This is a genomic window from Pseudoalteromonas sp. '520P1 No. 423', assembly GCF_001269985.1.
Classification (GTDB): domain Bacteria; phylum Pseudomonadota; class Gammaproteobacteria; order Enterobacterales; family Alteromonadaceae; genus Pseudoalteromonas.
In genome coordinates this window covers 1,095,756-1,153,426 of sequence record NZ_BBZB01000002.1, presented here as the reverse complement: position 1 = coordinate 1,153,426, position 57,671 = coordinate 1,095,756, and the positions used below count along the sequence as shown (strand labels likewise).

58 protein-coding genes and 2 pseudogenes (2 of these 60 cut by a window edge) are annotated in these 57,671 nt (G+C 34.0%); 38 read left to right on the top strand and 22 right to left on the bottom strand.

Annotation, left to right across the window (positions count from 1 at the left end; genetic code table 11):
• Nucleotides 1–713: the 5' portion of a septum site-determining protein MinC gene (gene minC / locus PSA_RS23485; protein WP_042149295.1), read on the bottom strand. It extends 1 nt beyond the left edge of the window; 713 of the gene's 714 nt are visible here — the first part of the coding sequence; it begins with the start codon at nucleotides 711–713; its stop codon straddles the left edge of the window (only 2 of its three bases are visible, at nucleotides 1–2).
• Between the two features lie 110 nt (nucleotides 714–823).
• Between minC and PSA_RS23480 the strand changes: the two genes are divergently transcribed.
• From PSA_RS23480 to PSA_RS26670, 7 genes and pseudogenes are all read left to right on the top strand, one after another.
• Nucleotides 824–1,111, top strand: coding sequence for a YcgL domain-containing protein (locus tag PSA_RS23480; RefSeq protein WP_042149292.1), 288 nt, complete (start codon nucleotides 824–826; stop codon nucleotides 1,109–1,111).
• A gap of 24 nt (nucleotides 1,112–1,135) precedes the next feature.
• Complete coding sequence (locus tag PSA_RS23475; protein WP_371257869.1) at nucleotides 1,136–1,645, top strand: YcgN family cysteine cluster protein; 510 nt, start codon at nucleotides 1,136–1,138, stop codon at nucleotides 1,643–1,645.
• A 35-nt stretch (nucleotides 1,646–1,680) separates the two neighbouring features.
• Nucleotides 1,681–2,187: an RNA methyltransferase gene (locus PSA_RS23470; RefSeq protein WP_082305888.1), complete on the top strand. Its 507-nt coding sequence runs from the start codon at nucleotides 1,681–1,683 to the stop codon at nucleotides 2,185–2,187.
• A 222-nt stretch (nucleotides 2,188–2,409) separates the two neighbouring features.
• Nucleotides 2,410–2,931: a hypothetical protein gene (locus tag PSA_RS23465; protein ID WP_042149287.1), complete on the top strand. Its 522-nt coding sequence runs from the start codon at nucleotides 2,410–2,412 to the stop codon at nucleotides 2,929–2,931.
• A gap of 114 nt (nucleotides 2,932–3,045) precedes the next feature.
• Nucleotides 3,046–3,192 (top strand): transposase, encoded by a 147-nt coding sequence (locus PSA_RS27405; RefSeq protein ID WP_371257868.1) that lies wholly within the window; start codon nucleotides 3,046–3,048, stop codon nucleotides 3,190–3,192.
• A gap of 38 nt (nucleotides 3,193–3,230) precedes the next feature.
• A pseudogene (gene tnpA / locus PSA_RS27400) lies at nucleotides 3,231–3,473 on the top strand (IS200/IS605 family transposase).
• A 140-nt stretch (nucleotides 3,474–3,613) separates the two neighbouring features.
• A pseudogene (locus PSA_RS26670) lies at nucleotides 3,614–3,784 on the top strand (IS5/IS1182 family transposase); the annotation flags it as partial.
• 33 nt (nucleotides 3,785–3,817) lie between these two features.
• On the opposite strand, the gene PSA_RS23460 reads toward PSA_RS26670, so the two are convergent.
• From PSA_RS23460 to PSA_RS23450, 3 genes are all read right to left on the bottom strand, one after another.
• Nucleotides 3,818–4,006 carry a hypothetical protein gene (locus PSA_RS23460; RefSeq protein ID WP_127924185.1) on the bottom strand — a complete coding sequence of 63 codons (189 nt, stop codon included), beginning with the start codon at nucleotides 4,004–4,006 and terminating at the stop codon, nucleotides 3,818–3,820.
• A 98-nt stretch (nucleotides 4,007–4,104) separates the two neighbouring features.
• A complete protein-coding gene (locus tag PSA_RS23455; protein ID WP_042149245.1) occupies nucleotides 4,105–4,404 on the bottom strand; it encodes a hypothetical protein in 300 nt (99 codons plus the stop codon).
• Nucleotides 4,392–4,703, bottom strand: coding sequence for a hypothetical protein (locus tag PSA_RS23450; protein WP_052380144.1), 312 nt, complete (start codon nucleotides 4,701–4,703; stop codon nucleotides 4,392–4,394). The genes PSA_RS23455 and PSA_RS23450 overlap by 13 nt, the downstream gene beginning before the upstream one ends.
• Nucleotides 4,704–5,452: 749 nt before the next feature.
• On the opposite strand from PSA_RS23450, the gene PSA_RS23445 reads away from it, so the two are divergent.
• The 7 genes from PSA_RS23445 (at nucleotide 5,453) to PSA_RS23420 (ending at nucleotide 8,289) form a co-directional block, all read left to right on the top strand.
• Nucleotides 5,453–5,638 (top strand): hypothetical protein, encoded by a 186-nt coding sequence (locus PSA_RS23445; RefSeq protein ID WP_042149244.1) that lies wholly within the window; start codon nucleotides 5,453–5,455, stop codon nucleotides 5,636–5,638.
• 98 nt (nucleotides 5,639–5,736) lie between these two features.
• Nucleotides 5,737–6,078, top strand: a complete 342-nt coding sequence (locus PSA_RS23440) for a hypothetical protein (RefSeq protein WP_052380143.1) — start codon at nucleotides 5,737–5,739, stop codon at nucleotides 6,076–6,078.
• Between the two features lie 4 nt (nucleotides 6,079–6,082).
• On the top strand, nucleotides 6,083–6,571 hold the full coding sequence (locus PSA_RS23435; protein ID WP_042149242.1) for a GNAT family N-acetyltransferase: 489 nt from the start codon (nucleotides 6,083–6,085) through the stop codon (nucleotides 6,569–6,571).
• A gap of 179 nt (nucleotides 6,572–6,750) precedes the next feature.
• A complete protein-coding gene (locus PSA_RS23430; RefSeq protein WP_052380142.1) occupies nucleotides 6,751–7,146 on the top strand; it encodes a glycine betaine ABC transporter substrate-binding protein in 396 nt (131 codons plus the stop codon).
• Between the two features lie 213 nt (nucleotides 7,147–7,359).
• A complete protein-coding gene (locus PSA_RS26975; RefSeq protein ID WP_269432874.1) occupies nucleotides 7,360–7,485 on the top strand; it encodes a hypothetical protein in 126 nt (41 codons plus the stop codon).
• An 18-nt stretch (nucleotides 7,486–7,503) separates the two neighbouring features.
• On the top strand, nucleotides 7,504–7,755 hold the full coding sequence (locus PSA_RS23425; RefSeq protein WP_052380141.1) for a hypothetical protein: 252 nt from the start codon (nucleotides 7,504–7,506) through the stop codon (nucleotides 7,753–7,755).
• Nucleotides 7,756–7,896: 141 nt separating this feature from the next.
• Entirely contained in the window at nucleotides 7,897–8,289 is a 393-nt protein-coding gene (locus PSA_RS23420; protein ID WP_082305887.1) for a GFA family protein, read from the top strand.
• Between the two features lie 12 nt (nucleotides 8,290–8,301).
• Here PSA_RS23420 and PSA_RS26085 read toward each other — a convergent pair whose 3' ends face one another.
• From PSA_RS26085 to PSA_RS23400, 5 genes are all read right to left on the bottom strand, one after another.
• The gene (locus PSA_RS26085; RefSeq protein WP_197276870.1) at nucleotides 8,302–8,493 is read right to left on the bottom strand and encodes a hypothetical protein; all 192 of its coding nucleotides are present in this window, start codon (nucleotides 8,491–8,493) and stop codon (nucleotides 8,302–8,304) included.
• Nucleotides 8,494–8,550: 57 nt separating this feature from the next.
• Nucleotides 8,551–8,886 carry a hypothetical protein gene (locus PSA_RS26080; protein ID WP_197276869.1) on the bottom strand — a complete coding sequence of 112 codons (336 nt, stop codon included), beginning with the start codon at nucleotides 8,884–8,886 and terminating at the stop codon, nucleotides 8,551–8,553.
• 298 nt (nucleotides 8,887–9,184) lie between these two features.
• Nucleotides 9,185–10,384, bottom strand: coding sequence for an alanine--glyoxylate aminotransferase family protein (locus PSA_RS23410; protein WP_042149239.1), 1,200 nt, complete (start codon nucleotides 10,382–10,384; stop codon nucleotides 9,185–9,187).
• A 271-nt stretch (nucleotides 10,385–10,655) separates the two neighbouring features.
• On the bottom strand, nucleotides 10,656–11,381 hold the full coding sequence (locus tag PSA_RS23405) for an integrase repeat-containing protein (RefSeq protein WP_042149236.1): 726 nt from the start codon (nucleotides 11,379–11,381) through the stop codon (nucleotides 10,656–10,658).
• A gap of 108 nt (nucleotides 11,382–11,489) precedes the next feature.
• Complete coding sequence (locus PSA_RS23400) at nucleotides 11,490–12,371, bottom strand: LysR family transcriptional regulator (protein ID WP_042149234.1); 882 nt, start codon at nucleotides 12,369–12,371, stop codon at nucleotides 11,490–11,492.
• A 655-nt stretch (nucleotides 12,372–13,026) separates the two neighbouring features.
• Between PSA_RS23400 and PSA_RS23395 the strand changes: the two genes are divergently transcribed.
• The 5 genes from PSA_RS23395 to PSA_RS23375 all read left to right on the top strand — a co-directional run bounded on the left by PSA_RS23395 (nucleotide 13,027) and on the right by PSA_RS23375 (nucleotide 19,849).
• Complete coding sequence (locus PSA_RS23395; RefSeq protein WP_042149231.1) at nucleotides 13,027–15,861, top strand: TonB-dependent receptor domain-containing protein; 2,835 nt, start codon at nucleotides 13,027–13,029, stop codon at nucleotides 15,859–15,861.
• A 95-nt stretch (nucleotides 15,862–15,956) separates the two neighbouring features.
• A complete protein-coding gene (locus tag PSA_RS23390; RefSeq protein ID WP_042149227.1) occupies nucleotides 15,957–17,093 on the top strand; it encodes a M14 family metallopeptidase in 1,137 nt (378 codons plus the stop codon).
• Between the two features lies 1 nt (nucleotide 17,094).
• Nucleotides 17,095–18,696 (top strand): amidohydrolase family protein, encoded by a 1,602-nt coding sequence (locus tag PSA_RS23385; RefSeq protein WP_052380139.1) that lies wholly within the window; start codon nucleotides 17,095–17,097, stop codon nucleotides 18,694–18,696.
• Nucleotides 18,697–19,052: 356 nt separating this feature from the next.
• Nucleotides 19,053–19,322 (top strand): DUF1778 domain-containing protein, encoded by a 270-nt coding sequence (locus PSA_RS23380; protein ID WP_042149224.1) that lies wholly within the window; start codon nucleotides 19,053–19,055, stop codon nucleotides 19,320–19,322.
• On the top strand, nucleotides 19,319–19,849 hold the full coding sequence (locus tag PSA_RS23375; protein WP_042149222.1) for a GNAT family N-acetyltransferase: 531 nt from the start codon (nucleotides 19,319–19,321) through the stop codon (nucleotides 19,847–19,849). The genes PSA_RS23380 and PSA_RS23375 overlap by 4 nt, the downstream gene beginning before the upstream one ends.
• Nucleotides 19,850–20,011: 162 nt before the next feature.
• Here PSA_RS23375 and PSA_RS23370 read toward each other — a convergent pair whose 3' ends face one another.
• From PSA_RS23370 to PSA_RS23360, 3 genes are all read right to left on the bottom strand, one after another.
• Nucleotides 20,012–20,695, bottom strand: a complete 684-nt coding sequence (locus PSA_RS23370) for a methyl-accepting chemotaxis protein (protein ID WP_042149219.1) — start codon at nucleotides 20,693–20,695, stop codon at nucleotides 20,012–20,014.
• Nucleotides 20,696–20,896: a hypothetical protein gene (locus PSA_RS23365; protein WP_042149217.1), complete on the bottom strand. Its 201-nt coding sequence runs from the start codon at nucleotides 20,894–20,896 to the stop codon at nucleotides 20,696–20,698.
• A 72-nt stretch (nucleotides 20,897–20,968) separates the two neighbouring features.
• Nucleotides 20,969–21,703, bottom strand: coding sequence for a hypothetical protein (locus PSA_RS23360; protein WP_042149213.1), 735 nt, complete (start codon nucleotides 21,701–21,703; stop codon nucleotides 20,969–20,971).
• Nucleotides 21,704–21,839: 136 nt separating this feature from the next.
• Between PSA_RS23360 and PSA_RS23355 the strand changes: the two genes are divergently transcribed.
• The 4 genes from PSA_RS23355 to PSA_RS23345 all read left to right on the top strand — a co-directional run bounded on the left by PSA_RS23355 (nucleotide 21,840) and on the right by PSA_RS23345 (nucleotide 25,396).
• Nucleotides 21,840–22,535 carry an alpha/beta fold hydrolase gene (locus PSA_RS23355; protein WP_042149210.1) on the top strand — a complete coding sequence of 232 codons (696 nt, stop codon included), beginning with the start codon at nucleotides 21,840–21,842 and terminating at the stop codon, nucleotides 22,533–22,535.
• A gap of 201 nt (nucleotides 22,536–22,736) precedes the next feature.
• Nucleotides 22,737–23,243, top strand: a complete 507-nt coding sequence (locus PSA_RS23350; RefSeq protein WP_052380138.1) for a hypothetical protein — start codon at nucleotides 22,737–22,739, stop codon at nucleotides 23,241–23,243.
• Nucleotides 23,244–23,312: 69 nt separating this feature from the next.
• Nucleotides 23,313–23,489, top strand: a complete 177-nt coding sequence (locus PSA_RS25650; protein WP_157575830.1) for a hypothetical protein — start codon at nucleotides 23,313–23,315, stop codon at nucleotides 23,487–23,489.
• Between the two features lie 134 nt (nucleotides 23,490–23,623).
• Complete coding sequence (locus PSA_RS23345) at nucleotides 23,624–25,396, top strand: GGDEF domain-containing protein (protein ID WP_042149207.1); 1,773 nt, start codon at nucleotides 23,624–23,626, stop codon at nucleotides 25,394–25,396.
• 303 nt (nucleotides 25,397–25,699) lie between these two features.
• On the opposite strand, the gene PSA_RS23340 is transcribed toward PSA_RS23345, so the two are convergent.
• Nucleotides 25,700–28,477 carry a TonB-dependent receptor gene (locus PSA_RS23340; protein WP_042149205.1) on the bottom strand — a complete coding sequence of 926 codons (2,778 nt, stop codon included), beginning with the start codon at nucleotides 28,475–28,477 and terminating at the stop codon, nucleotides 25,700–25,702.
• A gap of 445 nt (nucleotides 28,478–28,922) precedes the next feature.
• Between PSA_RS23340 and PSA_RS23335 the strand changes: the two genes are divergently transcribed.
• The 4 genes from PSA_RS23335 to PSA_RS23320 all read left to right on the top strand — a co-directional run bounded on the left by PSA_RS23335 (nucleotide 28,923) and on the right by PSA_RS23320 (nucleotide 32,107).
• Nucleotides 28,923–30,449 carry a PPC domain-containing protein gene (locus PSA_RS23335; RefSeq protein ID WP_042149200.1) on the top strand — a complete coding sequence of 509 codons (1,527 nt, stop codon included), beginning with the start codon at nucleotides 28,923–28,925 and terminating at the stop codon, nucleotides 30,447–30,449.
• A gap of 210 nt (nucleotides 30,450–30,659) precedes the next feature.
• The gene (locus PSA_RS23330; protein ID WP_042149198.1) at nucleotides 30,660–31,058 is read left to right on the top strand and encodes a hypothetical protein; all 399 of its coding nucleotides are present in this window, start codon (nucleotides 30,660–30,662) and stop codon (nucleotides 31,056–31,058) included.
• Nucleotides 31,059–31,089: 31 nt separating this feature from the next.
• Entirely contained in the window at nucleotides 31,090–31,707 is a 618-nt protein-coding gene (locus PSA_RS23325) for a LysE family translocator (RefSeq protein WP_042149196.1), read from the top strand.
• 40 nt (nucleotides 31,708–31,747) lie between these two features.
• Nucleotides 31,748–32,107, top strand: a complete 360-nt coding sequence (locus PSA_RS23320) for a hypothetical protein (RefSeq protein ID WP_042149193.1) — start codon at nucleotides 31,748–31,750, stop codon at nucleotides 32,105–32,107.
• A gap of 91 nt (nucleotides 32,108–32,198) precedes the next feature.
• Here PSA_RS23320 and PSA_RS23315 read toward each other — a convergent pair whose 3' ends face one another.
• Both PSA_RS23315 and PSA_RS23310 read right to left on the bottom strand, forming a co-directional pair.
• Nucleotides 32,199–34,169: a S8 family peptidase gene (locus tag PSA_RS23315; protein WP_052380136.1), complete on the bottom strand. Its 1,971-nt coding sequence runs from the start codon at nucleotides 34,167–34,169 to the stop codon at nucleotides 32,199–32,201.
• A 142-nt stretch (nucleotides 34,170–34,311) separates the two neighbouring features.
• Nucleotides 34,312–37,161 (bottom strand): S8 family serine peptidase, encoded by a 2,850-nt coding sequence (locus tag PSA_RS23310; RefSeq protein WP_052380135.1) that lies wholly within the window; start codon nucleotides 37,159–37,161, stop codon nucleotides 34,312–34,314.
• Nucleotides 37,162–37,684: 523 nt separating this feature from the next.
• Between PSA_RS23310 and PSA_RS23305 the strand changes: the two genes are divergently transcribed.
• The 7 genes from PSA_RS23305 (at nucleotide 37,685) to PSA_RS23275 (ending at nucleotide 46,660) form a co-directional block, all read left to right on the top strand.
• Nucleotides 37,685–39,694, top strand: a complete 2,010-nt coding sequence (locus PSA_RS23305; protein WP_082305886.1) for a S8 family peptidase — start codon at nucleotides 37,685–37,687, stop codon at nucleotides 39,692–39,694.
• 169 nt (nucleotides 39,695–39,863) lie between these two features.
• The gene (locus tag PSA_RS23300) at nucleotides 39,864–42,467 is read left to right on the top strand and encodes a S8 family peptidase (RefSeq protein WP_059365063.1); all 2,604 of its coding nucleotides are present in this window, start codon (nucleotides 39,864–39,866) and stop codon (nucleotides 42,465–42,467) included.
• Between the two features lie 211 nt (nucleotides 42,468–42,678).
• Nucleotides 42,679–44,685 carry a methyl-accepting chemotaxis protein gene (locus PSA_RS23295; protein ID WP_042149188.1) on the top strand — a complete coding sequence of 669 codons (2,007 nt, stop codon included), beginning with the start codon at nucleotides 42,679–42,681 and terminating at the stop codon, nucleotides 44,683–44,685.
• Between the two features lie 69 nt (nucleotides 44,686–44,754).
• Nucleotides 44,755–45,072 (top strand): isochorismate lyase, encoded by a 318-nt coding sequence (locus PSA_RS23290; RefSeq protein ID WP_042149186.1) that lies wholly within the window; start codon nucleotides 44,755–44,757, stop codon nucleotides 45,070–45,072.
• Between the two features lie 106 nt (nucleotides 45,073–45,178).
• Nucleotides 45,179–45,544 (top strand): hypothetical protein, encoded by a 366-nt coding sequence (locus PSA_RS23285; RefSeq protein WP_042149183.1) that lies wholly within the window; start codon nucleotides 45,179–45,181, stop codon nucleotides 45,542–45,544.
• Complete coding sequence (locus PSA_RS23280; RefSeq protein ID WP_052380133.1) at nucleotides 45,541–46,047, top strand: GGDEF domain-containing protein; 507 nt, start codon at nucleotides 45,541–45,543, stop codon at nucleotides 46,045–46,047. The genes PSA_RS23285 and PSA_RS23280 overlap by 4 nt, the downstream gene beginning before the upstream one ends.
• Before the next feature lie 172 nt (nucleotides 46,048–46,219).
• Nucleotides 46,220–46,660, top strand: a complete 441-nt coding sequence (locus tag PSA_RS23275) for a hypothetical protein (protein ID WP_042149179.1) — start codon at nucleotides 46,220–46,222, stop codon at nucleotides 46,658–46,660.
• Nucleotides 46,661–46,717: 57 nt separating this feature from the next.
• Here the strand turns inward: PSA_RS23275 and PSA_RS26075 are convergent, their stop codons facing one another.
• Nucleotides 46,718–47,608: a hypothetical protein gene (locus tag PSA_RS26075; protein WP_193216547.1), complete on the bottom strand. Its 891-nt coding sequence runs from the start codon at nucleotides 47,606–47,608 to the stop codon at nucleotides 46,718–46,720.
• 61 nt (nucleotides 47,609–47,669) lie between these two features.
• On the bottom strand, nucleotides 47,670–48,554 hold the full coding sequence (locus tag PSA_RS23265; protein ID WP_042149175.1) for a hypothetical protein: 885 nt from the start codon (nucleotides 48,552–48,554) through the stop codon (nucleotides 47,670–47,672).
• Nucleotides 48,555–48,864: 310 nt separating this feature from the next.
• Between PSA_RS23265 and PSA_RS23260 the strand changes: the two genes are divergently transcribed.
• The 3 genes from PSA_RS23260 (at nucleotide 48,865) to PSA_RS23250 (ending at nucleotide 52,948) form a co-directional block, all read left to right on the top strand.
• On the top strand, nucleotides 48,865–49,335 hold the full coding sequence (locus tag PSA_RS23260) for an Lrp/AsnC family transcriptional regulator (protein WP_042149173.1): 471 nt from the start codon (nucleotides 48,865–48,867) through the stop codon (nucleotides 49,333–49,335).
• 14 nt (nucleotides 49,336–49,349) lie between these two features.
• Nucleotides 49,350–50,099 (top strand): metallophosphoesterase, encoded by a 750-nt coding sequence (locus PSA_RS23255; RefSeq protein ID WP_042149171.1) that lies wholly within the window; start codon nucleotides 49,350–49,352, stop codon nucleotides 50,097–50,099.
• A gap of 584 nt (nucleotides 50,100–50,683) precedes the next feature.
• The gene (locus PSA_RS23250) at nucleotides 50,684–52,948 is read left to right on the top strand and encodes a TonB-dependent receptor (RefSeq protein ID WP_231665498.1); all 2,265 of its coding nucleotides are present in this window, start codon (nucleotides 50,684–50,686) and stop codon (nucleotides 52,946–52,948) included.
• Nucleotides 52,949–53,032: 84 nt separating this feature from the next.
• On the opposite strand, the gene PSA_RS23245 is transcribed toward PSA_RS23250, so the two are convergent.
• Both PSA_RS23245 and PSA_RS23240 read right to left on the bottom strand, forming a co-directional pair.
• On the bottom strand, nucleotides 53,033–53,377 hold the full coding sequence (locus PSA_RS23245; RefSeq protein WP_042149167.1) for a VOC family protein: 345 nt from the start codon (nucleotides 53,375–53,377) through the stop codon (nucleotides 53,033–53,035).
• The gene (locus tag PSA_RS23240) at nucleotides 53,361–54,266 is read right to left on the bottom strand and encodes a glycerophosphodiester phosphodiesterase family protein (protein ID WP_042149164.1); all 906 of its coding nucleotides are present in this window, start codon (nucleotides 54,264–54,266) and stop codon (nucleotides 53,361–53,363) included. The genes PSA_RS23245 and PSA_RS23240 overlap by 17 nt, the downstream gene beginning before the upstream one ends.
• 170 nt (nucleotides 54,267–54,436) lie before the next feature.
• Here PSA_RS23240 and PSA_RS25645 point away from each other — a divergent pair, with 170 nt between their 5' ends.
• Complete coding sequence (locus tag PSA_RS25645; protein WP_157575829.1) at nucleotides 54,437–54,577, top strand: hypothetical protein; 141 nt, start codon at nucleotides 54,437–54,439, stop codon at nucleotides 54,575–54,577.
• 407 nt (nucleotides 54,578–54,984) lie between these two features.
• Here PSA_RS25645 and PSA_RS23235 read toward each other — a convergent pair whose 3' ends face one another.
• The 3 genes in view from PSA_RS23235 to PSA_RS23225 are tightly spaced (at most 43 nt apart) and all read right to left on the bottom strand, a layout consistent with a single transcriptional unit that may run on beyond the window.
• Nucleotides 54,985–56,955 carry a pre-peptidase C-terminal domain-containing protein gene (locus PSA_RS23235; protein WP_042149161.1) on the bottom strand — a complete coding sequence of 657 codons (1,971 nt, stop codon included), beginning with the start codon at nucleotides 56,953–56,955 and terminating at the stop codon, nucleotides 54,985–54,987.
• A gap of 43 nt (nucleotides 56,956–56,998) precedes the next feature.
• Nucleotides 56,999–57,625: a DUF1566 domain-containing protein gene (locus PSA_RS23230; RefSeq protein WP_042149159.1), complete on the bottom strand. Its 627-nt coding sequence runs from the start codon at nucleotides 57,623–57,625 to the stop codon at nucleotides 56,999–57,001.
• On the bottom strand, nucleotides 57,622–57,671 hold the 3' end of the coding sequence (locus PSA_RS23225; protein WP_042149252.1) for an ethylbenzene dehydrogenase-related protein. 1,495 nt of this gene lie beyond the right edge of the window; the window shows 50 of its 1,545 coding nt (coding positions 1,496–1,545); its start codon lies beyond the right edge, outside the window; its stop codon occupies nucleotides 57,622–57,624. The genes PSA_RS23230 and PSA_RS23225 overlap by 4 nt, the downstream gene beginning before the upstream one ends.

Genomic DNA, 57,671 nt, shown 5'->3' with positions numbered 1-57,671 from the left:
TATCCTTTAACCAATGCTGTAATTTCTAACGAATTGTTTTTGTAATTTATAGCTGCTGACTTGCTCCATAATTCTCCTTGAAGAGAATCACTGATCCAATAATTGCCATCAATTGATACAAGTTCGGCCTCTAACCTTTGACAAAATATTGCGGCATCCGTATTACCTTTTGCGCCAGCGATTGCGCGGCCTCGTAAAGCACCATAAATATGAATATTCCCATCAGCTATCACTTCAGCACCGTGACTAACGGCACCTAAAATAATTAAATCTCGATCTTTAGCATAAACTTGCTGACCAGACCTTACTGTTGAGTTAATAACTTGAGCAGGTAAATAGATTTCTCTTTCAACAATTGACGTATTGAGCGCTGAATTTGCAGGTGCTTTAGCTTGAGGTTTGACATCTTGAGAGTAGCTTAAAACTGATAACATACTTTCTTTAGCTAATATATTTTGCGCATCACTGCCATTACAAACACCAACCGGATTAAGTTGTAATCCAGTTAAGATTTGTTTGAGGTCATTAAAGTCAACTTTTTGTTCTGAAATAGACTTTAGATTGATCACTATGGGAGCACCATAAAAGAATTTAGGTGCTTGTGATATTTTCCCATCAAGTTGCTTGCTTAAAGCTTGTAAGTCATTTTTATACAAGTTTAAAACAGATAACGTGAAAAGATTCCCTTTAAGTTCAAAAATTTGTTCCGACATAGGCGCTTTTTAATTATTCTTTATCAGCGTTCTGATTGCAAAACGCCTCACTTTCTTGTTATGACATGTTATAATGCACGCCACCGTTAAGCAAGTTCTATAGGCACCAAATGTTATCTGCTATATATAAAAGCACACGTAAAGTTGACACATATCTTTTTGTTGAAAAGAGAGATGATTTTTCAAAGGTACCAGAATCGTTATTAAATACTTTTGGTAAGCCTGTTTTTGTTATGTTAATCAATATAGGTAATCGTGAAAATTTAGCGGGCGCAGATATCAAAAAAGTAAAACAAAACTTAGCTGAGCAAGGTTATTACTTACAAATTCCACCACCAACCGTAAACTTGTTAGAAAAATTTAGAAATGAAAATGGGGCGAACGATTTAACTAATTAAATTAAATAGTTAATAGAATCTATTATGAATAAAAGTTTAATTGAGTCTCAATTTTGGCTGCATAAATCCCTTGAGCAAATGAACAATGAACAATGGGAAGCGATTTGTGATGGTTGTGGAAAGTGCTGTCTAAATAGTTTTATAGATAGTGATGATGAAGATGATTTTGAGTCGACTGACTCTCTCAGAGAAGGAGAGGAGTTAATCTTTACCAATATTGTTTGCCAATATCTAGATACAAAATCTTGTTACTGTACTGAATATGAAAAAAGGACACAATATGTGCCCTCATGCGTTCAATTAACAAAAGAAAATGTGAAAGATATATTTTTCATGCCTCAAAGTTGTAGTTATAGACGGCTTTATGAAGGAAGAGGTTTAGCAAGTTGGCATCCATTGCTCAATAATGGCAGCAAACAAGCGATGCATGATGCCAATATCAGCGTGGTAGGTAAAGTTGTAAAAGATAACGAAGTTGCTTTAGAAGATTTCGAAGATTACATATCTGATTGGCCGAAGCACGATAGTGATTAGTTTTAACATAAGAAATTTATAAAAAAGAGATTTATATGAAAAAAGATGGATTCGCTTGTTTAGGTTTATTTAACCCTAAAAGCCCAAGCAATGTCGGTGCTGTGATGAGAGCGGCAGGATGTTATGGCGCTAACTCGGTATTTTATACTGGCAATAGATATGAACATGCTAAAAAGTTTGTCACCGATACAAAAAAAGTACATCAAGATATTCCTTTAATTGGCGCAGAAGACTTAAAAAAAGTAATTCCATTAGGCGCAACACCTGTGGCAATAGAGCTAATTGAGGGTGCTAAACCTTTAACAGCTTATACTCACCCAAAAAGTGCTTTTTACATTTTTGGACCTGAAGATGGTTCATTAAATAAAGAAGTACTGTCTTGGTGTGAAGATGTTATCTATATACCGACTCAAGGTTGCATGAATCTTGCGGCTACCGTAAATGTTGTTTTATACGATCGTATGGCTAAGTCAGATAACATCGCTCTAGGAGATGATATTATTCGAGGCAGTCGAGATAACAATAACAAGGTGAAAATTTAGTTAAAAGAATCTCTTTAATCACGCTAGAATAAGCTCCAAAATAAAAGGAGCTTATTTATGCCATTTCGTATGTGCCTTACTGCAATTCTCATTTTATGTTCTGGATATGGCGGTGGCTCAGAAAGCCCCCCTGTAGAAATAAATTAAAAAAAGATAGCAAACGGATTCTATCTTGAGAAAAACAATAGTAATAATGCTTTAATTGTTTCAGATTCCATTGCCATGGCATATTCTCGCTTAGAGGCGATATATGACCTGTCTAAAGTCATTTCAATTTATTCCAACTCTAAAACTGATGCAGTTCATAAAGATAGCGCATCAGATACATGGATCCCAGTAATAGGTTCGTTTAATGACTATCAATACCAATATCAATGTAAAAATACACAAGATGCTGGTAGTACTTGCATAAATGCTTTAAAAAAACTTAACTTCAAACTTGATCAAAGCCGAACAGCCCAAAGACCTGCAAATTCAACATTAAATCAAACATATAAAATTAATGATAGGGTATTAGAGTTTAATGGAACACATGAACAATTTACGTTGAACTTTGATAATGGCAGCTTTTTATCTCGCTCGTTTACATCTCAAGTAACGAGTTGGGGCAGCTATCATTTAATATCTAATACACAAAGTGATAGGGCAATAGTCACGTTTTATACATTAGCCAATAAAAGTTATTTTGACCTGTTAATTTACACCGAAAGTGAAAGCTATAAATTTGTAGGCATAAAAATTTAATTAACATCTATGAGGGAATTTATTTCTTTAACAGAGCGTAGCGAAAACCCCGGGGGCTTGCCCCCGTGCTGGATAGTGTAGACTGAGCTTACATCAGTCTGTAGTATCCACTACATGGAACTTCAAAGAAATTCTCATCATGTCTTCAGACTAATGTATCACTTTGTGTGGATACCTAAGTATCGACGTAAAGTTTTTTCTGAGCCTTACCGTGAAGCGATGAAAATTATAACTAAAAAAATGGCTATGACTACGATATAGATATAGTCGAATTGGAAATACCTGAAGACCATATTCATATGATGGTAAGAAGTGAGCCAAAGATGTCACCAAGTCAGATAATGCAGGTGATAAAAAGTATTTCAGCCAGAGAGTTTTTCAAATTATAGCCAGATATCAAAAAACGTTATTCCTGGGGAGGTAAACTTTGGACTCAGAGTTATTTCGTTGAAACAATTGGAAATGCAACGGAAGGTACAATTCGAAAATATGTGCAAAACCAATTGGTTGAACTTGATAAAAAAGAAGCTCACAGAAATTAGTTAGGACTCTTTTAAACTCGGTCGCTTGCGGGCGATTCTTTTATATATAGCGAGCCCTACAATACGTATTTAATGGGTAATCATTATAGAGCCGGTTTTTTGAAAATGAAATAGAACAAAACTCAAAAACGGGTAACGGTGATATAGATTGGTGCTTGTATAGATATAGGCAGTTAGTTAAAAATGCATTTGCAAGACAGAAGCACTTCCGTGCTAAAGGGACAAGATATGGGACAAGATATGATAAATTGAAGTTACAGTTTGAAAGTATGCTAGTACTAGTGTGTGCAATGATTTGGCTGCCAATGTGAAAGATCAACAGCCCCTTCTCTTGTTATTATTTACTAAAACCAAAGCGCTACCAAAAAAGCACCTAACGCAGATAAAACATCAAAAGATACACGGTTAAGTGCATCTATACTGTTACTACTTAAGATAGAAAAAGGTTCAGCATAGTTAAGCCCAAATGCTGCAGTATTAAAAATTAAAATAACCCAAGATAAGAGTATTAATAAAGTTAGTTTACTGTTCAATAACTGCTGTAAAGGGGGTTTACATAAAGTAACCATTGGGGTCGTCAGGCTGTAAATAAATTTATTAGGTGCTTTTATCTGTAAATAAATTTTTAATTTTATTTTTTGGTTTTTACCTTTCTTTGCCTTATTTTAGTTGATACAAGTTCAGAGCTATATTCAAACAAAGACCAACAAATTATGCTCGCACTCAAAGCAATGTAAAATGATCGGCTAACAAATACACCTTCTAACCAGTGTGATGAACCTGACGATTCAAACTGACTCATGCTGGCTGTATTAGCAAATAGGTCGAGCCAAAATAAAACATCATATAATTGTGTATTTAAAATGCTGCTACCGCAAGAATAGGAGAGCCTGTCATACTCGTTAAAATATAAAGGTGTTAAATATTGCATAGCTCACCTGTTTTGTTCAATTCAAAAAAGTATCTGTCTAGTAAACTAACTTCAACCAGATGTGCATCGGGAGTCGGTTTTGACTCGGCATAAATTCGAAATGTAGGTTTACCGAATCGTAAGGTTTTACTTAAAACATGCCTGCTTTTAATATCTGTATCGGTGTTTTCAGGTAATACAGATGTGCTCCATACTTTATTATCTAATGGTTTAATAAGACCTTGCACATTGTCATTATCTATTACACAACCTTTATTAACTAATACCACGTGATGACAAAGGTTTTCAATATCTGACACAATATGCGTTAATAACTCTTCTATTTGCTTGGTATACTCAGGCTTGGATAAACACCAAATTCTTGAGGCAAATAGCCAAGTACCTTTCTAATGTCCTGTTGATTTTTTTAAAATATCAATGCCATCAAAGATGATTTGCCCTGAATCGCTTGTTTGTAATCTTGCAAGTGTGCGCATATTTTATAACTCAAGAACTAAAGATATGCTCACATTAAATAAGTTTAATAGATCGGACTATTACATAATGATTAACAACCCAAATTTAATGATGAAATGTAATAAAGCATGGTTTTTATGTGATAAGTGACTTTCATCATTAAAACAGTTACTTTTATCATTCTATAGATGACAAATAGTTTCTATTAAAGACAAAATTAGCAATCAATACTGTAAATGGTGCAATAAAGCGTGTTAAAAATTAAAGAGTTATTCATAAGAGACTTTTAAAGGTACTTACCATTATTGTCAGTTATTTTATTAGAAGCGCATATTTGGTTTTTAATAAATGGTACGCAGGCAAGATTAGAGCATCTTTTAGTATCATTTAAGGTTGTTTTTGAATGTTTACCACTGCTAGTTGGGCATTGTATTGCAAGTAATCAATCTCATATTAAAGCTATACTGACCTGGCTTACCTGCTTTATCCTTTATCCTTTATCCTTTATCCTTTATCATTAATTGTTTTAAACGGACAAAATGCAGTTTTTGAATTGTGGTCCTACTTTAATTTAGATGTTTGGTTTATCACTATGGCAGCCAGTTTATTATGGTTTATCCAACACACCATGAAGCAAGGCCAAAAAAATAAATTTATAACCTTTTTTTCAGGATTATTTTCGCCATATAACTACCAATTTATGTTTGTTGTATTTGCAGTCAGTACACCAATAATTTTAGCTTTTGAGCGACAAAAGCAAGATGCTAAGATGCCATGATGAAAATGCAAACTCTGATGCAAAAGCCACAAGATATGCAAGCCTGGTTTGAAAGTAAAAAAATAAAATTTGAATCGTTAAAGGATGACTGAAAAATTATGATATATATAGGCTGGTTTTCAATCGTATTAGCTTTTTTAGCCTTAGCGCCTAGCTTAGTTCCAGGTGCTTTGTCTTTATTGGCTTTTTACCTTTCTTTAGTTTCATTAATCATCTCCATCACAACTATTAAATCTTTTGGCATTATTTACTTCAAGAGAACTTCAATAATCGTTGGTTTTGGCATGTTAGTCATTAATGATTATCTGAGAATCTATGGCTCATTGCCTCAATCTACATGGGTCGAAAAAATGAGTCTGTATGGTCTATATCTGATTATTTGTTCAATAGGACTATTGAGTGTAAAAAGACATGGCAAAGTAAGTAACTTAAAAGAGTGAACTAATGGAAGTAATTTATAAAAAGGTCCCCCCAAGCGATAGCCATCTTTATCGTGCTTTAAGATTAGAAAGTTTAAAACATAACCCTGAAGCTTTTGAAACCAGTTATCAAGAATCTATAAATAATCCTCAGTTACATTTTGAAAAAATAATAAAAGAAAACTACCCAAATAAATTTGTAATGGGTGCCTATGTCGAAAATCAACTTATAGGGATGTGTGCATTTGTTGATTATAACAATCACGATGCAATTGGTTCAGGTACTTTAATCCAGATGTATGTTACTACAAAATTTAGAGGTTTAAATATAAGCCAATCTTTAATTTTGGCTATCAAATCTGAGGTTATGGAAATTAAACATATACATGCCATTTTACTCGAAGTTAAAATATCTAATTCAATAGCAGTTAATACTTATATTAAAAATGGCTTTATTAATTATGAAAAACATACCCATGTTCAAGACTTTTTAATGATCACTCAATTGAAATAGCTTTCTATATTTATTCGCATTAATAATTTGAAATATAAAAATTATGGGTGTAATAAAGTCCATCTTGTTTTTTTATTGAATTATTGAATTATTGAATTATTGAATTATTTAATTATTTAATTATTTAATTATATATAGTAAAACATCGTAATAAACTTAGCTTAAAACATAAGGATAAAATGTTTAAGTTTAAACAAATAAATTTAATTAACTGTGTATTTTACAACCTTATATTTATACAAACATTATTATTTAGTTTTTATAGTGATGCAGAAAATAACAACCAACTGAATAAAATTGTGATCCCACTTAATAATTGGGCGAGTCAACGGGTATTGTCTAAATCAATTGGTCAACTCTACGAAAACCTAGGTTTTGACGTGTCTTATCAAGATATTAAAGTTAAAAATCAATGGGGTGCTTTAAAAAGAGGCCTAATCCATATGCAAATAGAAGTGTGGGAACCTTCTATGGGCGAAGTATTTAATGAATATGTTGCAAAACAACATATTTTAGATATGGGAAGTCATGACGCAAAAGTAAGAGAAGAGTGGTGGTATCCTCAATATGTATAAAACCTGTGTCCTGGGTTACCCCAGTGGCAAGCATTAAATGAATGCGCTGAAATATTCAGTCAAGCAGGTTCAAATAAAAAAGGGGTTTATAACTCAGGGCCTTGGCTTTATAACGATGCCGATATCATAAGAGCGTTAAACTTAAACTTCGTAATTAAAGAATTACCAGATGATAAAGCACTTATTTCACAGCTAAAAACTTCAGCAAAAATGATGAACCCTATTTTGTTATTAAACTGGTCACCAAACTGGACAGATACTCGTTTAAAAGGGAAGTTTATTGAGTTTCCTGAATTTTCACCTGAATTTTCACCTGAATGTGAAACTGTGCCTGAATAGGGATTAAACACAAAGCATGTGAAAGATTGTGGCAATAAAAAAAATGCATGGTTAAAAAAAGCTGCTTGGCCTGGTTTAGCAACATATAATCAATTCGCTTTTGATTTACTTAAAAATATAAATCTAAACTCTAAAATGATCTCTGAAGCTTCGGCTTTAGTTGTAGTAGATAGACTAACAGAAGCCCAAGCTGCTGTGGCTTGGTTGAATATGTTTCAGCAACAAGTAGATACTTGGTTGCAAGGAGTATGTTCTAATTCAAGGAAATAAAAACAATAATCTTTTAAAAGTATAAATTTAAAGAAAAAATTAATTAAATAGATCTATACTGATCTTTATAATGTGTATATAAAATGCCTATTCATCCATAGAATATAAATCATTAATAACACAAAGCTGTAGAGGTCAAATATGATACATGGATCTTGTTTGTGTAAAGAAGTCACTTTTACAATAAATGGTAACTTACATTCAGGGCGATATTGCCACTGTGATAATTGTCGAAAGTTCTCAGGAACATCGCCAGCGGCTTGGGCTATGGCACAATCCGCTGATGTGGTGATCTGTAGTGCAAATAATTGTGTATCAAAATTCAACTCGGGTAGGGGACAAAGATGTTTTTGTAGTCATTGTGGTTCACCGCTTTGGTTTGAATCATTAGAGTATCCAGATACGATTGCAATACCACTAGGTGTACTAGATCACGGTTATATTCCACCATTAAGAATGCATATATGGACACAATCACGGCCAACTTGGTGTGCTATTCATGATGAATTACCACAGCATAAAACATATCCATAACTTTCAAACAAATTAAAATCCGTAGCTTGCTCCAATGACGATAGCATTATTTGTATCATCAGCTTGATTTCTAAATTCTAAATAAGGTTGAAAACCAGATCTTGTCCAAGTAACTCTCAGTTCGTGGTCCATGGTATCGCTATGGGTAAAAAATACATTGTTATAACTAAATGAAAACTTTGATTCTTTGCCAGTATAACTCACTCTCTTATCTAATCGATAACCTGTTTTATTATCAGTATCTGTAGCATCTATCCTTGCTCATGTTCTATTGCTAATAGATATACCTGAATTAAAGTTATAACCTATTTCTGCTAAAGGGCGATACTGTAATGCATTGCCATCATGCAATAAGTGATGATAACCAAAAGCAACCGAAAGATTATCATTTACATTTATATACTGTTCCATGTCTAAAGTGATATATGGTGAGCTTGCTAATGAATCACCTTCCTCAGTCTTTTTGAGTTCACCCGTTTGAATTGCATCAAACTCAGTTAGAATAGTTAAACCACCTAAAGCATTATCAAATGTATGACCTGCTTCCAATGTTGATGTCGCACTTGAGCCATGCAGCAAGCAATCATGGAGTTGCAAATTACCTGTAACATAAGTGAAGTCGGCAAGTACACTTGTAGAACAAAATTAAATAAAAGCAACTGTCCTTTCATTGCTTTAACTTTATAGAAAGTGCAGGATAAATGAATAAACTGAATGAAGCGTTGTTATATCGCCATAGTGGAAACTATTGGTTTTAAAGCGTGTTACCAATTGTTATTTGGCTGTAATTACCAACCAAAATTAGCGGTAGCTATTTTGATTGGTAATTACAAAATATAAAAGATTTGTTTGTTAAGCCTTGAATAATTTTAAGTTGATTGTTAAAAAATTAATTTTAGATAAACTTTTGTCTCTGTAACATGTTCTCAAGTTGGGCCATGCCAGCGGGCACATCAACTTTGATACCTAAATCTTTAAAGGTTGAACCAAAAGCATGGATTGTTCTAAACAGGTTATGTTCACGGCATTGCTCACCCATTTGGCCAATACGAACAATAGGAGGACCAAAAGAACCCGCTATTTCTACGCGGTAGTTTTTAGATATGTGTTCACAAACTGTTTTAGATTCTAATTGCTCAGGCAAACGGATACCTATAACAGAGTTAAGCCTATTTTTACCGTCAATATATAAGTCTAAACCTAAGCTTTCGACTGCACTTTGTAGTGCTGTTGAGCAAGTTAAATGTCTTTGAAATCTTTTTTCTAATGTTTCATTACATATCAAACGCATGGCTTCATGCAATGCAAGTAAACCAGAAACTGGCGCGGTATAATGATATGAGTCTTGATGCCAAAAGTTAGAAGCTAGCATGGCATCTAAAGTCCATTGGGGAATTTGAATGACGCGGTTGCTGATACGCTGCCAAGCGCGATCAGAAAATGCAACTAAAGATACACCAGGAATAGAACTTAAACCTTTTTGACCGCCAGTGATGACCGCATCAATATGCCAGTCATCCATTTTCAAAGGCATAGTACTTAATGTACACACCGCATCGACTATTAAATAACAATTATATTCTTTTGCTAATTTGCCAATTTCAGCTAATTCATGATTGTAAGTGGTATTAGAAGTTTCACCTTGTACTATGGTGATAACTTCTGGAGAATGCTCTTCAATTAACTTTCTAATTTCAATTGGATCAGCACTTTGACCTTCAATAATAGATGCTTGCTCAACTTCAGCACCAGCTCTTTGCGCCATTTGTGCCAATCTATTGGAGAAGAAGCCATTGCAGATACTTAGCACTTTGGTATTTTTCCAAACTAAGTTTGCAACAGCCATTTCCATGGCAGCAGAGCCAGGGCCAGCAACACCGACAATCCATGGGGAATTAGTTTGAAAAATATAACCCGCCATAGATTTTACTTGATGAATTATCTTCCCCATGGTTTCACCTAAATGATTGATCACAATACCATTGGCGTTGGCAACGGCTTGTGGAATAGGAACAGGTCCAGCTCCCATCATTAATAATGGTTCTTCTGGTAAAATGTGATCTAAGGTATCTATTTTGGGAACTGCTATTTTCATGTTTCTTAGCTTAAGTATTTATTAAAGGTGATTGTTAAAAATCCTAACATAATGTGGTGCAACAGGTAATTCATTATTTAGAATAAATATAAAATTTTTTCAGTTAAATATAATATCTAAAATATTATGATGTAAAATATTTACTGTGTTGATAAATAAGGATTTAATTGTAAGTTTAAACAATATTTTTTATATTATTCTTACTTAAGTAATCCAAATAAAATGCATATTTATTTAGCAAAACATAAATTTTAAAATATATTCAATTTTGTTAACTAATATTTAGAAAATCTTGCCAACTTACCCAGTCTTTTTTATATTTTCTTTTAGGTGTGCTGGGCAGTTTGCTATCTAATAATTTATATCTCGTGTAATAATCACTTGCACAACTAAACTTAAATTTTTTAGTTGCGCATTTTGCAGATAAATAGTTGGCATATAAATTTTTCGCCGGATCTTGAGTACCTAAAAAATCATACCAACTTGTCCATTGCTCTTTATATGCCAACTCAGGAGACGATGGCAGCCTTAAATCAACCGCTTTACGAATAACAGAATATTCAATTGAGCTTTTAATTTTAAGTCTATTAGCTGCTAGCTTAGCCTTAGAATAAGTTTGATAAGCTGAGCAACCATTTAAATTTAAGTAATCTTCCCAACTAATCCAATCTTCTTTAAATTTCTCATTAGGTGCGACAGACAGTGCTTTATCTTTTACTTTACACGTGAGCTTGTAATCTTTTATTGAATTAAACTTTAAAAAATGTGCTACGGATTTAGCTTTATCAAAGTCTTGATAAAGTCTGCTTGTATTTGGTTGCGTTCCTAAAAAGTCATACCAACTTATCCATTGGCTCTTATAAAATTTCTGCGGGTTTGAGGGTAATGCGCTATCACAAGAAGGGCGTCTACAGTGATAATCAATAGAACTTGTGAAATTATGATTTAAGGCAAATTGTTTTGCCAATTCAAGAGTCGGATAAAATTGATTTTCCATGACAACCTCGCAAGCTAAATTAGAAACATAGCTAAACTAAATCATCATGGTGTTTAATAAAAATAAAATCTATTACAAACAGTATAACCAAAAGCTATGGCTTTGCAGCTAGGCATTAGCCACCTTATGTATTTCATCTAATAAATGTTTAGATGTTTGTGATAATTGTTGATCGGTTAAATGTAACGCTTGTAAATTAAAATGTAGCGGTGGAGATAAAGGCGCAATTGATGTTTGTTCACATAAATTACCTTTAGCAGTATATTCATCAATTATACATACCCCCATCTCTTGTGCTACCAGCCTAGCGGCAATAAAGTATGTTTGAACTTGAATATTACATTTCATTTCAATATCTTGATCTGAAATGCGGTTAAATACGATATCACCAAGTGGGCCGCTATCCCAAATACCAATAATGTCTTGATTAATGAGCTCCTCTACATTCATCGATTGTGGCTGTTCAGGAAAAAACTGATTTGGATAAACAACCATTAACTGAGACTCCAAAACCAATTGCTGTGTTATGCCAGGCAGTGGGTGAGGAGAAAACATTAAAGCAAAATCTATTTTTCTTTCAAGCAATGCTTGTTGAACTTGTTCATTGTGCATAGTTTGAATATTAATATTCACATCAGGATGTGTTTTTTTAAATTCAGCCACCGCTTTTGGCACTAAATCAAACCCTAGAGCTGGGGCCAACCCTATATTGATGTTACCAGTTTTACTTTTTTTAATATTTTCAGCTATATTTCGCACTGAACGGATTTGTTTATATACCTTGTCTACTTCATTAAACAACATGTTCGCTTCAGCTGTTGGAATTAACCTACCTTTAACACGTTGAAATAAATCAAAGCCCAGTTGCATTTCAGCATGAGCCAACACCTTACTCACTGATGGCTGTGAGACATGAAGGAATTGGGCTGCGTTTGTTATGGAGCCAGTCATATAAACAGCATGAAAAATCTCAATATGTCTCAATCTCATATTATTACCTTTAGTGTGTTGTTTTGAGCATTCATATCAACCGAATAAAAATTGAGCGCATCATATGTTATCGATCCTGTCATATGTATCGAATTAAAACCCTCAATATGTCTAAGTCGCATTTAATTCCTCTAGTATTTGTTATTTTTTGTTTTTATTTATCTATAAAACAATTTAATTGTTGCCATACTTACAATAGTGAAATCACTTTCGATTAGATTTTAATTATCAATTTCAGAAGTTGTAAATAACATTAGAAACAAATTCTCATCAATTACCGCTTATAACTAATAAGCTTATGTATCCTGACATTGGTCTCATATAGTTTAACTGTTTTGATTGTGTAAATTACAATAAATTACTATCGTTAAATAGAACTTAACAATTAATTAATCAATTGTATTTTCTTTAAAATGTTAAAAGGTATAACCAAAGGTTATAGTCTTGTTATTAAGTGTCAATTGTTTAATTCACCATTTTTATTCATGGTTATAGAGACAAGCTATTTATCTTATTGGGCAGTTGGAAATAGTTTGAGTATAGCCGCTTAGTTTAATTGAACTAAATCAGCGGGAATAAGTATGGAAATTGATGATCAGGTAAAAACTAAAATAAATCTGATTAATTATAACGGGGCATGACAACGGGAAATCTCATGATCAAAAATACAACAAGTCACCACAAGCTTAAGCGTCTTAGTTTATGTGTTATTGCGGCTCTATCACCTCAGCTCGTGCAAGCTGAGCAAACAAAATCAGACGATGAACAAATCGAACGAATTAGCATCGTAGGTTCTAATATTAAACGCTCCACAGATATCGGTACATTACCAGTTACAACATTGTCAGAAAAAGACATCGAAAACACAGGAGCTGTGACAGGTGATGAACTTTTACGTTCAATTCCTCAAATCGGTGAAGTTAATTTTGGTGGCGCAACAGGTAACGGCGGCGTAAACGATGCACGCGGCGATGTATCTTCAATTAACCTAAGAGGCGTAGGCACAGGTAATACGTTAACTTTACTTAACGGTCGTCGTTTAGTAAATCACCCAGGTACACAATCAGAAAACTTTGTTCCAGTTACTACTGTTAACTCCAATACACTACCAGTTGCTGGTTTACGCTCTCTTGAAGTTTTACGTGATGGTGCTGCTGCTATTTATGGTTCTGACGCCGTTGCAGGTGTTATCAACTATAAACTAAAAGATGACTTTGAAGGCAATCGTATCAGTGTTACTTATGGAGGCTCAGAAGGTACACCACTTGATGAAAAAACATTTAACTTTTTAACTGGTTTTGATGTAAACGGTGGGAAAACACATATCACTGCATCTGCGACTTATTACGAACGTAATGGCATGATGGCAAGAGAACGAGACTATTCTGCAAGTCATGACTTACGTGAATACCCAACATTGCCAGAAGATTTTATTGGCGATACGCAATTAGATAACCGTACAACAGCAACACCTTGGGGTGACTTTCAATCTGATGAACTAGGGCGTTTTCACTTACAACCAGATTCTCAATCAGGCTGTGTAGTAGATTTATCAGGTGGCGTATGTGCTGATAGCGGCAGTTTCCCACGAGATAATCGTTATGATCGTGGCCCAGATCGTTCATTAGTATCTGATGTTGATCGTTTAAATTTTTATAGTTACATTACGCATGACTTAGGTAATGATTTAGAACTATTTGGTGAAGCAATTTACTACAGTGCGACAGCCGAAAGACTACGCGAACAAACACCTAACTTAACAGCGCAAAGATTTATGATCTCTGCCGATGCTGCATTTAACCCATTTGGTGAAGAAGTTAAAGTACGAAGCTATCGTGCAATTGATACTGGCCCAAGAAATGTAGAAGTGGATGATAAAAGCTACCGTGCGCTAGCTGGTCTTCGTGGTGTAACAGGAAATTGGGATTGGGAAACTGCAGCCTTTTACTCAGCAGCCGAAACTAATGATATGGCAAACCGTATCCATGCAAGTAAATTCCAACAAGCAATTAACAGCACTGATCCAGCAAATGCTTACAATATTTTCACCGGTGGTGATGTAAATAATCCAAATACTGGCGATACCAGCTTAAATCCACAAAGTGTGATTGACCAATTTATGGTTGACGTAACACGTGATTCTAAAACTAGCCTAGCTTCAGTAGATTTTAAAATGAGTAATGGCGAACTTTGGGATTTACCAGCCGGTTCTGTTGGCCTAGCAATGGGCCTAGAATTTAGACATGAAACTTTTGAAGATGACCGTGATGAATTATTAGATGGCAGCAACCCATTTATTGACCAAATCACAGGTGTTGAATTATCTGGTAGTAATGTACTTGGTAGTAGCCCGACACCTGATTCAAAGGGTGATCGTGATGTTGCATCTGCATTTGTAGAAGTACTAGTGCCGCTTGTTGATAACGGCGACCACTATGTTGAATTACAAGTTGCAGCAAGATACGAAAATTTTTCAGATGTGGGTTCAGCATTAAAACCTAAAGTTGCATTGTTTTGGGAGCCAGCTGACTGGATGAGCGTTCGTGCTTCATATGCAGGTGGTTTTAGAGCCCCAGGTTTACCACAAGTAACTGCTGAAGCAGTACCACGTAGTAATAGCTTGTACGACCCAGTTTTAGATAAAAAGTATGCAATTGTTGATGTAAGAAGTGGTAATACAGATTTAACACCAGAAGATGATACAAATATCTCTCTAGGCTTTGTATTCCAGCCGTCAGATCAAATGACAATTACACTTGATGCATGGAGAATTGAGCAAGAAAACCTAGTAGGGATTTTACCAGGCTCATCTCATTTACTTTATGATTCATTACTTCGTTCAGAAGGTTCATCTAACGAAAACGTAATTCGTGATCCAGATACCAAAGAAGTTGTTCAAATTAACAATACTTATCAAAACCTTGATAAAAGACAAATAGAAGGCATTGATTTAAGTCTAACTTACGATTGGGAAACAAATTTTGGTGATTGGGAATTCACACTGAATGCAGCTAAATTAACTAAATTTGAGCAAATCCCTGATGGTATTTCAGCTCAGTTATTAATTGCACAAGAAGCGGGAAATCCTGCAGTACCAGCTGATCAAGTTGTTAAAAATGTGGGTGACTTAATGAAGCAAAACGGTCGTCCAGAGCTACGAGCTCGTGCATCTCTTAACTGGCGCATGGAACAATGGGGTTCAGGTATCAGTACTAGCTATGTAAGTGAAGTAGAAGACTCAAGTACAACAGCTACAATTGATGATGAAGTAGTTAAGTTACCAGTAGATAGCTACCAAACTGTTAATTTTTATGCTGACTACCGATTTAAAGGTAAATCTGTACTTAATGACAGCAAATTACGTGTAGGTGTTCGTAACTTATTTGATGAACAGCCACCACTTGCTGACGAACTTGGTTACGGTTACTTTGGTGGGCTTCACTCAAATAGAGGTCGTTACTTCCACATGAGTTTCAGTAAGTCTTTCTAGTCATAATCTTATAAATCGGGTCTATATTGAGGCCCGTATTTTTTAAACTTAATACCAATCGTATCAATAAACATAATTATAAAGAGCTTAATTTTATGAAACGTATTCTTTTCCTAGGGCTGTGTGTAATTTCAAGCTCTGCATCACTAGCATGTGACTTTTCAACAGTTAAGTTTGAGCATGATTTTGCAGCAGCAAGATTAGATGAATGTAAACAGCTAAATGATTCAACATATCAACTAACTTTAATTCCTGAAAATACGCCTATTAATGATAGCCCTTGGTATGCTTTTAAAGTTATTGCAGACAAACCGGCTGATATTAAAGTGATAATGAAAGTTGAAGATGGCAATCACAGATATCCACCAAAAATCAGTCAAGATGGGCATAATTGGCAACTACAAAAATATAGACTAAGAAAAAATGTAATGTCATTTCACTTAAAAGTAAGTGAAAAGCCGACTTGGATTTCAGCGCAAGAAATTTTAACCAATGAACAATACTATCATTGGGGTAAGAACTTAGCACAACAGCAACATATCAGCCAAGAAGTGCTTGGCAAGTCTACACAAAAACGTCCAATTTATAAAATTGAAACAAAAGGTGAAGGTAAAGATTGGTTAGTGATATTAGGTCGCCAGCACCCACCGGAAATCACCGGCGCTTTAGCGATATTTCCATTTACAGAAACACTACTTTCAGACTCAGAATTAGCACAAAAATTTAGAAAACAGTTTAACGTATTGGTGATCCCAAATCTTAACCCAGATGGTGTTCAATTAGGTAATTGGCGTCATAATGCTAACGGCATTGATTTAAATCGTAGTTGGAAAAATTTTGATCAAATAGAATCAAAAATTGTTGATAACTACTTAACATCACTTGTTGATAATGAACAAAAAATGCGTATGGCTGTTGACTTTCACTCAACTAAAAAAGATATCTTTTACACTATGCCATCAGATTACGGTATGCAGCAACCATACTTAGTTGAAACTTGGCTCAATAGCTTAGATAAAGCATACCCAGATTTTAAAGTGATACAACAACCAGGAAATAACCCTGGTAAAGGTGTATTTAAGCAATATTTTACTGATAAATATAAAGCACACGCGATTACCTATGAAATGGGTGACAATACAGATAGAAAGTTTATCAATACTTTAGCTGTAAGTGCTGCAAATACTTTAATGACCACACTGTTAGAAAGCGATCCGGTAACAGGAAAATAATATGAGGTTACCTAAGGCAATTAAAAGCTCTCAACTATCGGTTGCTATCGTTTTAAGTTTAAGTCTTATGGCATGCACTGATAGTGCGCTGTCAGCTAAATCTCCTGATATTGATTTAGAGCTTAAAGTAGATGTGTTGATAAAATCCGGCACTGTCTACACAGGAAGCAATCAAAAGGCGCAAAATTTAGATATTGCAGTTTGTAAACAAATTATATGTGGAATTTATGCATCTAATAGCAAAGAGATCAACGCAAATAAAGTCATAGATGCTAAGGGTAAAATTGTTAGCCCAGGTTTTATTGATGCCCATACTCATTCACTTGAAGAGTTAATGAGTAAAGACAAAAATAGTAATCTCAATTATTTAACCCAAGGCGTTACTACAGTTGTAAATGGCAATGATGGTGCTGGGCCAGTCGATTTTATAAAAGCTAAACAGGCACTTGAACAAAATGGCATAGGTACAAATACCGCGCTATTAGTTGGTCACGGTAAGTTAAGAGCCCAAGTGATTGGCAGAGCAGAGCGCTTTGCTAAACCTGATGAAATTGCGCAAATGAAAGCATTACTCAATACTGCAATGCAGCAAGGTGCAATCGGTTTATCGAGCGGCTTATACTATGTGCCAGGTGCTTTTGCTAACACCGAAGAAGTTGTAGCGCTTGCAAAAACGGCAGCTAAATACAAAGGCATTTATGATACCCATTTAAGAGATGAAAGTACCTTTAATATAGGCTTTAAGGCAGCAGTGTCTGAAGCGATTGATATTGCGAAATTAGCTGATATACATCTACATATTGCTCATATTAAAGCTTTAGGTGTTGATGTTTGGGGACAAAGTGAAGATGTCATCAAACAAATTGAAACAGCACAACAGCAAGGCATTAGTATTTCAGCAGATCAATATCCATGGCAAGCATCGGGTACTATGTTAACAAGTGCAGTAGTACCTAAATGGGTGATGGCTGACTCTAACGCTAAGTTTCATCAAAGACTAAAAGATGATGCGCTTTTACCTAAAATAAAATCAGAAATAACAGAAAATATTCGCCGTCGTGGTGGTGGTGAGGCTTTATTAGTGACTGTTACTGAAGATCAAAATTTAGTAGGTAAAACACTTAAGCAATTAGCAGCTGAAAAAGGTTTATCTGAAACTGATACGGTAATTGAGCTAGTACAAGGACCTCAAATTCGTGTAGCTTCATTTAACATGTCATCAAATGATATTGAAAACTTTATGGTTAAACCTTGGGTTGTTACATCATCAGATGGTACAAACGGGCACCCTCGCAAATATGCAAGTTACCCTAAAAAGTATCGCCAGTATGTAAAAGAACAAAAGTTACTAACCTTAGGTCAGTTTATTAAACAAAGCAGTACACAAACTGCCAAAATTCTAAACTTAAAAAAACGTGGTGAAATTAAGCTTGGTCATTATGCTGATATTATTGTATTTGATGAAAATAACTTTTCTGACAATGCTAATTTTCAAAAGTGGAATGTATTATCAAGTGGTATAGAAACGGTGTTAGTTAATGGCGCTGTCACCATTGAAGATAGCAAATATACAAAAGTACTCAATGGTAGAGTAGTGCATTAAATTTTTAACCCTAACAAAGGAGCCTAAGGCTCCTTTTATGTTTATTGCTTCATACTTGCTTTCCATTTTCTCAATTATATTAAAGTAGAGATTCAACTAAACCGTCAGGAATCAGGGATAACCAGCAATTGCGCTTATTCAATACTTTCCTTCTTAATTCTTTTTCAATTATTCTAGTCGAACATTTTATTTCAAAAGCAATGTATTGCTGCACCGTATTTTTAACCTCGCTATAAACATGTTATATTCACAAAGTTTAAAATTTAATCCGTATTAGCTCCGTACATTTGCAGTTTGGCCGTTTAAATCTTATACTAAGTTTAATTACGGAATTACTCCGTACGGTTGGAGGTTTTATGGCTACTGCAAGACTTGATATCCGTTTGGATGAAGAAATCAAAGCTAAGGCTGAGAAAGCATCAGCTTTACTTGGTTTAAAAAGCTTAACTGAATATGTTGTTCGTCTAATGGACGAAGATTCAACTCAAGTGATTTCTGAACATGAAAGCATCACTGTTGAAGCAAATGTATTTGACCAATTCATGGCTGCTTGTGACGAGGCTAAGCCTCCGAATAAAGCATTACTTGAAGCTGCTGCATTTACTAAAAATGGTGACTTTAAGTGAGTTATTCCAAGACTTTTAAAGAATTGGATAAATCTCAGCACGATAGAGCATCATTTGACTGTGGCGAAAAAGAGTTAAACGATTTTATCCAAACTCAAGCTGCGAAACATATGCAAGCAGGTATTAGCCGAACCATGGTTTTACCTGCTTCAGCGCCATTACCAAATCAAAAATATCCAATTTGTTCGTTTTATAGTATTGCGCCAAGTTCAATTAGCCGTGATACGTTGCCACAAGCGATGGCTAAAAAATTACCACGCTATCCAATTCCTGTATTTCTTTTGGCTCAACTGGCTGTTCATAAAGAATTTCATGGAAGCGGGCTAGGTAAAGCCAGCTTAATCAAAGCTCTCGAATACCTTTGGGAAATTAACTCTCACATGAGAGCTTATGCCATTGTTGTTGATTGTTTAACTGAGCAAGCTGAATCATTCTACGCAAAATATGGTTTCGAGGTTCTTTGTGAAATAAATGGTCGTGTAAGAATGTTCATCCCGATGAAAACCGTTGGACAATTATTCACTTAGACCGTAAGAGAGAATATATCAATCGCATCAACACGATTTGCTACATTCAGCATTGTCAGTTTGCCTTTAGTTTTAGTGATTAAGGCGTTAAACATCCGATTCAGTAATTAAAGATTTGAGGAGTTTTTAGCTTCTTTTTTTATTTTAAAAACTTAGTGAAAACTATACTTTAAATTGTTTTAACATGTCCGTAAGTTGATTGCTCACATCGGTTAAGTTATTAGCCGCTTCCTCGATACTATCAACTACGTGATCAGTTTCTTCTGCTCCTCCTTTTATCACTACCAAAGAATTTGAGAGTTCTTCGCCAACAGTTGACTGCTGCTCAGCGGCTATTGCTATATGGAGATTAAGATCACCAATACGCTCAATATATTCATGTATATTGTGAATACCTTTTCTAACTTCTTCTGTTAATCCATCACCTTGCTCACCTTTGTCTTTACATAAAGCCATAGATTTCACAGTTTCTTCACTACCTGTACGTAATTCATCTAACATAGTTTCAATTTCGTGGGTGGATTCTTGTGTTCTTTGAGCTAAAGTTCTTACTTCATCTGCTACGACAGCAAAACCTCTACCTTGCTCCCCAGCTCTTGCGGCTTCGATTGCAGCATTCAGGACCAGTAAATTAATTTGTTCTGCAATGCTTTTAATAACATCTAGCACTTGTACTACTTTATCGCTATTTTCAGACAAATTACTTACTTGAGTAGATGCTAGTTGAATGCTTTCAACCAAAGCATGAATTGCCGTACTAGCTTTAGACATAGATTCACGATTTTGATCACTTGATAAACCTACATTCTCAGTCACACCTTGTGTTTCGCTGGTATTTTCTGCCACCTATTTTGAAGAAACTGACATTTGATGCATAGCTGTAGCGACTAGATCTATCTCTTTAAGTTGGTTGTGTGTTTGTTCATGTGTAGCTGCAGCATTTGTCAACAATTGTTCTGAAGAAGTGTTTATTTTATTTGAGACTTCAGTAAGTTCACCTATGATTTTAGATAAATTAACTCTTTGCTTTTCAATGCTTTGTAACATTGAATTAATTTTTCCTAATACATGCTCAGAAATAGGGTGACTTAAATCTCCATGAGCAATCAGTTGTACTTCTTATTCAGCGGATTTAAACCCTTTTTTTAATAGAGAAACTAAATGATAGGTCACAAGGATAGAAACAATTGTAGATAAAATTAAACTAATAATAATACTGACCACTAAATCTTCTTCATGCTTTAATGTTAATTTTATCGCTTGATCTGTCAATTCTTCTATATCAAATAATAGCTTTTCACTACCATGTGTTAGTACCTCAGCCTCATGTTCTATATCTTGTTCAATAGAAATAACAGTTTGAAGATCCCCAGATAACAGTGAATTAAGTGCTAACTGGCTATGTTCAACCCAAATTTTATGCGTATCCTCTAATGATTTAATATCTTTTAATAATTTATTAAATTCAGTTTTACTATGTTCCTCTAAATCAGGATCATCTATAAAAGTTGCGAGTAATACTTCTATCTCTTTCATTTCTTTTGAAACTTTATTGCCTAAGGTATTAAACTTATTAATTGTTTCATTGACTTTTTGTTCTGCTTTTACTTTTAATAAGGGGTTTTGAAGCTTTAAGCCTTCTTTGAACGCTTTTTCATATAAAATCTCTTGCTCCAGCTGGTGTTCAACCATCAAAGTGATCCCTTTAGTTAATGGCATATCTTTTTCAGAAATATTTTTAATTTCATGGCCAATACTAGCAACTTGTAAATCAGCATAAATTCCAACGCTTAATTGTAAGGTAAGTAATACACCTGATAATAATAAAATTAATTTAACAATTGTTATTTTCATCATTTAATCCTAGTGCTAGAAATAAGCCCAATCACTTGGTAAATTATAGCTATAAAGACTTTTATAACTTAGTTTTAGCTAACAAAATACAAATTATCAACTTAAACATAATGGGAATTAAACAGATAGGTTTATTATGAAAACTGTTGTTTATTTATTGCCTGGCACGATGTGCAATGAGCTACTTTGGCAAGATTTAAAGCACTTAATCAGTGAAGAAATAACCTTAAAGCATATTGCGCTGCCATCAGCAAAAACGCTAGATGATATTACTAATGCCTTGCTAAATATACTGCCTAACAATAAGGTATATTTGATCGGATTTTCACTAGGAGGATATATTGCCAGTAACTTTGCTGCTAATTATCCTCATAGAGTTCAGAAACTATTTATAATCTCAAATACAGCATGTGCCCTTAATACAAATGAAATCAATCAACGTAAAGAGTTACTAGCTAGCTTAAAACGGTTTGGCTACTCAGGCATAAGCCGTAAAAGAGCAATGAACTTGTTAGACGATGACCATAAAGATGAACGTTTAATAAATACAATTATAGAAATGGATAAACAATTAGGCGCAAGCGTTTTTTTATCTCAAATAGAGGCTACAACAAAACGTTTTGATTTATCTCAAAAACTCATTAACACGAAACTCAGTATGACGTTTTATTATAGTGAACTTGATAGCTTCATAAATACAAAATGGATAGCTGAACTTTCTAATAATAATGAAGATTTAAAAATGATAGTACAAAGCGGTAAAGGCCATATGTTACCTTTAGAACAGCCTGTATTATTAAAAAGCTATATAGAAACTTGGCTGCAGGAATAAGCTTTAGAATTACTTTAAAGTTTAATAAGCATAATCAAGAACATAAGTATAAAATTAACAATCATTAAACAATGAAAACATATGAAAGAACTCAGAAGGGTTACATTTAATTACAGATATGCAATAATATTTAATATAAAAGGATTATTAATGGAATGAACGATTTAAACCTAGCCAAATTATAATAACAGCAGGTAAACAGTGATTTCATTAAAAACAATTTTTTGCATTATTTATATTCTTCTCTTATTCCCCAATCTAGCGCTGGCAGAAAAAATCAAAGCAGCAGTTTTAAAAGATGAAAATTTCCAGCAGAGATATCAACAAATATTAGGTAAATTAAGCCCTTTAGAAATCGAAGAATTCACACCCAAGTCCGATGGTTCACATCTTGAGATCATTGAAATGATCATTTTACAACAAGCCTTACATTTAGGTTGGCTAAAAGAACCTATTATATTTGAACCACATGATATGGCTAATTTAGGTGAAATAGCCCCTATAGTTGACGGCACAATATTAATGTTTGGCCGCAGTATGTGGCTGCAAACCAGCGTAGATTATCAAGGCTCATTATATATCTCAGAGCCAGTTATAAAATATGGCGAGTTCGAAGCGGGACTTTATTACAATATCGCAAATAAAGATTTAAAAGAGAAAGGTATTGATGACTTATCTAAATTAAAAATAGTTGCTAATCCTCGCTGATTAGCTGATTGGCGCGCACTTTTAAATAGCCCTATGACTATGGTTAATTTTATCGGGCCATGGAAAAACATGCTAGCTATGTTAGATGCTAATATCGTTGACTTAATGCTAGTTAACTTCAGTGTTAGTAATGATTTAAATATGACTTTTAAAGATAAACAGTATCAACCAATTAATAATTTAAAAGTTGCTTTACCAGATTCTAGACACTTTGTTGTAAGTAAAAGACACCCAAGAGGAAAATAAGTTTTTGAAGCATTACAAAAAGGTTTAGCAATAATGAGAAAATTAGGAAAAATAACAAAGCTTTACCAACAAGCGGGTGTATTAAATTCTAAAGTGAAAGATTGGGATATAATCAATAAACAGATGTTAGTCCTATGATGCGATTTGTTTTAATTATCATTTTTGTAACTTCACCTAGCTTGAGTTTTGCTCAGCAAAACTTCATTGAATTACAACAACGCTACCTCAATCTTTCATTAAAAAATAAACTATTATCATCATCGGTTTTATTACCTGATCTGCAAGTCTTTATTTCACAAACATCAAATGATATCGAAAAAGTAGCTGCATTACAGATAATGTCGGAAATCTATTTAGAATATGATTCATATTTTGAAGCGATTAAAGCTTTAGATGATGCCGAGCAACTTGCTAAAAAATTAGATAGTACCACTAAAGCAAGCGTACTGTTATCACAAGCAAAACTCAGCCTTGCGCTTGAGAAGTACAATGAGGCGATAGATCAAGTTAATAAATGTATTGAAGCAACGAAAAACAGTAATAAATCTTTATTTGTAAAATCTTTGATATTAAAGGGCCGTTTATTTTATTACAAAGGTAGTTTTCGTCAATCTATTAAACAGTTTTATCTAGTGAAAGGCCTAGTTGCAAAAAACACCCGTTATTTTAACTTAGCGTCGATTTATAGCGCCCAAATCGCATTAGAATTAGGTGATAAACAACAAGCGAAACAGGTTTTAGATGGCATTGAACTAACATCTTTAAATTTATTATCTGAGGACAAACAGCTCGTGTATCAAGTGATATTAACCCGTTTAAATATGCAAAGCGTTCATTTTAAAACGGCAATAGAACAAGGGAAAAAATTATTAAATTATACCCTTGGAACACGGTTTTTAAATTTACAAGCACAACTACAATATATCTTGTCAAAAGCATACTTACAAGCGGATGACTATCAACAAGCATTTCTATATTTGCAACGCTACACATTAACCACCAATGCACTGGCTTTAAAGAAAAGAAACAACAAGTTATTACAACTGGAAATAATACATAACCTAGCACGAAAGCAACAACGTATTGTGTTGTTAGAAAAAGAGTCAATTTTAACCAAAGCAAAGCTAGCAAAACAAGCATTTGAGAAAAAACAACTACAAAGTGAGCAAGAAATACAATTTAGGAAATGGCTGTTATTGAGTATTTTAGCCATCATTATTAGCCTGATTTTGTATTACTTATGGCAAAGAGACAAAGTATTCAAACGCTTAGAAACCTTAGTTAAAACCAGAAGACAAGAGTTAGAAACTAAAAATAGATTATTAGAAAAATTAAGTAATACAGATAGTTTAACAGGCTTATATAATAGGCATTATTTGCATGCAACAATAGATACTGAACTTGCTAATGTGCGACGAAGATTTTATAAAGGCCAGGAACAACAGTATCTTGTCGCCATGTTAGTCGATATAGACTATTTTAAAAACATAAATGATAGTTACGGTCATACAGTGGGTGATACTGTATTACAACAAGTCAGTAATACCCTTAAAAATAATATAAGAGGTTCAGACTTGTTAGTGCGTTGGGGTGGAGAAGAGTTTTTAATCATTTTAAAAGAGTGCGAACTTAAGCAAGTACATAGTTTTGCTGAGAATTTACGTAAAAATATCGAAAACAAAACTATCACTATAAATGGTAATACAGATCAGAAAATTAAGCTCACATGCTCTATAGGGTATTCACATTATCCTTTTAATGAAAATCAACGCAATGCCTGGGTCGGTTTTACATTCAATAAAATATCTAATTCACCAGAACAAGTGATCAGTGATATCAATACTGCGATAAAAAACCAAGAAGTTAATGTTAACTCAAACATTAAAAACGAGATTAAGTTTAAGTAACTCTAGATTTAAATATTATATTATTTAAAAAGGGGTCGGAGTTAATTTATTTAGGTACAAACAAATTATTACTTTTAAAAAATAGTGTTCACAAGCATTTATAGATGGACGGGATTCGAATTAAAAAAAGAGCACTACTGAATGTAGGAGCAATGCTCTGCCAGGGAATACAAATGTGTTTTAATTGTAACCTTTCACAAAACGGCTTTCGTCTTGCTCTGAGTTATCAACATTTATAATTTTCATATACTTACCTTATTAAAAATGGTGAGGTTATGTCCTTATACACCTCACCCTAGGAAGTTAAAAGGTATAACTTGCTGATGCGTACATAGTACAGCCAAGTACGTCTACATAACGCGGATCATAACCAACTTGGTGGCTACCCGCTGAGCGTAAAGTTAAAGGAGGTGCTTTATCAAAAAGATTATTAATACCAAAATTAACATTTAAGTTATCATTGATATGAAACTTAGTTACGTAATCTATTGTTAGATATGAAGGCACATTCAGTTGTGTACCACCAGCGTATCGAGTAGAAATATCATCTGCTAAACGTATACGAGAACTACCGGCTGCCCAAAACTTATCTAGATAACCACTTTTGTAATTTACATTAAAGCTATGACTAAAATCACCATGACTCAGTGTATTTGTCAGACGGACCATATTTCTAAAAGTTACTTCATCATCAGTACCGTATTTACCTAAGCTAGAATCAAAAATATCATCTTCACCAACGCGCAATGTTTCGTTTTCAATGATATAAGTTCCACCTAATACCATTTTGTAATTTGCAAAATCAAGTTCAGTAGATGATTCAATTTGCCAATCTATACCTTCATTATGGGATTGACCCACGTTTACAGCTGCTTGGTTTATTGCTAAAACATCGCCTTGTTCACCTTCGTCGTAAACTGTTAAGAAAAGATCTCTATATTTTTCAGGGTTAGTAAATATTTGCTCATCTGTTAAACGGTCAACTTGGTTTTCAAGATTAACTTGCCACCAGTCTATACTCAGACTAAAGCTATTATCTGGTGAGTAAACAAAACCAACAGACTTTTGCTCAGATGTTTCAGGTTTTAACTTATCATAACCTTGCTGAAAAACTTTATACTGAAGAGGCTCTGAATAACACGCCGCAGCAAGTGGATCTGATGCTGAAAATGGACAAGCCCAAGAAGACCCAGTTACACCTACTTCTGAAATTGGTTCAGCGATTTCTCTCATTGATGGCGCTTTAAATCCTGTGCCTATTGATGCTCGAATTAAAAATTGATCACTAGGCCTATATGCTAAGCTCACTTTATAAGTTGTATCATTAACTGAATCATTTACTTTTTTATCTGAAGTTCTCAAATCATCAGTTACACCACCGATACTGTCATACCTAATAGCGGCTGTTACTTCAAGATCGTCAACTACAGGAATAATTGTTTCTGCAAATACACCATATGTTTCTCGCGATAAATCATATTCTTGTGTTGCTTCTTCAAAAAGGATCACTTCAGCATTATTAGCATCTGAGTTAAAACGGCTATATGCAGATGCTCTGTAATCAAAACCTGTGCCTAAATAGACTTCACCAGCTGGTAATTCAAAAATAGGCATTGATGCTTTACCTTCAAATGCAAGGCTAGAAGTTTCTTGAGTAGTCCAAAGGCCACTATACATAGTACTTTTAACTGCTTGGTTTGCTTCATCACTTAAGTTATCCCAAGTATCAAAAATATTTACCGCTCCTGATTTAAGCAGTGACATAAACTCGTCTTCAAGGGGATAGCCTGTCATTCGGGTAACATTTCTATCAGTTGTGGCATAAGTTACTGCAAAATCATAAGATATATCTTCAAGATCACCGCGTAACCCCATTACAAAATGTGTGGTATCTACAGCAATTTCATCGGTACGGTTACCACCCGGACGAGCACGCCAAGCTGCTTTAACAGTTGTTAGGCTATCAACTTCTGCTTGAGATAAATGTGGTATTACATTTTCTTGAATAATGGCTGAATCAATAGGTAAAACAAAGCGACCTGTAGGATAAGGTGCAATTCTTGATGTCATATCATACTGAGAAAAAGATAATGTTGAGAAAAACTCCATAGAATCGGATAGCTCAACAATACCTTGCGCGAAAATATTATTACGTTCTGATTCAGGGAAAATTTCAAGCGTTTCAGTAAAGTCATACGCACACGTAGTGCCTTCTGACACATTTTTATCAGCACAATCACCGTGCTCAGCAGCATAAGGATTAAAGCTACGACTTGAACCGTCCGAGAAAGATAAATAAGCATTGGCAGGGATCGCATTTGTTGAGGTACGTAAGAAAACAAGATCAGTATTATTATGGGTAAATGCATTAATACCCGTATTAGCAAACTCTCTGTCTGAAGATTTTAGCTGCGCTTGTTTATCATGACTTAACGACAGCATGAAGTTATAACCATCAGAGTTTAAATCACCGAAACCGGTACTTATGCTAAAGTTACTACTTTGTCCACCTTGTTCTTGTGGTCTATCATATCTAGCTGTTACATTTGTTTCGTTAATATCTTTTTTAAGGATAAAATTAATAACACCAGCAATTGCATCTGACCCATATAAGGCTGATGCGCCATCAGTTAATATTTCAACACGCTCAATGGCCGCAAGTGGAATTGAATTTAAATCTACCGCACTACTTGAGTCTTGGGTTGCCATACGACGGCCGTTTAACAAAACTAAAGTATATTGATCACCAATATCACGTAAATTGGCAGTTTGATGTCCGCCGCCGCCGCCGCCAACAGAATCGCCAGCTGTAGTGAAACCTTGCATTGATGGAATTTTAGCAATTAAATCGGGAACACTTGTTACCCCTGAGCTCTCAATATCAGAACGAGAAATATTAGTGATAGGTAGTGCACCTTCAATGTCTGTTCTTTTTATACTTGAACCTGTGACTTCAATTCGTTCAATTTGTTCAACTGACTCACTTTCAGCAGAGAATGCATTTAACGATATGAAACTCATTGATGCTGTTGAAATGGTTATTGCAATTTTAACTGCACTGGCAAGTTTATTTTTTATCATGACGGTTCCTTGAAACATTGTTTTATAGTTGTTAATTCAGTAGCAGTTACCCCCTAGGAAATAACTTCATCTAAAGTATCGAATTAAATTGAGTGAAAGGGTGCAAGTTACTAATTATTAACACGGTAAATTAGTGACTTTTTTAACAAATATTTAAAATTTTAGTGAATAAAACTCATCAAATAACCTTATGATAGCGCGACAAATTAGGCCGTTTTTTAATGAAGTAATGATTCGATATTTATCTAAGGTGGGTATTTATTCACTATCAAATTCAATTTAAAATTTAAATAACTGAAATTAATACATATAATAATTATCGTTAATTTAAATTATGGAAAAACTTGCATAATCATTATTTAACCTGTTAAATTGTAAATAAGATGAAAATGGAATATTTCAAAAAGGTAAGCGGATAGAGTTAAAAATAAAAAGCGAGTAACTAATGAAACTTAAACGCAATAATAAAATACTAATTTCTACCTTATTTTTATTTCCAATGATCGCCCATTCTGCAACTTGTGGTATTAAAGAAAATATTGATGCTATTTGTTTTGCTGATGAACACCCAGAAGCTTTTGAACGCACAAGGCCTGTTGCCAAGATGTTTATTGATAAAGGCAATGGTAATTCTGGATCTTGTACTGCATGGCGTGTAGGAGCTGGAGATTTAATGATGACCAATTATCACTGCTTTGAATGGGATATATTAAGCATTGATTCACCAGAGCAAAAAGCACAAAAAATAAATGTCAAAATGCCAAATATTACACTGGAATTTAATTACCAAAATGAGACTTGTGGTGTAATGGAAACAAAAGACTCCCTATTTTCTCGTGTTACTTCTGTTGGTGCAAAAGAGCTCGTTGCCTTTAACGATGATCTTGATTTTGTTTTATTTAAAATAAAAAACCCAGAATTAGTTGAAGAGTTTGGTCACTTTGGCTTAGATATTTCTCCAATAACACAACGTAAACAAATCTTCATTCCACAACATTCTAATGGCGATCCTAAGTTGCTTGGTCTTCAAAGCGATCATCCTAGTGATGATGGTTACTGTCATATGTATATAAATGATCAGGATGCTACCAAAGTAAATTATTACTGTGATACTCAAGGTATGGGCTCTGGCTCACCAGTTGTTAATTATGCAAATAAAAAAGTAACTGCATTACACTTTTGGGGCAGTGATGATCCAAATTGTGAAACAGATACAAACTCTGCACACCAAATGTCATCAATTTGGCCTTTAATATCTTCTCATTTTAATAATGAAGTACCACAAGGTGATTTGGTATATGATCCAGGAAATGGTGGTACGACACCACCAGATAATGGTAGCGGAACTCGCATCGCATTTGATGAAAATAAAACAGTTTCAGGTTTAGCATCGAGCGTCCAGTTATTTTCATTAGATGCGCAAAACGGATTAGATACAATCATAGTGAATACATCTGGTGGGACTGGTGATGCTGATTTATATATCAAGTTTGGAGCAGATGCATCTTCTAGTAATTATGATTGTAAATCAAGTACAAGTACTAATAACGAAACATGTAGTTTACCTGCACAAATAGGCAATTATAGTATTGCAGTCAAAGGATATTCTGACTTTGCTAATGTTAACTTAATAGTAACGAGTACCACATCAACAACAGAGCCTGAGCAAGGGCAATTAAACAATGGCTCTGTCGTTAGCGCCATAAACTTAGCTAAAGATGAAACAAAACAATTTTATATAGATGTACCTGCAGGACAGAATCTAGCGGTGACTTCATCTAGCGGTTTAGGTGATACTGATTTATATGTCAGCTACGAAAATATACCGACAACATCAAGTTTTGATTGTCGTTCATGGAATAGTGGTAATACCGAAAGCTGTGAAATTACAAACACTAACGCAGGTCGTTATTACATTTTACTTTCAGGTTATAAAACTTCTGAAGGTATTAGCTTAAAAGCACAATATTGATTTATTTTGACTAGATTTTTATAAATATCATTTTTTATAGGCCATCATCTGATGGCCTTTTTTTAATAATTAAACCAAACTGACATAATTACACTTTGTTGATTGTAATTATTACATATACCTGTATGTTTACGGGGACTAAGGATGAAAACTGGAAAGGGATAACACCTTGATAAAGTTTTTAATGATATCTAACTTTTGGAGCTCAATGTGTATAAAGCAATTTTCAGTGTATTATTTTTATTTACTTGTGCAACTTTTGCCAACGAAAAAGAAGTATTAACAGTGGATAGAATCATATCGCATAATATTGAACTGGCATTTGACAATGATACAAATGAAAAACCTAAGCTAAGTGAATTTCAATTAGTGAATTATATTGTTATGAGTAATGATTTAGGTGAGCGCTGGGCCGTGGTAACCATAAAAAATCAAGCAAGCGGTAATCGTATTCTAGAAAATGATCATTTAATGGCGCTATTTGCCAATGGAAAAAGATCAAATCCCGCTCACTTAAAAATCAATTTTGACGCAAATGAAACAAAATCATTAACAATTTCATTTGGTGAAAATAAGTTTCCATTACTATCGATAAGTGTCAGTTCTTAATCTAAAAATAAGTTATAAATGGAAGCTTACAATGGATTTATCAGTTTTAACCATGTTTATTCCCGCTTGTATTGCATTAAATATGATTCCTGGACCTAACAATTTACTGTCAATGAATAATGGACAAAGGTTCGGGTTTAAATATGCGTTAACTGCAGGCTTCGGCCGAATATTCGCCTTTATAATAATGATGTTTTTTGCTGCAACAGGATTGGCAACTGTGCTGTATGCTTCAGAAACATTATTCTTAATAATTAAAGTTGTCGGCGCCGGTTATTTGTTTTGGATGGCATTTCAGCTTTGGCATTCAGATGTTGTAAATATAAAGCAAAATATTAAACAACAATCTTTGTATCAGCTTTTTAAACAGGAATTTTTATTAGCCGCTGGTAATCCCAAAGCAATTTTGATTTTCACCGCCTTTTTACCACAATTCATTGATATCAAATACCAAGCAAACTACCAGTTTTTAATTTTAGGTATCATATTTTTAATTTTTGAACTGTTTGCAATCGCTGTATATGCCTGTTTTGGTATGTTTTTAAGTGGTTGGTTTTCAAATTCAAATGTCAAAAAAATATTTAATCGATTATGTGCAGTGCTGATCACTGGATTAGGCGCTGGCGTATTATTAAGTAATGAAAAATAACTAGTCACATACAAAAACCAAAATACAACTTGAGGACACTATGATAGTAGAAAAACAAGCTAATTTAATAGAAGAAAATAAAAATAGAAATGAAGCATTAGCGACTGAATTACATTTTGAATTATTAAAACAATATGCATGGTTAGCGTCTTCTATTATTGGTGTAATTGTTATTCTAATACAGTTAAAAGTTGTTGAAATAGATAGATATGTTTATGTTTCAATACCCTCATTAGCGATATCAATTTTTATCAGTATCATATCACAAGATAAAATAGTTGATTCTCTATCAAAAGGTGAGACTATTTATTGTATTTCTAAGTCAATTAAAGTGATGCGGTTTTGCGCATTAGGTTTGTTGTCATTTGGTGCTGGCTTTTTTACTGCGGGATTAGTATAACTAGATACTGAAAAAAGGCTCTAAAAGAGCCTTTGCTTAGACAACAATCTCAAAGGAAATTGTTTTTCAGGATACGGTAAAAGCTGTTATATTAATATTTCACACTCAAGCTGACATCAGAAAAAGCTTTATAGCTATTTAGTAAAATAGAGTACTGTCCTGCAGATACGTTTGTTAGTTCACATATCTCTTCATTACCATTTTTAAAAGGGCGACAATCATAATTAGATTTTGATGCTTCACTATTAAACTTTACATATAAATCTGCATCTCCAGTACCACCAGACATAATAAAGCTAACAGGTGTATTTGCAGGTACATCTATAAAATAGGCAAGGCTTGTATTTGAGCTTAAGCCAGATATAACATCACCATTGTTTAGTTGTCCTTCACTAGGCGGGTTTACTATATCCCCCTTAATATAACTTGCTGTTAATTCGGTATTTTCAAAAGAACTATAGGCAATTACAGTGACATGATAAATGCCTGGTTGTGGATTATCTATAGTACACATTTCTTCATTGCCAAAACCAGCGGAACGGCAGTCATAATCAAAGTTACTCGCCTCAGATGAAAATTTTATATAAAGATCGGCATCACCTGTGCCTTGTTCCATTATGACTTCAAGGCTAGCGTGATTTGCTGGCACTTCAATTGTAAATTTTAATTCAGTACCTTTATCTGCTGAAATGATTTGGCTAATGTTGTTTTGTAAAACATTATTCACAGGACACATTTGCGGATCTGTATCACATGTTGCTGGTGGACAATTACCTGTATCTTCACAACTTGTATATTCATTACCAACATAAAGTAGTCGGTTAGGAGAGCCATTCGTGGTTTTAATTATATCTTTAACAGCGCGGTTTATTAATTCAGACTTAATTTGACTCGGAGTCAATGTTGGATTTTCTTGTAACAATAAAGCTGCGGCACCTGCAACGTGAGGAGATGCCATAGACGTTCCACTCATTTTTGTTGTCCAACTTTTCCAATGCGTAGACATAATTTGATCACCAGGTGCCAAAATATCTACACAGCTACCATTATTGGTGAATATCCATTGATCATCCATATCATTTGTTGCGCCAACTGTGATAACAGAATCCATTCTCGCAGGGGATTGGTTACACGTATCTGTCATATCATTACCAGCCGAAGTGATTACAGAAACACCTGAGTCTATTAAGTCCTGAATTGCGATCTCAAACCAGTCTAATTCTGGACCAGAAGCGGTATAACCTAAACTCATATTGACTACAGCCGGTTGGCCTTTTTGAATCGCGTCTTGTTTTATAAAATCGATAGCAGCTAAAAATGACTCAACAGAACCCGCACCACAGTTATTTTTAAAAGGTCTTATCATCACTAAAGTTGCGTCTTTTGCGACACCGTATTTTTCACTGCCCACTGTGCCTAAAACATGGGTACCGTGACCATGACAGTCGAACGCATCATTTGTATTGTTATAAGTGTCTTTTGTATATGCAACACGTCCAACTAAATCAGGATGATCTACTTGTACACCTGAATCCATAATATATACAGTAACACCTTCACCTGTAAATTGAGGCTGATAACTATCATCTAATGGCATATGTAACTGATCTATTCTATCTAATCCCCAGCTCAATACTGAATTAGTTGATTGTGTATTGTTCTGTTCACTCATATTTGGAAAAACAATGTCTTGAGCGGGTGGAAGCGCTATTTTCTTAAATGAATTTTCGATTACAGCATCTATTAATGGGTGGATTTGTATTCTAACTACGTCTTGTGCTGTCGCTTTAATTGTTCCACCAAAAAAAGCGGAATGATATATACGGTCAAATTCGATACCAAAATGATTTGTAATTTGATCTGCAGTGCTTTGATTATAGTGTCTTTTAGCTTGCTCATTAAAAGACAATACGCTTGGAGATTTAAACTTTACAACATAGCTTTTTATTTCTTGTTGATTGATTCGCTTTGATGTATCAAGTGTACTCGATTGATTTAATTGTGCAGATACATTAAATGTAAATGCACTTGTTAGTAATAATGCTGTTAAATTCTTATTCATAAATATGACCTTTAAAATTAATAACAAACAATAGTCATTCCTTTGTTTTAATTACTTATTATTGTTATGGAAATGGAGTGGTGGACCCACTCACATAGCGTAATCGTTTGAAAATGAAGATCCCCAAACGATTGATTATCTACTAATAACTCGCTGTAAGTGAGATACCAGAGAATGCTTCATATGCATCTAGTAAGATGTAATAGGTTCCAGCTTGGGTATTTAGCACTTCACAAGATTCATTATTATTAGAATTACGTGATGCACAGTCGTTGTCCCACATAACGGGCTCAGAAGCGCATTTAACTGATAGGTCTGCGTCTCCCGTTCCACCTTGTGATGTAACTTTTAAAGTTTTACCTGCAGGTACATCAATCAAAAATATCAACTTTTCAGAATGAGATAATCCAGATTTTGTTACACCGTTTTCAAGTAGATTTGATGTATTACAATCTTCTTCACAGCATTCACCTGGCACACAGCATGAAACGCCATCGCATATTTCAGCTGAATAAGTCGCAGTTAAAGTCAGAGCGTCATAAGATTTAAATGCTTTTACCATTAAATGATAAATACCCGGTAAAGGATTATCTATGGTACAAGTTTCATTTGAATTTGATGTATAACCACGACATAAATAATCTGAAGTAGATGCTTGGCCCTCATACATTACATAAAGATCTGCATCACCATTATTAGCTTGAGTTGTCAGCAATAACTGAGTTTTATTTCGCGGTACTTCAATTGTGAAATGTTTTTCACTGCTTTCTGATCCTGATACATTAATGGGCATACCAGATTGCAAAACATTGTCGGTAGGTGGGATTGGGCATAGTTCAGGATAAGTTTCACATGTTTGGCACCCAGGTTGACTTGGGTCAAGATCAACACTACATTGTTGTTCACTCCCTCCGGCCGCTTGTACTGTTAAAGACCAATTATTTAAAGTACCAGAAGAACTAAGTGAATTATCAATCAGTTTTAGCTGCCATTCGCCGTTCGCTGACTCACCTCTAAAATCGTAAATCATTTCATTTATAGCAAGTGTTTCATAATGCATACTACTATTAGCAGGTACGATTAAAGCTTCAGTGCCACTTGGTGAAACAAGTGAAATTTGCAGATCTCCGACCCACTCATGAGAAATATCAAAAGCGACTTTCACGTTATAAGCCGTTAAGTTAGTCTCAACACCATTATCATCTAATTCACCTTGCACTAATAATGAAGTCGTCATACCTTCAGGAAAAGTTTCAGGTAAAGGCATAGGCGTATTATTGTCTAAATTTACTGCAATCAATTCACCAGGGATCACTTCAACGTTCAGAGCTTGTTCGACTACTTCACCCGCGTTATTTGATACTAAGGTAATTGTTTGGTCTCCCAATGCGACAAATTCATCTACATTTATAATTAAATCAACCGACTCGCCATCAATACCAAAATCTTTACTTAAACTTGCCGTTATACCGTCAGGTGCAAGAACACTTACTTCAGATGAACTAGCCCAGCCATTTTTATTTGTCAGCATTAATGGGATGATAGTTTGCTGTGATTTTGAAATATAAACCTGACCAACTTGACTATCAAAACCAAGTCTAGGCGTTGGATCTGCCATTTTTAACATATTATGTAAATTGACACGTTTGCCACTGACAGTTTTAGTATGTAAGTCTGATAATTTGTCACCTGAATCCATTAGCATTTTTTTAAGTGCGATAGCTGATAAATTTGGATTAATTGATAAAGCTAATGCGGCTGCGCCTACTACATGAGGTGTTGCATGAGAAGTACCATTGATCCTTGCATAACCACCATGTGCAGCAGTTGAACGAACGCGGTTACCTGGAGCTGCAATATCGACAGAGTTTTGACCATAACAACTGTGATCGTAACTAAAGTTATCTTGTTGATTGACACTTGCAACAGAAATCACATTTTCTATTTCTAAACTTGCAGGCATTTGCGGCAATAAATCATTGTCTGTACGATCATTACTCGCAGCCGCTACAAATAAAATATCTTCAGCAGCGATTTCTTGAACAGCACTTTGAAAAGCTGAGGTATCGTCAGTTTGTATTGCATATGAGTTGTTTAAAACACGTATATTTACACCATGATTTCTCTTTAGGTCTAACATATAGTTAATACATTCTAAAATCGTAGACATGCTACCAGCACCACCTTTACCAAAAGCAGCACAAGAAATCATAGTGACATTCCAATTAATACCCGCAACACCAATACCATCATTTGAACTTGCACCAATAGTGCCAGCAATATGACTACCATGATCATCTAAATCTATCGGATCAGAGTTTTTTAATTTTGGGTTAATACCATGTATATCATCAATGTAACCATTATTATCATCATCAATTCCATTAGCTGGGATCTCATTTGGATTAGCCCATATATTTTGTTTTAAATCAGGGTGATTATAATCAAAACCTGTATCTATGATGCCAACAACAACATCTTTTGAGCCTGTTGAAATATCCCAGGCTTCCGGTGCGTCGATATCATAATCATCTGGATGATTAAAATTTAATTGTTCCACAAATCTTGGATCATTGGGTGTTTTAGCGACATGTACAACTTGATCAACAAACGCATATTCAATATTTGAATTTTGTTCCAACTGTGTTTGATATTCAGTTAGTGTTAAACCTTTTGGTTTGGTTATTTTAGCCATACGACCATTTAATATATGTTTAAACCTACGGTCTTGTCCTTGAGAATTCATATACTTATTTGTCAACCGCATTGGACTAACTGCGAAGGAAGAAGCTGACTGAGCAAATAATTGGGCTCTTTGTTCAAATGAGGTATTGGCTTTAAATACAACAATAAGTGATTTTTCTTCTTCAATTTTACTTAAGTTGTAGTGATTATTTTTATCATCTGATTGTGCTAATACAGATGGTATAAAGCTGGTAAACGTCAACAGACTAGCAATACAGTTAGTCAAAATTGAATTTTTATTATTCATAAACGACTCCTTGGTTATGTGCTTTAAATTATTTTCGCTTGTTTGTGATTTATTACTTTTTTGTCAAAGTGGTTATTAAACAACCCAACACCAAAAGCCCGAGAAGTGTTAACTAAAAATTAACTTTATTCAATTTACATGAATTAAAATGCAAGTCAATTGTTTCTAAAATAGAGTGAAACCGTAATATATTCTTTACTTTTAACCATCTCATTAATCAAATAAAATATACAAATACCGAATAGAGAACTTTAAACGCAAGTCAAATCTAACAACTACGTAAAAAACAACAAATCAATGCATATAAATACATTTAAAGTAAATTTATTATTCTTTTTTATTTTAAATATATGCGTTTTTAGAATAAGCGGTAAATTACAAACAAACACCATGTAATGAATAAAAATTCAAAAAAACATTGTTAAACACTCGGCATTGTGAAATTATTGTTAATGATTCGATATGGATTATTGAGTTATTTAATTACTTTGATGATTAGAAAAATAAGAAAACGAGGTCAGAAATGAAGAACAAATTCTCCAATAATATGATATCAGCGGCTCTTGTATTAATGGCATCTAATACAAATGCACTTAATATTGATGAAACTAAACACAGATATATAGTAACACTTGATATGCCAAATGTTTTAGCAGATGAATCACAAGCGAGAGCGGCATATCATAAGTTCATGGCAAGTGAAGTGAGTAAACAAATTGGCGTATCGGTTGTAAATGTTTTTTATGATGCAGTTCAAGGTTTTGTTATTGATGCAACAGACAAGCAAGTAAAACAACTGAGAACAAATAAACACATAGATAAACTTATTAAAGATACCGACTTTACACCACAAAAAGCATTTTTTAATGATTGGGGTATAAGTCGTATAGATCAAAGAGAACCTGGATTTGATACAACATATCAACCTTATAATAACGGTCAAGGGGTAGTAGCATATATTTTAGATACAGGTGTTGATTTATATAACAGTCATTTTGATGGCTTATTTCGAAGTAATGGATTTAGTGCAAATGATGGCACACTTAACGGAAATGACTGTGATGGACATGGCACGTCAGTAGCCAGTCTTGTCTCAAGTGAAAAATTTGGTGTAGCAAAACAAACACAACTCGTACCTGTTAGTATTTATAAAAATGTGCCTGAGTGTGAAACAGATAGAGACAACGCAGATTTAAGTGCATTAGAGGAAGTACATTTAAGTAAAGTATTAGATGCAATCGACTTTATTAAACAGGATGCTCAATCTCATGAATTGCCTTCTGTTGTAAATATTAGTTTTACTTGGTGGGTTGAAGGCCCAAGAGCAAGTTATTATGATCTGGCTGATATTGAATTGATGGAACAAGCATTACAGTCTGTAATTGATTCTGGCGTGACAGTAATTGCCGGTGCGGGTAACGATCAGCATGACGCATGTTGGAATTCCCCAGCTAGAATGACAGATGTCATTACTGTAGGTGCCATAGGAAAAGAAGATCATGTCGCCTTATATGAAGAGCAAATGAATAATGCGCCAACAATGACAAGTTATTCAAATTATGGACAATGTGTTGATATTTTTGCCCCCGGAACAGGTGTCAGCGCTGCAAGCGTTCGTTTTAATTCTACCAGCTTTACAGGAACATCAGCTGCAAGTCCCTTTGTAACAGGTGCTGCAGCACTTGCATTAAGTGATGACCCATATCTTACACCAGCACAAGTTAAACAAAAATTAATAAATGATTCAACTAAGGATGTGATTGTTGGTTTAGATAATTTACCACTTCCAACCCACAATAGGCTGTTATATGTAGGTTCAGAAGCGAGCGGTGGAGGTTCAATACCACCTAGTTGTGACACTGATCCAAGTTTATGTCCACAACCTGGTGAAACCATTGTTTTAATAAATAATCAAGCCGTGGCTGCTAATGGTGAAGCACAATCTGAAACTATGTACGCGATAGAGGTAACAAATAAGTTTGATGAGCTCAAAATCGAAACGCAAGGTGGCTCTGGTGATTTAGATATTATGGTTAAGTTTAGCTCACAAGCAGGGCTTAATGATTATGATTGCCGCTCTCAAAAATCAGGTACTTCGGAAACATGTGTCATTAACGAACCTAAAATAGGCACTTACTATATTAATATGTATGGTTACAGTACCTATAATGGTAGTCAAATTATGGCAAGTTTAAGTAACCATGTGATTACACCGCCAGTGGGTGATGACACTTTACAAAATGGTGAAAGCTTAAATAATTTGGCCGCAACATCGCAAATGCAGCATTATTCAATCACAGTACCTGCTTCTCAAACATTAAATGTTGATATTGCAAATGGAACAGGAGATGTGGATTTATATGTAAAAGCGGGATCTCAAGCTACTAAAAATGACTACGACTGTCGACCATTTAATATTGGCAACAATGAATCTTGCTCACTCACTAATTCATCAACTACAGATATAACATACCATATTATGCTTAATCCTTATAAAGCATATTCGGGTGTTACCCTAACAGCAAGCTACTAAAAATCCCCTTTGTGGCGTCGTGTATATTACGACGCCATTCTCATAATTTTAAATTCATAACAACATTGATAATTTTAATGGCGGTTTGTTTTGTCTGAAATTAGGGATAAATGAAAGACACTTGGGTGCATTTTATGTGCCTTTAACTAAATCCAACTAAGGTAAAACAATGAAAAACATCAAGCGAATGAAGAATTTCATGTTAATGGGAGTAACCGGTTTAGCATCGGTATTTTCCCCATCAAGTTTAAGTATTGAGCATGAAAATATAAATTTAAAAAAGTACATTATAACTTTTAAGCAACAATCAACTTTAGCGTTTAATGATCAATCCAAAGATAAATTGAATGCTGATACATTGGCACAATATTCAGCTTTGGACATTACCAATGTATTATCAAATGGTAGATCTTTGGTGGTTGAAGCTTCACCACAAACAATTGAGAACCTAAAATTTGATGCAAACATATTAGCGATAGAAGAAAACAAAACCTTAAGTTTCAAACCAGTCAAACATCAAAGTACGAATTTAGCATTAAGCAGAACTGAAAATAACGCCACTTGGGGTTTAGATCGCATAGATCAAAGAGTGATGCCTTTAGATGGTAAATATACAAGTCCTTATGATGGCACAGGTGTCACAGTATATGTATTAGATACTGGCGTAACAGGAAATTTAACAGAATATAATAATGCGCAGGGTATTAGTCGTGTACGTATGGGTATTAATTCCCATGAGGGTAATTTTGACAGTAATGATTGCTGGGGACATGGTTCTCATGTTGCTGGCACTATTGCAGGTAAAAATTATGGTGTAGCAAATAACGCAGATATCGTTGCTGTAAGAGTAATGGATTGTGGTATGAATAGCACCACAGAAGCCGTTATTGAAGGAATAGACTGGGCAATCGCTGACTATAAAAAAAATAATGGCCCAGCTGTTATCAATATGAGCTTATCTGATCCTGATGGTTCTGTAGCGTGGGACCAGGCAACTCAAAGGGCAATTGATGCTGGCATGACAGTGGTTGTTGCTGCTGGAAATAATAGCAGAGAAGCATGTTTAAATTCTCCAGCAAGATTAGAGTCTGTTATTACAGTAGCGGCAACTGGCACCGATGATGGATTAACAAGTGTCTCTAATTTTGGTTCATGTGTAGATATTTTTGCACCAGGTTCAAGTATAGAATCTGTTTGGAATGATGGTGTTGTGACAAGTTTAAGTGGGACATCTATGGCTGCACCACATGTAGCAGGTGCTGCAGTATTGTTACTTGAGCAAGATCCTAGTTTAAATCATTATGAAGTTAAATCTTTATTAAAACAAAGATCGTCTAAAGGCATGATTTCAAGAACACAAGGTGCGCCAAATCACCTTTTGTATATTGGAGAATCTACAGGGATATCAATTGAACATACTCAAATTTCTGTGGGAGAAAGCCTGGATGTGAGATATTTACAAAACGGTTATGCATATTACAAAACAACTGTTGGGGACAATGTATCCCAACTCAATTTTGAAATGTCATCTGATAGTTTTGCTGAAGTAGAACTTTTTGTTAAACATAACGATATTGCAGCTGTAACACCAGTAACGCATCAAAATGATTGTGCGGATATGGGTTTAGGGGGCAACGCTTTATGCACTATTAATAATCCATCCGCTGGAGATTGGTATATTTTATTAACTCGCACCAGCGAAAGTGCACAAACCCAATTATCAGTATATGAACAAACCTGTACTGAAGATTGTATCCCAAATACTCAACCGCCACAGTTTATAGATTTAAATAGTGATACAGCAATAAATACGATAAAAGCAAATGAAACTAAATCTGTTTATATTGAAGTGCCTACAGATACTCAAAAAATAAAATTTGTACTCCAAAGCACCCAAAACAGCGATTTATTTGTAAAGGTGGGTGAAATTGCAACAAAAGATAACGCAGATTGTATTTCAGAGCATATTAATCAAGCTGAATTATGTGAAATAAATGTATTACCTGGGCAAAAAGTGTATGCGAGTATTTTTGCTAATTCAGTAGATATAAATGATGCTGTCATCACAGCAAGTGTTGTTCCTGTGAACCCAGATCCTTGTATTAGTGATCCTAACTTAGATGGGTGTGATCAAGATGTAATGCTCATAAACCTACAAACTATAGTTGTTAATGCAGATAATAAGCAATCTCTATTTTTTAAAATAGAAGTACCAGAAAATCAAACACATCTGAACTTTACCACTTTAGGTGATAATGGAGATGCTGATCTTTATATTAAATATGGTGCTAGACCTACTAGCAATAGTTTTGATTGTAAAGGTTATACGTCTACATCAAATGAGATATGTGATGTCGCTAATCCAAAATCTGGTACATATTATGTGATGATTAAAGCGTATAAAAGCTTTAGGGATCTATCTCTCACTGCAATTTATAAAAATGATGGTGTCATAGTAGAGCCACCTGTAAACAATAATGAATTGATAAATGGAGATGTCATTTCAAACTTAACGAGTAATACCCATCTGATATACACAATTAATGTTCCCGCAGGTAAAACACTCAATATATCAACTCAAGGAGGCAGTGGTGATTTAGATTTATATATTAAATTTAATCAGCAACCAAGTAGTTGGGACAATGATTGTGCATCTCGCGGTGCGAGCAACGATGAAAGTTGCACAATTCATAATACACAAAATGGTGTTTATCACATCATGCTAGATGCATATACAGCATTCTCGAATGTGAGTTTAACAGCTTCTTTTTAATATGAGTAAAAGCAAGTGAACCGTGTTTACTTGCTTACTAAAAAGTTGAATAGTTATTTTAAAATATTGGTTATACCCGTAACTTAAACAGCCATATGTAAATTAACATCAATGTCTTTTACATTATTTTTTATATAGTTATGCTCATAATGTTCAATTCCATAAAAATAATAAAAATAATATGTGAATATAAATTCACTATAGGAGATGTATGAACTGGATTAAAGCATGTATCACAAGACAGCTTGTTGTAATGATAGGCGGCACTTTAATTATTGTGATGGCGCTTATATCTGCATTTAATGTCATCAATACAAAAAATGCTGCGATTGAAAGTATTAATGAACAAGTAAATCAACTCATAACTGTGAATAACCAAAAGGTAGTGGGCTTTTTTAAAGCAAAGGGAGAAATAGTTGAAACTTTTACCAATTCCCCTTTTGTAAAACGCTTTATGTCTGAACATGAAATAAGAGGTGCAGATTTATCTAATAATCAAGATTACCAAGACCTTAATAAATATTTTAATAACATCAAAAATAATGATAGCACGATCAAAAGTGTGTTTTTAGGGACCGCAAAATCAAAAGAATATATGGATGAAGAGGGCGTGATGCCACCATCTTATACAGTGATAGGTAAAAAATGGTGGAAAGCAGTAAATGAACAAGACAGGTTATTTGTTAATAGTCCAATAAAGCTTAATATTGCTGATACAGATCCAACCATGGTCTCAACTGTAATGAAAACAGTTTATGATGACAATAACCAGTTTTTAGGTGGGGCGGGTGTTGATATTTTAGTTGATACGATAGGTCAAGATTTATTATCAAACGTTAAATTTAAAGGTGTAGGCCAAGCTTTTTTAGTATCCGATAATGGCAGTTTAGTGTATTACCCTAAATTTACTAAAGACTTTCCAGCTGGTTCTAACATATCACAAATTGATAGTTACTTTACTGACTCTAAAGGTTTTACTGAATTAACGGTTAAATTTAATAAACACAACTATGGTCAGTCATTAGTAAAATATGACGGGGTAGAGCATCAAGTTTATTGGCAACAAGTGATTAATGAAAGCCCATATATAAACTGGAAAATCGCTTTTATGTTACCGACTAATATACAAGGTGGGATTGTACAAGATGCCGTTTTTAATACCTTGATCACATCACTCCTACTTATATTTATAATTTGTATTGTAGTCACCTTAATTGCTTCACAATTTACAAAACAAATAAATACATTAGTCACAGCGATGGAAGATATCGCCGAAGGTGAAGGCGACTTACGTGCAAGAATTGCAGTCACAAGGACAGATGAACTAGGTGATTTAGGGCTGTCTTTTAATAGATTTGCAGATAAAGTACACAAACTCGTTTTAGAGAGTACTAATTTAACTGAATCGGTATCATTAAAAAGTAATCAGGCTGTAGAAGTTTGCCATACAACCCGAAACTTTATGTCACAGCAAAAAAGTGAGATTGAAACAGCATCTGCTGCAACCACTGAAATGGCGCAAACCAGTAGCGAAATGGCCAGCTCGTCTGAACAAGTTGCTGCTCATGCAGATAAAGCCAATGATCAAATGATCCAAGCACGAACAGGGGTACAGCAAGCAAAACAAAATATGACTGAATTAGGTACTCAAATAAATGATACCAGTTGTGTTGTTGCAGAGCTTAAACAAAATACAGATCAAATTGGGGGCGTGCTTGAAGTTATTAGAACAATCGCCGAGCAAACTAATCTATTAGCACTAAACGCAGCGATTGAAGCTGCAAGGGCAGGAGAGCAAGGTCGAGGCTTTGCAGTAGTCGCTGATGAAGTGAGAAATCTAGCATCTAAAACCCAAGATTCAACAGCAAATATTCAACAGATAATTGAAAAACTGCAATCATCCTCGGTTGCAGCCGAGCAGGCGATGACAACTAGCGTACAAAGAGTTGAAGAAAATAAACAATCAAGTGATGTGTTAGTTGACACCTTAACTCATGCAACAGATTCGGTGAGTTTAATCCAGCAACAAGTTGTAGAAATCAGTGAAGCTGTTAGCCAACAAGCAATTGCAGCAGAAGAAATAGCTTCTACTGTCACGAAAGTAAGAGATTTATCAGATGAAGCTGTACAGTGTGGTAATGAGCTAGAGCAGAGCTTAGATATTATGTCGTCCGGTTCTGATGAGCTATCGAATAGCTTAAATCGTTTTAAAGTATAATAATTGGCTCGATATTACGCCTTTTCGGCATTTTCAATACAATTGTAAAAACATATTTAAGGATAAAACATGAAATATAATAATCAAATTGAACCTGAAGACTGTACTGGTATGGACGAAATTAGAGGTGAAATAGACCAAATGGATAAAGATATTATCGCAATTTTAGGTAAACGATTTAAATATGTAGAAGCAGCAGCTAAGTTTAAAACATCTAAAACGTCAGTACGCGCCCCCGAACGGTTTAAACTCATGTTACAATCACGTCGTGATTGGGCAATAAAAGCAGGATTAAGCCCTGACGCAATTGAAAAAATGTACACTGATCTGGTGAATCATTTCATTCAACAAGAAATGAATAAATGGCAATCTCTAAAACAAGAATAATTTGAGCCAGATGACATTTATTCAAAATCTAAGTGTGATGCAATAAGTTAATAATTTAAATAGCAAATAAATTAAGTGTTTCTATACTTTTCTATGCGGAGGAGTTATGAAAACCAATTTTAAAATCTTCATTTTTTTATTTACATTTATTGCATTCATTGGTGCTTTATTGTTTTCCCCAGCGAAATTACCCGATCCCACCGTTGAGAACTTTTCTGAACTACTTATGGTAATTGCATGTATTGCTGTCATTATTAAAATCGAACATCTTAGAAGTACCCCCAAAGTTTATTGGATCTTACTAGGGGGTGCTTCTATGACCTACTTAGGTGTTTTTATTGATTTTGCCGAAGAGTTTTTTGATGAACACGCGCTGGATTTCAGTGATTTTGAAGATTTTATTCAAACACTTGGCTTTATTACGCTATTTTTGGTATTCAATGCTGGCTGGCTTTACATATTCGAATCATGAAAAAATTGAAACTTATTTCTGAGTCTGATCACTTAACAGGCGCTTTAAACCGTCGCGCTTTTTATCAAAAATTAGCAAGAATAACTAAATATCATAAAAAACAAAAAGGAACCTTGATCATTCTCGACTTAGATCATTTTAAACAAATCAATGATACTTATGCTCACAGTTTTGGTGATATCGTAATAAAAGAAACCGCTGAGCAATTAAAAAAACAAATTAGTAAACAAGATCTACTGGCACGTTGGGGTGGGGAAGAGTTTTTAATTTTCCTTAGAGGTTATGATGAGCAAGAAGCTAAAATAATTGCCAACACTATGCAACAACACATCGCACAATATGAGTTTATTTTAACTGATGAAGCTATCAATGCCACAGTAAGCATAGGTGTATACCATTCTAATAATATTCAATTATTAGATGAAGGTATCAACCATGCTGACGAAGCCTTATATAAAGCTAAAGCAAATGGAAGAAACTGTGTTGTTGTATATAATGAATAAGCTCTAAAATTGACTATGAATAAACTCTCTTAAACTTTATCTTTATTTCTTACAATATACCTAGTTAAAATTCAACTTTTTTTTCTAAAATAAATCCAGTACTCTAATAGCGGTGTTAAAATCACTTTATAAAAAATAACATTAAATAAAACAATAATATAAGGAAAGTTTAATGAAAATTGTTGCAGTTTTACTATTATTTATTTCGTTCCACTCTTTTGCAATTGAAGAAAAAGGATTTGACGTTAAAATATTGCCAGATACATTAACTTTGCCGTTAGGGTGTGTTGCTGATATTAAATTGCAAAGGTTGAAATCTAACCCTAAAAAGTTTTCTGTAGGTTACGCATGTAAAGGCGACAAAATTGGCAAGTACTACATGGATTTTAGATTAAATGATATTGATATAGTGGCTGATTTCAAAGACGGTAAAGCTAAAGTTGATGTAAAGGAATCAAAATTTAAATCTTATACACTTTATGAAATCACAGCAAATGACCAAGGAAAAGTGTTTAAATTTGTATCATATTGCACAACCGATGTTTGCCTAGATTTGGTAGGAAATTATAAACCAGCTATTAAAACTTGGATCACAGCTCAATTAAAAGGATAAAGTGAAATAGCAAACAGGGTTATTTTAACCCTGTAACAATATACAGAATGCTTAACATTAAGATGCTTTTTTCAAATTAGTATTAATCAAGCTATCAATTGAATAGGTCTTAACTTCGAGTTTAAAATCAATAATTGAGAAAAGTTTATCTATTCGTTCATTTACTTCAATCATGTCATCATCAGTCGCCACAATAAAAATCATTGAAAATGTGCTTTGTTGATTTTCAGTTAAGCCCGCATAAAATGTTTTATAATTATCCATTAAACGATTTAAATAAGAACCATTAAAAGTATTTAAATTAATTCTTTTCACTTCAAATACCGTCAACATCTGTCCATTTTGAATCACGCCATCAAAAATAAATTTTGAATTTTGTGATTCAATTTTTATGTCTCGCTGAATTATACTATTGAAATCATTTTGTACTTTAGTTATCAACTGTTTTTCGAGTAATCTTGCTTCTTTCATTCTTTGATTATTAATACGTTTAAGAATGTCACTCTGTAAAGCTCTGTCTGCTTTGGAACTAATGGTATTATAGGTTAGTTGATTATCTAAAGAGTGAATCGTGTCAGTAAAATGGTCTTGAACCCGATTGTCTTCTTGCGTCCGTTCTATATCAATTGAAACTGATTCATTCGCTAAATGAATAAGTTCGTCTTCTATTTTTAGTAATACTTCTGAGGTAGATGCTTGTTGCAAATTCACAAAGTTATTTTCATCTTTGAAATCCGAAGGTGCATATAATACTTTATAGTTCCAATTGAGCGTTATAAAAAATAAGATAACTAAAGTAAAAGGAAATAGCATTAAAAACCATATAAAAAGCGCTTGATTAGCCGGGTTAATATGGGGCAATACCATAGTGCCACTAATTTCAGCTATACCTGCAAAAATCGCAATAACAGATAATGGGTTTTTAATAATACCAACTTTATTTTTCATCTTAACTTCCTTATTAATCTGACTTTTTTAATTCAGAGCAATAATTTTACCGATTTTAAATTTAATTACTATAGGACGCAGACTTTAATATATTCTGGTTATATTGATCTAAATAATTAGGCATAGACTCTGATAACCAGTAGTTAAGGGTTGTAGTATAATTTGGTGCTTTTAATACTGTTTTCTGTAATGCTTTATCAATTTTGCTTATCGCGTTTATTGCAAATGAATCTGCAGCACTTGTAGCACACCCCACGGCACCTAAAGTAAAAGCACTTTCAAGCTGTTTAATAGGTATAACTTCAATATTTTTATAACCAATTTTTTTATGATAAGTGGCAGTGACGGGATAATCAGTAAAATAATCTATTCTTTTTAATTTGAGTAAATCAAATAACACTGTTGCTGAATCTTTAAAATTAAAATTTACGATACTTCTTTTATAAGCTAGACTATTTTCGACGATAGGTTGCAGTTCTTTAGTATATTTTCTTGCGTTTTGCCTACCATATTGAATTTTTTTATTACTCATTAATTTTTCAATATCGATCGGATTGCCATAAAGTTTAGTCAGATGTGGCGCTAATTTTTTTGAAGTAATAACAGAAATTGCAGGATATAAATATGCTGGTAACGAATAAGTTGCACGAGATGTATTTTGTATCCTGTGTATCATACAGGGGTAACATATTTTATTGCCTTCATCCATCATTTTACCGATTCGACTTTGAGGTAAAATAGTCACTTCATGTCTGACATCAGGCATTGCATCAATTAGATGATTCATTAAAGCATCACATGTTCCTCTATTACTCATATTTGAATGATTAGAAATATATGTAGGTGGTGAGTCAGAAAGCGCCCAAGTGATCTTTAAATCTTGTTTAGATAATGCTGGAAATGTAAATAAAAGTAAAAAAGATATAACTAAATAAAGTTTATTCATATAGTACCCCCTTAACATCCTGTTTTTATAATGAGTTATTAAACTTTTTATTTTCTAGTTAATTGTTAATAGATTGCGTTTTTATTTTGCATTTTAAATTCAATATCGATATGGTCAACTAAATAACAATTCATTAAATATACATTAATGGTCATAGTGAATTATTGCAAATAATTAAATTTGAGCCGGTAAATTGGCATTTTTCTCTAAAAATCAACAAAAAACTAGTGATTTAAAGCGTAATTTTCAACATATAATATTTAAAGGTGTTTATTTTACCTATAACAAAAACCTAAACCGGTGAATAATAATGCAAATATCTCTTGATAGAATGGATAAACGAATCTTACAATTAATGCAGCAAAACGGCAGAATAAGTAATTTAGAATTGGCAGATCAAGTTGGTCTTTCTCCCACTCCTTGTTCAAGGAGAGTAAAACGACTAGAAGAGTCAGGGATCATCAGCAACCATGTTACTTTATTGGATCAAAAAGCACTCAACCTAAATTTAACGGCTTTAATTGGTATTGAATTAAATGAACATACACCTGAAAAATTTGACCAATTTGAACAAGCAATATCAATTTTACCTGAGATCATGGAATGTAGCATAGTGACAGGTCAAACTTCTGATATTATTATGAAAGTTATCGTAAGAGACATGGAACATTATGAACAATTTTTATTGAATCAGCTTATGCCATTTGCAGGGATCAGCAGTATTCATTCAAGTTTTATTTTAAGAAAAATAATAAATAAAACAGATTTACCACTAGAGTAAAAGAATCACAATTTATGGACAAATATGCAGTTTTATCAGATATTCATAGTAATATTTTTGCGTTAAAAGCTGTTGTAGCTGATGCAAAGTCAAGGGGCGTCACTAAATTTATTAATTTAGGAGATATTTTATATGGCCCTATTGCACCCAAAGAAACATATGACTTTTTAATTCAACAGAATTTCATTACGATTTCAGGTAATCAAGATAGGCAAATATATGAAGCAACTGATGAAGAAATAACATCAAACCCTACTATGGAGTATATCTTAAACGATTTAGGTGAAGCGGCACTAAAATGGATGAAGTCACTGCCTTTTGACCTACAACTTAATAAAGATATATATTTATGTCATGGAACGCCAAAAGATGACTTAGTATATTTGTTAGAAGATGTGAGTTCTGGTGCTGCTAAAGTACGTTCAGATCAAGCTATTATAACTTTATTAAGTGGCCAAAAGTCTAAGATTATATTATGCGGTCATACTCATACACCAAGATGCGTGCAGTTATCTACAGGTCAAATTATCATTAATCCAGGTAGTGTAGGTTTACAAGCATATTCTGATGATGAACCATATAAACATTCAATGGAAAATTTTAGTCCACAAGCCAGCTATGCAATTTTAGAACAAGATAAAAGTACACAATGGGTTATTACTTTCTTAAAAGTAAATTATGATGTAAATAGTGCTATTAACTCAGCCCAAAAGCAAAATAGGCATGATTGGGTGCACTTTCTATCTACAGGAAGATGTATGTAACAAACATCCATAGAGGCTTTGCTTAATTCTTGTAAAGCCTTCATTTTATCTAAGTCTAACTTTAGTTTTTCACACCTCCAATTTATTCCACCTAAATATATCCTTAGAAGATATAAATCTAATAAATCATTAAAATATACAATTAAAAATAATAAAAGCATAAATAAATGCAAAAAGCATTAACCCCATCATTCATGAAAATGAATATGAAATTCTATTAACAACGCCATTTACTGGTATCTATTTCACAAAACACAAATTAAAATCAACTATATTGATCGTAAACTAACCCTTACTGATTTTTATTAAATTATTTATGCAAATTGGCCGTTTATTTGATCTCAAATCAAACTGTATGTATTTTGCACTCATTGAATATTAATTCATAAAATACGAATATATAACAAGTCATCAGGTATTTCGTCATAAGTTATTCCTCTGGCGCATATAATAAAAATTAATTAAAGGGAAATTATGTTCACTTTAACTCACGCAAAAAAAGTCTGTTATCAACAACGATTGTATCTATTTTAACTAGTACTTCAGTTTTCGCCGAAGAAGTCACAGATCAAGATGCCATAGAGGTGATTGAAACAACAGTTTCAGCTCGTCGTAAAGATGAAACTATCATTGAAGTACCTATGGCAATTTCAAGTATTTCTGCAATGGAAATTGCTGATAGAAATTATCAAAATGCAGAAGACATATACCGAAGTTTAGCTGGTGCTGCTATGCCTAGAGGTCAATTAATTTTAAGGGGGTTAAGTGGGGGAAATAGCGCAGCTCCTGATACTACAAGTACTTTTGTTGATGATATTCCAATTGAGTTTACTAATTTATCAGATGTTGAACGCGTAGAAGTATTACGTGGTCCCCAAGGTACGCTTTATGGATCAAATGCGATTGGTGGAACTGTCAGGATCATTACTAAAAAACCCGCTTTAGATGAGTTTGAATTATTTGGCTCTATGCTCACTAGCAGTGAGAAAGACGTAGAGGGCTATGATACAAATATGTCTTTGGGCATAAACATTCCACTGGTAGATGGAGCAGTTGCTTTACGTGTTAACGGTAATTTACAACAAGATCATCGCCAATATACGAACATAAATACAGGTTTACAATCTGATGCACAAAGTAACTTTATTCGTAGTCAGCTATTATGGCAAGTGAACGATGAAGTAGATATCACATTAGGTTATTCATTAATGGAAGATCGTACACGTGGTTATAATCAAGGCGATACTTCCAAACCTGATTATGTTTGGAAATATAATTTAACCGAAAACCCTGAAGCTAAATATGGCTATGATGTAGATTTTTATAAAGATGATTCATGTGGTCAACAATATAGTCGACCTGAGTGTTTAAGTGGTTCAGCGCCAATTACAAATTCGGATGTGCCAAGTAAATATCAACTCTTTGATGCCATAGATCCTTGGTCTAAATCTAAAACTGATTTATTTACTTTGAATGTTAATGTTGAAAATATATTTGATGTTGCAAATCTGTCTTATGCAGGTTCATATCGTGAAATAGAAGAAAACTCTTTACATAATTGGAGTCGCTTAGATGGGTTAGACATGTTTAAAACATGGATAATCAATGACTGGCCAGTAGAAAGAACAACACATGAACTTAGAATTCAGAATTTAGATGTAAAAAGTCCATTGTCTTGGACAATAGGCAGTTTTTACGATAAATCCGAAAGAAATAATGTAGATGATTATCAAGCACAATATCATGAAGGTGGAGAAATCGCGACAGCTGTTATCGCTGCTTGGTGGTCTTGGGAAGACCCGTTTGAAGTGGGTGAAACTAACTTTAATAATCGTCAGCAACATTGGCAATGGAATATAGTTGAAAGCTATGCAGAAGAATTATCATTTTTTACTGATGTGTCATATGCATTTGATTTAGGCGAAGCAGGAGAGCTGGAATTAAATGGTGGCGTGCGTCATTACAATATTAAAGATGGCCTTAAAGATACCGGTGTTGGTATGTGGTGGGATGGTGAAAGTGAAGAAAGTGGTGAAGAAAGTGGTGAACGCTATAAGCTGAGTGCTTCTTATCGCCCAACTAACGATATGTCTATATATGGTTTATATACCGAAGGTTATAGGCCTGGTGGCAATAACAGTCCTTTATCACAATCTTGTGCTAGCGATCCAAAAGCAAAAGATTTCAAAAAGCGTTATGAATCAGATCAAATTGAAAATTATGAATTAGGATTAAAAGGCTCAGCCTTTGATCATAGTTTTAATTATGCTTTAGCAATTTACCAAATCAATTGGAGTGGTATGTTAACTGATGTTTACATGGACACATGTGGCTTTAGTTATACAGCAAATGGCGGTAAAGCAAGATCAAGGGGTTTTGAATTTGAATCTACATTACAAGTGGCTGATGATTTAAAAATGTCATTTAATACGTCATATACTAACTCTTCCATCCTTGAAGATAATGATGCGATCAGCGCACTAAAAGGGGATGACATGACTATGGTGCCAAAATGGAATGGTTATTTAGCATTAGATCAAGGTTTTTCATTGATGGGTAAACAAGCTTATTTACGTGCTGATTATTCATACTATGGTGATTACAAAACGCATTTTGATGTAAGAGATGAAGATAAAGTGCCTTCTTATGGAGTTGTAAATCTTTCAAGTCGTTTTGAAATATCTGATGATGTGACATTAAGCCTGCATATTAATAACTTATTAGACGATGATGCGATAAAGTACAAACGTGCCCGTAAACGCTCAGAAACCAATACTACCGCTCAAAACTATATAGAGTATTTACAAGGTAGGAGTATTGCCATTCGTTTAGATTACACTTTCTTCTAAATTCAGTTTAAACATTGTTAAGCAATTACCAAAGGTGTTTCTATCCCTAGTAATACGAAACACCTTTTTTAATTAATAGTCTAATTATTTTGACCACACTGCATATTCATTATTATTAACATCTGTAAAGTGAAAACGTCTACCACCAGGAAAACTAAAAATAGCTTTGGTGATCTCGCCACCATGTTGTTGTATTTTAGCTTGCGTATCTTCTAAATCATTACTGTAAAGTACCACCAAAGCACTGCCTGTATTTTGTGACATAGTTAAATCTGCTTTGTAAAAACCGGCATCAATACCGCTATTGCTTATACTGCAATACTCTTCGCCATAATCAATAAACGACCAAGAAAAAACTTTAGTAAAGAATGATTTACTTTCATTAATATCTTTAACAGGGATCTCAATATAATTAATTTTGTGATGCATCTGACATATCCTTATTCTTGTATTTAGTATCTGTAAAACCTGCAATATCGCCTAATACTAACCCGATACCATTATGAGTATTGTCATACTGTTTTAGATATGGATTGTGTTTCACCCAAGCATACACTTTACTGCCATTATACTGTGCTAATGCAGCAAATTTATTTGGCCAACCCCATATGTATTTTCCTAAATCAGGTGGCACTATGATTGTAGTATTTTTACAAGTATCGGGGAATTTTTCACTCCATCCATATAAAGTATAATCAATAAAGCATTGTTTGTTTGAGTTGAAGCTAATGACTTGTGCTTTAGGACTTATTTTGTCGAATGTCTCTATCATAAGACTACTACCAATATATAAAATTTCATTTTTATATTTAATATTAGAAGCTTGAATAAACTCGTTTAATGCAGGTATAGAATATTGATTTGGATTTTTTAAGTTAATCCAGTATCTTTTATCCGGAAACTCTGCAAAAACTTGCGATAAAGATGGCATTTTGACCCCTTTATCTCTGAACTTAAATGAACTGCCTTGATCTGAAGTCGCATTATAACCAACATCAAGTTTTATCAGCTCCTCTAATGTCATTTTAGCCACTTTACCTTTGCCATCTGTCGCACAGTCGACCTTCCAATCATGAAAAACGGCAAACTTATTATCACGTGTATAATGCACATTTAAATGTATGATTTTAAATCCACTGTCTACAGCATGTTTAATACTTTGCAGCGTATTTTCTATATATGGATTTTCAGATGTTAATTGATTATTTGCGCCACAAGATGATTTATCCATATTATCGTAATCAATGTTTTGACCACCGCCTCGATAAGCAACTAATTCCCCTTTAAACAATAAAGGCAGAGTAGGGGATTGCACCATATAAATGCCAATAAAAGCGATACAAATGAAGAATAAGAAATAAATTTTTATCAAAATTAATGTTTTATGATTATTTTTAAAATATTATAAGGCGAAAAATAAACAGTAATAAGCCTCTGAATAATTGAAATTGTTACGAATAATAAAATACAGAGATTAACGTATTGAAAATGGATTACACGAAATACACTGTTAGTGAATTGTTAGATGTACAAGAAAATATAGATAAACTAGCCCACCCTGAACGCTACCAGCTCATATGTGAAGAGGTTAACTATGAAAATAAAACGGCGAATATAACGCCTATCTAAAGCCTCTTACCACAGATAAAAATGAAGAAGATAGCGAAACAGATATTATTTATCACTACTACGATCTTAATTTTGATGTTTTCTCTGCAATAAATATAGGTAAAACCATTTGTCAAAAATTAGCAAAAGCGTTACCGACATATAGCCAAGTATCTATTTGGCAAAGCGAGGGTTATGTATATCAATTAGCGTTAGATTCAAAGATAGAACTGCCATATAAAAAGATGAAAAAATCTATGGTTGAGCTGCAAACTGATGGTGTAGAAATGTATTTATTTCTATTAATAGGCTTATGTTTATTGGTTTTAAATCTCTAGCTAATGCAATTAAACCAGGTTCATTTTCCAAAGATTAGAAAAAATTACACAGTACAACTATAAAATACAACTGTGCAATTTCAATCTAGATTAATAACTGTATTTTAATGTGACATTATCAAAATTATCATATGCTTTTAAGCCAATATACCATTGGCCTTCACTTGGATTAGTAATAGAGCAAGACTCCGTATTACCATTTTTATATGGTCGGCATTCATAACTACTACTTGTTGGGTTTGAACCCTGTCTTAGATATAGATCCGCATCACCTGTACCACCAGAAATTGATACTTCAAGTGAACTAACTGAAGTAGGTAAGTTAAAGTTTTTATAATACCACAGGCCTTTCGATTGAGATAAATTAGTGATTGTATCACCACCAGAATTACCGCCACCGTTTCCTGCCACATAGCTGCCTTTTACAGTGACGCCCGAAAAAGTATTATAAGCTTTTAGCACAACATAATAGATACCTGCTTGAATATTAGTAATGTTACAGCTTTCTGAATTACCATTTTTATATGGTCGACAATCATAACTTGAGCTTGTTGGCTTTTGATTATACTTAACATATAAATCTACATCACCTGTACCACTACTCGTAGTAAAGTTAAGATTGGTTGCACCAGCAGGCACTTGCATTGTAAATGCTAACTCTTGGCCTTTTGCTGCAGATAAACTTGTGACAGGTGTATTATTCGTTAATTCATCAGTTACTGGAGGGTCTATTGGTGGTGTGCCAAAATCAATCACACTTTTTCCTACAGATGAACGATTTAATGTTAACGTATCGCCAATTTCACTCGCTTGCCACCAATTTATGTTACTTGGTAATAAAGTAGGATTATTTTTACGTTGTTCATAACTCACAGAATCAGCTGAACTATTAAATTGTGCTGTTTTTACTTCAACTTTATCTGACGCAACAGTGATAACCTTAAATTGTTGAATACTTGCTAAATCAATTGTCCAAGATTTTGGATCATTTGCAGATCGTGCAGGTGCGCCCCAGCTACCTTCACCTATGAAAACAGTACCGCCAGTCGTGGTAGTGTTATAACTGCTTCCAGAAGGTTTGAGTGCTTGAGTTATTTTATTGATATGGGTATCTGACTCTACGACCAAGTTCATACCATGATCATAAAAGTTTTGCGCCCACCAGCCAAATAACTCTGTATTATCTGATTTACCTGAATAATGCGGGTACATAGGTTTATGATATTGGGCGAATCGCCATTTTGTACTTGAGCCTGAACTGGTTAAATCTTGTTTAAGCCAATTATTCATGGCTGTTGCATAACTTGACCAGCCACTATTTTTAAATTGACTGTTTAAGGTATATACCCTGAGCAGAGGCGATATATTAAAAGCACCATAAGTATCTTTAGCATTACAGGTATTGTTATTATCAAAGTCTACGCCAAATACTTCACAAAGGGTTTTATAATTACCATCTTCATGATTGCCATGGGTTGCGATAAAAGGATAAATTCTTTTGTAACTAATACCATTGATCACATCACTAGACATAGTTAATTGCCAGTCATTTAGGTAGCTACTCATTTCAGATGCACTGTTTGCATTAGTATAATCCCCGCCATGCATAATAAATAACGGCCTAATTTTAGCAACAAGCTTGTTACCTTCTTTTCTTGTTGTCCAGCCAGTTCTAGTATCACCACCAGCAATTGCGATATATGGACTGTTATCTGTTGGCGCAGTTTTAAACCATAACCTTGTACCACAGCCACTATTATCACAAACACGATAATAAACAGCACTGTTACTAGGCAGCCCTGTTAGTTTTACAAACTGACTTGAAAGTGAGCCTTCAAATGTATGGCTTGCAGTCACAGATTTTCTAGTCCAACTTGTTTCATCTGTATTAAAACCATATTTTACATGATGATCGCTACTACCTGATGGTGTAAAACCTATGGTAGCTTGCGAACTTGGTGAGTGATCCCACACTAATCTATGTTGCTTGCTATCTGCAATAGCCCCTGATGATATTAATGCTGATAAAACACCCAGCATCGCCTTATTTATTGCTTTCATAAATGTTCCTGTTGTTGTTTTATAATTACGCTATGCGTACGGTTTAATGCATATTCGGCAAATTATCATTTACCAAAATTGCAAATGCGGCATTGTGATAGGGCAGGGTGAGTGTGTTTGCATCATGAAAGTTAACAGCTGATACGCCCAATTGATGTTTATTAAGTCGTTTAAATGATTTGTTTATTTGGCTGGTCCAATAATCACCATTTTTAATTTGAGGGAAATAATCCGTTGAAATTTGATTTTCTCCCGGACGATCATTTTCAACAATCAAACTCTGTAACTCGTGTATGGTAGGGAGTCGCCAACCAGATAAACCACAAAGCTGTTGTTTATTTGTTTCTTCAATCAAATCTAAAGTGTCGCAACGGTCTTTTTTAAAATAACAATCACCATTATTTGAGACACCTGAAACACCATCAAACCATGAATAAGTCCAATAACCATCATGGATTGTTTCATTATCAGTTTTTATTTCCCATAAAAGCTTTTGATTTAAATCTAATGTACAAGACCAAGGACCTTGCCAAGCTTTTAGTTGCTCTCCTTTGTGATTAATTTTAATAAATCTTTGATCTTTTTCACTGATAGGGAAATCTATAGCCTGATGTGCAAATAAAAGTGTTAACCCTAGCAATAATAAGCTTATCAATATTCTATTTTTCATAATGAGGCAAACTTTAATTGAATGGGTCTTTCATGGCGGGTGTGAG

Bases quoted from the DNA above. Each gene is read 5' to 3' on its own strand.
- PSA_RS23360 (WP_042149213.1), bottom strand. From the start codon at position 21,703: ATGAAAATAACAATTGTTAAATTAATTTTATTATTATCAGGTGTATTA.
- PSA_RS23235 (WP_042149161.1), bottom strand. From the start codon at position 56,955: ATGAAAGCAATAAATAAGGCGATGCTGGGTGTTTTATCAGCATTAATA.
- PSA_RS23405 (WP_042149236.1), bottom strand. From the start codon at position 11,381: ATGGAAAATCAATTTTATCCGACTCTTGAATTGGCAAAACAATTTGCC.
- PSA_RS25650 (WP_157575830.1), top strand. From the start codon at position 23,313: ATGCTAGCTATGTTAGATGCTAATATCGTTGACTTAATGCTAGTTAAC.
- PSA_RS23395 (WP_042149231.1), top strand. From the start codon at position 13,027: ATGATCAAAAATACAACAAGTCACCACAAGCTTAAGCGTCTTAGTTTA.
- PSA_RS23435 (WP_042149242.1), top strand. From the start codon at position 6,083: ATGGAAGTAATTTATAAAAAGGTCCCCCCAAGCGATAGCCATCTTTAT.
- PSA_RS23400 (WP_042149234.1), bottom strand. From the start codon at position 12,371: ATGAGATTGAGACATATTGAGATTTTTCATGCTGTTTATATGACTGGC.
- PSA_RS23260 (WP_042149173.1), top strand. From the start codon at position 48,865: ATGCAAATATCTCTTGATAGAATGGATAAACGAATCTTACAATTAATG.
- PSA_RS23290 (WP_042149186.1), top strand. From the start codon at position 44,755: ATGAAATATAATAATCAAATTGAACCTGAAGACTGTACTGGTATGGAC.
- PSA_RS23410 (WP_042149239.1), bottom strand. From the start codon at position 10,384: ATGAAAATAGCAGTTCCCAAAATAGATACCTTAGATCACATTTTACCA.
- PSA_RS23465 (WP_042149287.1), top strand. From the start codon at position 2,410: ATGGCATATTCTCGCTTAGAGGCGATATATGACCTGTCTAAAGTCATT.
- PSA_RS23420 (WP_082305887.1), top strand. From the start codon at position 7,897: ATGATACATGGATCTTGTTTGTGTAAAGAAGTCACTTTTACAATAAAT.
- PSA_RS23445 (WP_042149244.1), top strand. From the start codon at position 5,453: ATGGCAGCCAGTTTATTATGGTTTATCCAACACACCATGAAGCAAGGC.
- PSA_RS23310 (WP_052380135.1), bottom strand. From the start codon at position 37,161: ATGAATAATAAAAATTCAATTTTGACTAACTGTATTGCTAGTCTGTTG.
- PSA_RS23480 (WP_042149292.1), top strand. From the start codon at position 824: ATGTTATCTGCTATATATAAAAGCACACGTAAAGTTGACACATATCTT.
- PSA_RS27405 (WP_371257868.1), top strand. From the start codon at position 3,046: ATGGAACTTCAAAGAAATTCTCATCATGTCTTCAGACTAATGTATCAC.
- PSA_RS23385 (WP_052380139.1), top strand. From the start codon at position 17,095: ATGAGGTTACCTAAGGCAATTAAAAGCTCTCAACTATCGGTTGCTATC.
- PSA_RS23240 (WP_042149164.1), bottom strand. From the start codon at position 54,266: ATGGTGCAATCCCCTACTCTGCCTTTATTGTTTAAAGGGGAATTAGTT.
- PSA_RS23255 (WP_042149171.1), top strand. From the start codon at position 49,350: ATGGACAAATATGCAGTTTTATCAGATATTCATAGTAATATTTTTGCG.
- PSA_RS23340 (WP_042149205.1), bottom strand. From the start codon at position 28,477: ATGATAAAAAATAAACTTGCCAGTGCAGTTAAAATTGCAATAACCATT.
- PSA_RS23305 (WP_082305886.1), top strand. From the start codon at position 37,685: ATGAAGAACAAATTCTCCAATAATATGATATCAGCGGCTCTTGTATTA.
- PSA_RS23335 (WP_042149200.1), top strand. From the start codon at position 28,923: ATGAAACTTAAACGCAATAATAAAATACTAATTTCTACCTTATTTTTA.
- PSA_RS26075 (WP_193216547.1), bottom strand. From the start codon at position 47,608: ATGAAAAATAAAGTTGGTATTATTAAAAACCCATTATCTGTTATTGCG.
- PSA_RS23440 (WP_052380143.1), top strand. From the start codon at position 5,737: ATGATATATATAGGCTGGTTTTCAATCGTATTAGCTTTTTTAGCCTTA.
- PSA_RS23295 (WP_042149188.1), top strand. From the start codon at position 42,679: ATGAACTGGATTAAAGCATGTATCACAAGACAGCTTGTTGTAATGATA.
- PSA_RS25645 (WP_157575829.1), top strand. From the start codon at position 54,437: ATGGATTACACGAAATACACTGTTAGTGAATTGTTAGATGTACAAGAA.
- PSA_RS23230 (WP_042149159.1), bottom strand. From the start codon at position 57,625: ATGAAAAATAGAATATTGATAAGCTTATTATTGCTAGGGTTAACACTT.
- PSA_RS23470 (WP_082305888.1), top strand. From the start codon at position 1,681: ATGAAAAAAGATGGATTCGCTTGTTTAGGTTTATTTAACCCTAAAAGC.
- PSA_RS23320 (WP_042149193.1), top strand. From the start codon at position 31,748: ATGATAGTAGAAAAACAAGCTAATTTAATAGAAGAAAATAAAAATAGA.
- PSA_RS26975 (WP_269432874.1), top strand. From the start codon at position 7,360: ATGAACCCTATTTTGTTATTAAACTGGTCACCAAACTGGACAGATACT.
- PSA_RS23245 (WP_042149167.1), bottom strand. From the start codon at position 53,377: ATGCATCACAAAATTAATTATATTGAGATCCCTGTTAAAGATATTAAT.
- PSA_RS23380 (WP_042149224.1), top strand. From the start codon at position 19,053: ATGGCTACTGCAAGACTTGATATCCGTTTGGATGAAGAAATCAAAGCT.
- PSA_RS23285 (WP_042149183.1), top strand. From the start codon at position 45,179: ATGAAAACCAATTTTAAAATCTTCATTTTTTTATTTACATTTATTGCA.
- PSA_RS23430 (WP_052380142.1), top strand. From the start codon at position 6,751: ATGTTTAAGTTTAAACAAATAAATTTAATTAACTGTGTATTTTACAAC.
- PSA_RS23325 (WP_042149196.1), top strand. From the start codon at position 31,090: ATGGATTTATCAGTTTTAACCATGTTTATTCCCGCTTGTATTGCATTA.
- PSA_RS23355 (WP_042149210.1), top strand. From the start codon at position 21,840: ATGAAAACTGTTGTTTATTTATTGCCTGGCACGATGTGCAATGAGCTA.
- PSA_RS23345 (WP_042149207.1), top strand. From the start codon at position 23,624: ATGATGCGATTTGTTTTAATTATCATTTTTGTAACTTCACCTAGCTTG.
- PSA_RS23475 (WP_371257869.1), top strand. From the start codon at position 1,136: ATGAATAAAAGTTTAATTGAGTCTCAATTTTGGCTGCATAAATCCCTT.
- PSA_RS23455 (WP_042149245.1), bottom strand. From the start codon at position 4,404: ATGCAATATTTAACACCTTTATATTTTAACGAGTATGACAGGCTCTCC.
- PSA_RS23300 (WP_059365063.1), top strand. From the start codon at position 39,864: ATGAAAAACATCAAGCGAATGAAGAATTTCATGTTAATGGGAGTAACC.
- PSA_RS23280 (WP_052380133.1), top strand. From the start codon at position 45,541: ATGAAAAAATTGAAACTTATTTCTGAGTCTGATCACTTAACAGGCGCT.
- PSA_RS23365 (WP_042149217.1), bottom strand. From the start codon at position 20,896: ATGTTACAAAGCATTGAAAAGCAAAGAGTTAATTTATCTAAAATCATA.
- PSA_RS23275 (WP_042149179.1), top strand. From the start codon at position 46,220: ATGAAAATTGTTGCAGTTTTACTATTATTTATTTCGTTCCACTCTTTT.
- PSA_RS23265 (WP_042149175.1), bottom strand. From the start codon at position 48,554: ATGAATAAACTTTATTTAGTTATATCTTTTTTACTTTTATTTACATTT.
- PSA_RS23315 (WP_052380136.1), bottom strand. From the start codon at position 34,169: ATGAATAAGAATTTAACAGCATTATTACTAACAAGTGCATTTACATTT.
- PSA_RS23390 (WP_042149227.1), top strand. From the start codon at position 15,957: ATGAAACGTATTCTTTTCCTAGGGCTGTGTGTAATTTCAAGCTCTGCA.